At 67.6% G+C, this 55,494-nt stretch carries 51 protein-coding genes and 1 pseudogene; 42 read left to right on the top strand and 10 right to left on the bottom strand.

The genetic code is table 11. The features are described 5' to 3' along the window. Positions 1 to 194: 194 nt before the first annotated feature. Complete coding sequence (locus tag Aple_RS42970) at positions 195 to 1,418, bottom strand: IS701 family transposase (RefSeq protein ID WP_246265209.1); 1,224 nt, start codon at positions 1,416 to 1,418, stop codon at positions 195 to 197. 121 nt (positions 1,419 to 1,539) lie between these two features. Further along, the gene (locus Aple_RS56525) at positions 1,540 to 1,794 is read right to left on the bottom strand and encodes an integrase core domain-containing protein (RefSeq protein ID WP_373869703.1); all 255 of its coding nucleotides are present in this window, start codon (positions 1,792 to 1,794) and stop codon (positions 1,540 to 1,542) included. 186 nt (positions 1,795 to 1,980) lie between these two features. On the opposite strand from Aple_RS56525, the gene Aple_RS42960 reads away from it, so the two are divergent. Next, the gene (locus tag Aple_RS42960; RefSeq protein WP_170321952.1) at positions 1,981 to 2,967 is read left to right on the top strand and encodes an integrase core domain-containing protein; all 987 of its coding nucleotides are present in this window, start codon (positions 1,981 to 1,983) and stop codon (positions 2,965 to 2,967) included. A 3-nt stretch (positions 2,968 to 2,970) separates the two neighbouring features. Here Aple_RS42960 and tnpC read toward each other — a convergent pair whose 3' ends face one another. Both tnpC and Aple_RS42950 read right to left on the bottom strand, forming a co-directional pair. Beyond that, on the bottom strand, positions 2,971 to 4,428 hold the full coding sequence (tnpC, locus tag Aple_RS42955; protein ID WP_155350532.1) for an IS66 family transposase: 1,458 nt from the start codon (positions 4,426 to 4,428) through the stop codon (positions 2,971 to 2,973). A 452-nt stretch (positions 4,429 to 4,880) separates the two neighbouring features. Then, complete coding sequence (locus tag Aple_RS42950; protein WP_155350531.1) at positions 4,881 to 5,687, bottom strand: enoyl-CoA hydratase/isomerase family protein; 807 nt, start codon at positions 5,685 to 5,687, stop codon at positions 4,881 to 4,883. A gap of 221 nt (positions 5,688 to 5,908) precedes the next feature. On the opposite strand from Aple_RS42950, the gene Aple_RS42945 reads away from it, so the two are divergent. The 19 genes from Aple_RS42945 (at position 5,909) to Aple_RS42855 (ending at position 26,577) form a co-directional block, all read left to right on the top strand. After that, a complete protein-coding gene (locus Aple_RS42945; RefSeq protein WP_170321951.1) occupies positions 5,909 to 7,444 on the top strand; it encodes a class I adenylate-forming enzyme family protein in 1,536 nt (511 codons plus the stop codon). Next, positions 7,441 to 8,745: an acyl-CoA dehydrogenase family protein gene (locus Aple_RS42940; protein WP_155350529.1), complete on the top strand. Its 1,305-nt coding sequence runs from the start codon at positions 7,441 to 7,443 to the stop codon at positions 8,743 to 8,745. The genes Aple_RS42945 and Aple_RS42940 overlap by 4 nt, the downstream gene beginning before the upstream one ends. 47 nt (positions 8,746 to 8,792) lie before the next feature. Further along, positions 8,793 to 9,641, top strand: coding sequence for a 2-keto-4-pentenoate hydratase (locus tag Aple_RS42935; protein ID WP_246265207.1), 849 nt, complete (start codon positions 8,793 to 8,795; stop codon positions 9,639 to 9,641). Continuing rightward, positions 9,638 to 10,594: an acetaldehyde dehydrogenase (acetylating) gene (locus Aple_RS42930; RefSeq protein WP_281361697.1), complete on the top strand. Its 957-nt coding sequence runs from the start codon at positions 9,638 to 9,640 to the stop codon at positions 10,592 to 10,594. Before Aple_RS42935 ends, Aple_RS42930 begins: the two co-directional genes overlap by 4 nt. Further along, positions 10,591 to 11,610: a 4-hydroxy-2-oxovalerate aldolase gene (gene dmpG, locus Aple_RS42925; protein ID WP_155350527.1), complete on the top strand. Its 1,020-nt coding sequence runs from the start codon at positions 10,591 to 10,593 to the stop codon at positions 11,608 to 11,610. The genes Aple_RS42930 and dmpG overlap by 4 nt, the downstream gene beginning before the upstream one ends. Positions 11,611 to 11,748: 138 nt before the next feature. Next, entirely contained in the window at positions 11,749 to 12,885 is a 1,137-nt protein-coding gene (locus Aple_RS42920) for an acyl-CoA dehydrogenase family protein (protein ID WP_155350526.1), read from the top strand. Next, entirely contained in the window at positions 12,882 to 13,886 is a 1,005-nt protein-coding gene (locus Aple_RS42915; protein ID WP_155350525.1) for an acyl-CoA dehydrogenase family protein, read from the top strand. Before Aple_RS42920 ends, Aple_RS42915 begins: the two co-directional genes overlap by 4 nt. A 55-nt stretch (positions 13,887 to 13,941) precedes the next feature. Continuing rightward, positions 13,942 to 14,802: an enoyl-CoA hydratase/isomerase family protein gene (locus Aple_RS42910; RefSeq protein WP_155350524.1), complete on the top strand. Its 861-nt coding sequence runs from the start codon at positions 13,942 to 13,944 to the stop codon at positions 14,800 to 14,802. Then, positions 14,799 to 16,490: a class I adenylate-forming enzyme family protein gene (locus Aple_RS42905; protein WP_155350523.1), complete on the top strand. Its 1,692-nt coding sequence runs from the start codon at positions 14,799 to 14,801 to the stop codon at positions 16,488 to 16,490. Before Aple_RS42910 ends, Aple_RS42905 begins: the two co-directional genes overlap by 4 nt. Then, a complete protein-coding gene (locus tag Aple_RS42900) occupies positions 16,487 to 17,656 on the top strand; it encodes an acyl-CoA dehydrogenase family protein (protein ID WP_155350522.1) in 1,170 nt (389 codons plus the stop codon). Before Aple_RS42905 ends, Aple_RS42900 begins: the two co-directional genes overlap by 4 nt. After that, positions 17,653 to 18,555 carry an enoyl-CoA hydratase/isomerase family protein gene (locus Aple_RS42895; protein WP_155350521.1) on the top strand — a complete coding sequence of 301 codons (903 nt, stop codon included), beginning with the start codon at positions 17,653 to 17,655 and terminating at the stop codon, positions 18,553 to 18,555. Before Aple_RS42900 ends, Aple_RS42895 begins: the two co-directional genes overlap by 4 nt. 54 nt (positions 18,556 to 18,609) lie before the next feature. After that, positions 18,610 to 19,383, top strand: coding sequence for an enoyl-CoA hydratase/isomerase family protein (locus tag Aple_RS42890; protein ID WP_155350520.1), 774 nt, complete (start codon positions 18,610 to 18,612; stop codon positions 19,381 to 19,383). A 240-nt stretch (positions 19,384 to 19,623) separates the two neighbouring features. Next, positions 19,624 to 20,364 carry a FadR/GntR family transcriptional regulator gene (locus Aple_RS42885; protein ID WP_170321950.1) on the top strand — a complete coding sequence of 247 codons (741 nt, stop codon included), beginning with the start codon at positions 19,624 to 19,626 and terminating at the stop codon, positions 20,362 to 20,364. Between the two features lie 191 nt (positions 20,365 to 20,555). Next, complete coding sequence (locus Aple_RS42880; protein ID WP_155350518.1) at positions 20,556 to 21,500, top strand: ABC transporter permease; 945 nt, start codon at positions 20,556 to 20,558, stop codon at positions 21,498 to 21,500. Beyond that, entirely contained in the window at positions 21,497 to 22,432 is a 936-nt protein-coding gene (locus Aple_RS42875; RefSeq protein ID WP_155350517.1) for an ABC transporter permease, read from the top strand. The genes Aple_RS42880 and Aple_RS42875 overlap by 4 nt, the downstream gene beginning before the upstream one ends. Before the next feature lie 16 nt (positions 22,433 to 22,448). Next, positions 22,449 to 23,510: an ABC transporter ATP-binding protein gene (locus tag Aple_RS42870; RefSeq protein ID WP_246265201.1), complete on the top strand. Its 1,062-nt coding sequence runs from the start codon at positions 22,449 to 22,451 to the stop codon at positions 23,508 to 23,510. Next, complete coding sequence (locus Aple_RS42865; RefSeq protein ID WP_155350515.1) at positions 23,503 to 24,387, top strand: ATP-binding cassette domain-containing protein; 885 nt, start codon at positions 23,503 to 23,505, stop codon at positions 24,385 to 24,387. Before Aple_RS42870 ends, Aple_RS42865 begins: the two co-directional genes overlap by 8 nt. Next, positions 24,384 to 25,604 (top strand): NADH:flavin oxidoreductase, encoded by a 1,221-nt coding sequence (locus Aple_RS42860; protein WP_155350514.1) that lies wholly within the window; start codon positions 24,384 to 24,386, stop codon positions 25,602 to 25,604. Before Aple_RS42865 ends, Aple_RS42860 begins: the two co-directional genes overlap by 4 nt. Before the next feature lie 169 nt (positions 25,605 to 25,773). Continuing rightward, positions 25,774 to 26,577: an IclR family transcriptional regulator gene (locus tag Aple_RS42855; protein WP_155350513.1), complete on the top strand. Its 804-nt coding sequence runs from the start codon at positions 25,774 to 25,776 to the stop codon at positions 26,575 to 26,577. 100 nt (positions 26,578 to 26,677) lie between these two features. On the opposite strand, the gene Aple_RS42850 is transcribed toward Aple_RS42855, so the two are convergent. Then, entirely contained in the window at positions 26,678 to 27,187 is a 510-nt protein-coding gene (locus Aple_RS42850; protein WP_155350512.1) for a flavin reductase family protein, read from the bottom strand. A gap of 389 nt (positions 27,188 to 27,576) precedes the next feature. Between Aple_RS42850 and Aple_RS42845 the strand changes: the two genes are divergently transcribed. From Aple_RS42845 to Aple_RS42800, 10 genes are all read left to right on the top strand, one after another. After that, complete coding sequence (locus Aple_RS42845) at positions 27,577 to 28,350, top strand: alpha/beta fold hydrolase (protein ID WP_246265199.1); 774 nt, start codon at positions 27,577 to 27,579, stop codon at positions 28,348 to 28,350. Next, entirely contained in the window at positions 28,347 to 29,468 is a 1,122-nt protein-coding gene (locus Aple_RS42840; RefSeq protein WP_218038797.1) for a ferredoxin--NADP reductase, read from the top strand. Before Aple_RS42845 ends, Aple_RS42840 begins: the two co-directional genes overlap by 4 nt. A gap of 136 nt (positions 29,469 to 29,604) precedes the next feature. Further along, on the top strand, positions 29,605 to 30,786 hold the full coding sequence (locus Aple_RS42835) for an acyl-CoA dehydrogenase family protein (RefSeq protein WP_155350511.1): 1,182 nt from the start codon (positions 29,605 to 29,607) through the stop codon (positions 30,784 to 30,786). A gap of 88 nt (positions 30,787 to 30,874) precedes the next feature. After that, the gene (locus Aple_RS42830) at positions 30,875 to 31,798 is read left to right on the top strand and encodes a VOC family protein (protein WP_155350510.1); all 924 of its coding nucleotides are present in this window, start codon (positions 30,875 to 30,877) and stop codon (positions 31,796 to 31,798) included. A 111-nt stretch (positions 31,799 to 31,909) separates the two neighbouring features. Beyond that, positions 31,910 to 33,055, top strand: a complete 1,146-nt coding sequence (locus tag Aple_RS42825; protein ID WP_155350509.1) for a 3-ketosteroid-9-alpha-monooxygenase, oxygenase component — start codon at positions 31,910 to 31,912, stop codon at positions 33,053 to 33,055. A gap of 6 nt (positions 33,056 to 33,061) precedes the next feature. Beyond that, positions 33,062 to 33,307 (top strand): hypothetical protein, encoded by a 246-nt coding sequence (locus Aple_RS42820; RefSeq protein ID WP_155350508.1) that lies wholly within the window; start codon positions 33,062 to 33,064, stop codon positions 33,305 to 33,307. Between the two features lie 42 nt (positions 33,308 to 33,349). Continuing rightward, positions 33,350 to 35,020, top strand: coding sequence for an FAD-dependent oxidoreductase (locus Aple_RS42815; protein WP_155350507.1), 1,671 nt, complete (start codon positions 33,350 to 33,352; stop codon positions 35,018 to 35,020). 8 nt (positions 35,021 to 35,028) lie between these two features. After that, positions 35,029 to 36,492: an MFS transporter gene (locus Aple_RS42810; RefSeq protein WP_308805547.1), complete on the top strand. Its 1,464-nt coding sequence runs from the start codon at positions 35,029 to 35,031 to the stop codon at positions 36,490 to 36,492. 37 nt (positions 36,493 to 36,529) lie between these two features. Further along, positions 36,530 to 37,405 carry a TIGR03619 family F420-dependent LLM class oxidoreductase gene (locus Aple_RS42805; protein WP_170321948.1) on the top strand — a complete coding sequence of 292 codons (876 nt, stop codon included), beginning with the start codon at positions 36,530 to 36,532 and terminating at the stop codon, positions 37,403 to 37,405. Positions 37,406 to 37,581: 176 nt separating this feature from the next. Beyond that, positions 37,582 to 38,337 carry an SDR family NAD(P)-dependent oxidoreductase gene (locus tag Aple_RS42800; protein WP_155350504.1) on the top strand — a complete coding sequence of 252 codons (756 nt, stop codon included), beginning with the start codon at positions 37,582 to 37,584 and terminating at the stop codon, positions 38,335 to 38,337. A gap of 105 nt (positions 38,338 to 38,442) precedes the next feature. Here the strand turns inward: Aple_RS42800 and Aple_RS42795 are convergent, their stop codons facing one another. Further along, the gene (locus Aple_RS42795; protein ID WP_155350503.1) at positions 38,443 to 39,957 is read right to left on the bottom strand and encodes an aldehyde dehydrogenase family protein; all 1,515 of its coding nucleotides are present in this window, start codon (positions 39,955 to 39,957) and stop codon (positions 38,443 to 38,445) included. A 280-nt stretch (positions 39,958 to 40,237) separates the two neighbouring features. Between Aple_RS42795 and Aple_RS42790 the strand changes: the two genes are divergently transcribed. The 4 genes and pseudogenes from Aple_RS42790 (at position 40,238) to Aple_RS53885 (ending at position 43,739) form a co-directional block, all read left to right on the top strand. Continuing rightward, the gene (locus tag Aple_RS42790; protein ID WP_155350502.1) at positions 40,238 to 41,815 is read left to right on the top strand and encodes an ABC transporter substrate-binding protein; all 1,578 of its coding nucleotides are present in this window, start codon (positions 40,238 to 40,240) and stop codon (positions 41,813 to 41,815) included. A gap of 945 nt (positions 41,816 to 42,760) precedes the next feature. Further along, complete coding sequence (locus Aple_RS52930) at positions 42,761 to 42,982, top strand: hypothetical protein (RefSeq protein ID WP_174889954.1); 222 nt, start codon at positions 42,761 to 42,763, stop codon at positions 42,980 to 42,982. Between the two features lie 29 nt (positions 42,983 to 43,011). Further along, a pseudogene (locus Aple_RS42780) lies at positions 43,012 to 43,532 on the top strand (ISAzo13-like element transposase-related protein); the annotation flags it as partial. 51 nt (positions 43,533 to 43,583) lie between these two features. Then, a complete protein-coding gene (locus Aple_RS53885; protein WP_218038796.1) occupies positions 43,584 to 43,739 on the top strand; it encodes a hypothetical protein in 156 nt (51 codons plus the stop codon). Between the two features lie 30 nt (positions 43,740 to 43,769). Here Aple_RS53885 and Aple_RS53880 read toward each other — a convergent pair whose 3' ends face one another. Next, positions 43,770 to 44,165, bottom strand: coding sequence for a hypothetical protein (locus Aple_RS53880; protein ID WP_218038795.1), 396 nt, complete (start codon positions 44,163 to 44,165; stop codon positions 43,770 to 43,772). Positions 44,166 to 44,507: 342 nt separating this feature from the next. Here Aple_RS53880 and Aple_RS42770 point away from each other — a divergent pair, with 342 nt between their 5' ends. The 3 genes from Aple_RS42770 (at position 44,508) to Aple_RS56515 (ending at position 45,942) form a co-directional block, all read left to right on the top strand. Beyond that, on the top strand, positions 44,508 to 44,783 hold the full coding sequence (locus Aple_RS42770) for a helix-turn-helix domain-containing protein (RefSeq protein ID WP_155350501.1): 276 nt from the start codon (positions 44,508 to 44,510) through the stop codon (positions 44,781 to 44,783). Between the two features lie 239 nt (positions 44,784 to 45,022). Then, positions 45,023 to 45,382, top strand: coding sequence for a tyrosine-type recombinase/integrase (locus Aple_RS56520; protein ID WP_218038794.1), 360 nt, complete (start codon positions 45,023 to 45,025; stop codon positions 45,380 to 45,382). A gap of 71 nt (positions 45,383 to 45,453) precedes the next feature. Then, a complete protein-coding gene (locus tag Aple_RS56515; protein WP_218038793.1) occupies positions 45,454 to 45,942 on the top strand; it encodes a tetratricopeptide repeat protein in 489 nt (162 codons plus the stop codon). An 899-nt stretch (positions 45,943 to 46,841) separates the two neighbouring features. Here the strand turns inward: Aple_RS56515 and Aple_RS42760 are convergent. Then, entirely contained in the window at positions 46,842 to 48,197 is a 1,356-nt protein-coding gene (locus Aple_RS42760; RefSeq protein WP_155350500.1) for a DNRLRE domain-containing protein, read from the bottom strand. A 486-nt stretch (positions 48,198 to 48,683) separates the two neighbouring features. On the opposite strand from Aple_RS42760, the gene Aple_RS42755 reads away from it, so the two are divergent. Next, positions 48,684 to 49,079, top strand: coding sequence for a hypothetical protein (locus tag Aple_RS42755; protein ID WP_155350499.1), 396 nt, complete (start codon positions 48,684 to 48,686; stop codon positions 49,077 to 49,079). A 453-nt stretch (positions 49,080 to 49,532) separates the two neighbouring features. Here the strand turns inward: Aple_RS42755 and Aple_RS42750 are convergent, their stop codons facing one another. Beyond that, positions 49,533 to 49,901 (bottom strand): YchJ family protein, encoded by a 369-nt coding sequence (locus Aple_RS42750; RefSeq protein ID WP_281361695.1) that lies wholly within the window; start codon positions 49,899 to 49,901, stop codon positions 49,533 to 49,535. A gap of 320 nt (positions 49,902 to 50,221) precedes the next feature. Between Aple_RS42750 and Aple_RS42745 the strand changes: the two genes are divergently transcribed. Together Aple_RS42745 and Aple_RS53865 are read left to right on the top strand one after the other, a co-directional pair. Further along, on the top strand, positions 50,222 to 50,815 hold the full coding sequence (locus Aple_RS42745) for a DUF6461 domain-containing protein (RefSeq protein WP_155350497.1): 594 nt from the start codon (positions 50,222 to 50,224) through the stop codon (positions 50,813 to 50,815). A 578-nt stretch (positions 50,816 to 51,393) separates the two neighbouring features. Further along, on the top strand, positions 51,394 to 51,609 hold the full coding sequence (locus tag Aple_RS53865) for a hypothetical protein (protein WP_218038792.1): 216 nt from the start codon (positions 51,394 to 51,396) through the stop codon (positions 51,607 to 51,609). A 349-nt stretch (positions 51,610 to 51,958) separates the two neighbouring features. On the opposite strand, the gene Aple_RS42735 is transcribed toward Aple_RS53865, so the two are convergent. Continuing rightward, a complete protein-coding gene (locus tag Aple_RS42735) occupies positions 51,959 to 52,816 on the bottom strand; it encodes a helix-turn-helix transcriptional regulator (protein WP_155350496.1) in 858 nt (285 codons plus the stop codon). Between the two features lie 86 nt (positions 52,817 to 52,902). Between Aple_RS42735 and Aple_RS42730 the strand changes: the two genes are divergently transcribed. Continuing rightward, positions 52,903 to 53,685 carry an SDR family NAD(P)-dependent oxidoreductase gene (locus tag Aple_RS42730; protein ID WP_155350495.1) on the top strand — a complete coding sequence of 261 codons (783 nt, stop codon included), beginning with the start codon at positions 52,903 to 52,905 and terminating at the stop codon, positions 53,683 to 53,685. A 582-nt stretch (positions 53,686 to 54,267) separates the two neighbouring features. Then, a complete protein-coding gene (locus Aple_RS42725) occupies positions 54,268 to 54,528 on the top strand; it encodes a group II intron maturase-specific domain-containing protein (protein WP_218038791.1) in 261 nt (86 codons plus the stop codon). Positions 54,529 to 55,494: the final 966 nt, after the last annotated feature.

The raw sequence follows: 55,494 nt of genomic DNA, 5'->3' as shown, positions 1-55,494 counted from the left end.
GTACTACATTCGTAGATCGCAAGGCAGCGGGTCTCCTCGCCTTCGGTAATGGCTGATCAGCGCTCGTGTCTGGTGCCGCCTACGGAAGTTGGACCAGGTCAGGACGTGCTCGACCAGAGATGTCGCGGGGAGGAACAGCCGGGCCAGGACCCGGCGGATCTCGGCCAGAGACGGGCGGATAAGAGGGGGAGGGTTTACCCCGAAGGCACCTGGGGCACCAGCGCTTTTCCCTGCTCGTCCTCACGAACGGTGGGGGCATCCATGCCGGTCAGACGGGCGCGGGTGACAGTGAGGAAGGCCAGTGCGAGCATCACGGTGGTGACGTGGCGATGCCACGGCGTCCACTTGCGGACCTGGTACTGGGTCAGGCCGAGCAGGTCTTTGCCCTGCTCGTTGTTCTCCTCGATCTTCCAGCGCATCCCGGCGATGCGGATCAGTTCAGTGATCGCGGTGCCCACCCGGGCGTGGGCCAGGAAGAACTCGATCTCGGCGGGGTCGGCGACGCTGCGCCGCAGCAGCAGCATGTGTCCATGCCCAGGGGCGGGCTGCTGGTCTTTGACATGCACCGCGACGGCGGCCCAGTCGAACAGCCGCACGCCTTTGGCGCCCTGTCCGCACGAGCGGCGTTCCCACAACCCGGCATCGCCCAGCGCGAGCAGCCGATCCAGCACGTGCCCGGCCGGCTCGCTCTGCCCGTGCACGGTGACCAGGGGCAGGTCGACCGGGACAGCCATCACATAGGCGATCGGACGCTCGGTGCGGTGGCAGAACGCCCGCAGTTCGGGGTCACGCCCGTAGCCGGCATCGCCGGCCAGGTACGCGAACGGGGTCCCCGCCGACAGTTCGACCGCGAGCATCTCGATCACCAAGCCGGGCTTGGTGGCGAAGACGACGTCCTCGGGCACCCCGGCCATCGCCCGCCGCCGCGGATCATGCGCCCAGGACTCCGGCAGGTACAAGCGGCGGTTGATGAACGCGTGCCCCGCCGCCGAGGCGTAGGTGAGCATTGGCATGACCTGACAGTTCTCCACCTGCCCGGTAGAGCCGCAGTACTGAGGGGCGACTCCGACCGACCGATCACCTTTCTTGATCGCCTGGGTGTCATCCGCGATGATCACCGCATCCGGGCTGGCCAGATGCTCCACCACGTAGTCACGGACCTGCTCACGCAGCGCCTCGGCATCCCACTTCGCGCGGTCCAGCAAGTGCTCGAACCGGTTGGCGGTACCGTGCCCGACATGGTCGGACAACTGCCACGAATTCTTGCGTGGCACGTCGGCCAGCAGGCCGCGGACCAGATCGGCGAAGTTCGCCCGCGGCTCGGGCCGGACGAACAGCGAGCGTCCGATTCGTTCGGTCAGGGCCGTCAGCTCGGCGTCCCAGGACATGACCAGATCGTAGAAGAGGGGTAACGACACCCGCAGACCATGCCGGATCCGGCATGTTGGCGCCCCTCAAACACTGAAACGATCTACGAATGTAGTACCTGTGGGGCTCAATGATAGGATTCAATTTCTGACCTGCCGGTTCTTGGCGGTGTCAGCTGGCGATCTGGTACTCGCTGACAAGGCCGCCGTGGATCGCTCTGCGATGGACTCGATGTGTGGCCAGGTCGATTGGGGTTGGCGGTCCGCTTTCGGCTTGCGATGGGGACAACTGCCCGATGCCGCGGTGAGGCCGGGCCGTGTTGTAGTGCTGCAGGTAGCGGGTGAGCGCTCGGCGTAGATGTTGCTCGTTGAGGATGAGCATGCGGTCGAGCAACTCGCGGCGAAGGTGCCGATGATCCTTTCGCAGTGTGCGTTCGCTTTCGAGTGTGGGATGCTCCTATGTTCGTCAAGCGGCCTTAGCAAGATCTTTTGTCAGGGTTGTGTAGGTTTTGGGTGGTGTGGTGTGCCAATACTCGTGCACGGTGGTTGACCTGCGGGGTTATTGTCGCTGCTCGTGTGCTTCCGTTTGCTGTATCTGATCTTCATCCGAGTCGTGGGCTGGCTGATCCTGGTGGTCCGCAGCGACGCCTCCAAGGAACTGGAGATCCTCGTGTTGCGGCATGAGGTGGCGGTGCTGCGCCGCCAGGTCGCTCATCCGCGGCCGGACTGGGCCGACCGGGCGATCCTGGCCGCGCTCATCCGACATCTTCCGCGCTGGCTCCGGACGCATCGGATCGTGACGCCGGGCACCCTGCTGGCTTGGCATCGCAGACTGGTCAAGCGGCACTGGGCCTACCCGAGCGGCACCGGCCGCCCGCCGATCCCAGAGCAAGTGCGCGACCTGGTCATACGCCTGGCTACCGAGAATCCTCGGTGGGGATACAGGAGGATTGGGGGCGAGTTGATCGGCCTGGGGCATCGGGTGGGGGAGGGCACGATCCGCCGGATCCTGGCCGCGGCCGGGCTCGGCCCGGCTCCACGTCAGGCCTCACCGAACTGGCGACAGTTCCTGGCCTCCCAGGCCGCTGGTCTGCTGGCCTGCGACTTCGTCCACGTCGAGACGGTGTTCCTCAAGCGGCTGTACATCTTCTTCGTGATGGAGATCGAAACCCGGCGCGTTCACATCCTCGGCGTGACCGCCAAGCCGACCGGGGTGTGGACCGCTCAGCAGGCCCGGAATCTGCTGATGGAGGTGGGGGAGTGTGCTGGCCGGTTTAAGTTCCTTATCAGGGACCGCGATGGCAAGTTCGCCCGGGCCTTCGACCAGGTGTTCACCGAATCGGGCATCCGGATTGTTAAGATCCCGCCGCGGGCGCCGCGGGCGAATTGCTATGCGGAGCGGTTTGCCGGGACCCTGCGACGGGAGTGCCTGGATCATCTGCTGATCTATGGTGAGCGGCATCTGCGCCGGGTGCTCGCCGATTTCGAGCGGCACTATAACGATCATCGTCCGCATCAGTCCCGCGATCAGAAGCCGCCACTGCACGACTCCGGCCGGGTGATCGATATGAGGGCGCCGGGTATCCATTCACGCCTGTGATGATCAGGCGTTTTGTGGTGGCATCCAGGGGTTTCCGGCCAGGGCGTCGCGGAGGGCATCGAGCGGGTGGATGCCGTGGTTGCGGGCGGTGCCGAGGTAGGAGCGGATGAGGCAGTAGCGGGCGGCGGTGCGCACGCTGCGCCAGCAGCCGCCGATCTTCATCTGTAGTTTGACCATGCGCTGGGGCTGCTCGGCGGGGTTGTTGGTGAAGGGCACGGCGAAGTCGGCGGTGAAGCGCCAGACCTGCGCGGCCCGGGTCTGCAGTCGTCGTGCCAGGGTGTAGCCGGGATGTCGGCCGTTGGGCCAGTCGCGGTGGGCGTTGGTGGCGATGCCCCAGGCCACCGCCTGGTCGTAGCGGGTGCGAAGCCCGTCCAGAACCTCCGCATCCACGGCGATGGCGCCGTCGGCGCGGGCCTTGGCGACCGCGGCCTTGGCGTCGGTCAGCGTGCTCATGACCGGCTCGGTCCAGCAGCGCTGCACCCGGCTGCCGTCGGGGTCCAGTTCGCCGATGCCGCGCAATGATCTGAGCAGATGCGCGCAGCACAGCTGAACTGCGGCCAGGTCCTTGTCGTAGCCCGTGTAGTCGTCGCGGACCAGGGTGCCCCGATAGCCGGGCAGGATCTCGAACCCGTCCAGGGCGTCATGGCCGCGGTTGTCGGCGGCGCCGAACCAGACCAGCCGACCGGCGCGGGCGGTGTAGACATACAGCAGCCGATCGTCATCGTCGGCGGCGACCCTCGCCGGGGTCTCGTCGTGGTTCAGCACCGGCGCAGCCCGCAACGCGTTCTTGAGCGCGGTCTCGAAGCCGGCCAGCCGTGAGGCGACGCGCTTGACCAGGCCGCCGGTAAATCCGGTGGAGACCGGCGCGTCCAGCAGCACGCCCATCAGGTCGGCGGCCCGGCTGATGCTCATATGCCCGGCGCAAGCCAGCAGCGCGGTCGCGGCGCGGACGTTCGGGCCGTAACAGCAGGGCCCGGCCAGCCCCGCCGGGGTGGCCGCCCGGGTCGTCCGGCAGCAGGCCGGGCAGGTCACCTTGACCATCCGATATTCGGTGACCTGGAGTTTCACCGGCGGGGTGTCGAACACCTGCACCCGCGCGACGACCTTTCCCCGCAGATCGGCCAGCCTGTGGCCGCACCCGGCGCATGCTTGGGGAGCGATGATGGTGATCTGGTCCGGATCGTTCCGCCAGGCCAGTGCATGTCCCTCGTGCCCGGCCTGCCCACCGCGCGGCCGGGGCGAGCGCTTCTTCGGTTTCTTGGCGCGTCTGGCCCGCGCCGCCGGACCGTCCAAACCCGGCGGCATCGAGGAATTGGAGGAGTCCATCCCTGCACGCCGCTTCAGCTGCTCGACCTCAGCCAGCAACGTCCTGATCACGGTATCCCGCTCCGCGATCGCGGCCCGCAGCTCATCCAGAGCGGTCAACAGCTCCGCACGGCTGAGCTCCTGGGGGTCGGACACGAGCTCAAACTACGGCGACCCATCCCAAGATCCCCGCATTCAGCAGAAACCGGCGCGTCTACCCCAAACCAACCCACAGCTCAGCGGCAGGCCTGAATGGATACGGCGCCGGTCCGACGGACCAAGGCTGTTTCGGGATTGATCAATCAGTACCGGCGAGCGGCTTAGTGATCGCTTGCATCCCAGGTGAGAGCCAGTACACGAGTATTGGCACGGCACAGGGTCGGCCTGTGGGCGATCTCGTTCTTCCGCGCGCTGCCCCCGAATGCGCGGCCAGGTCGATGCGGCGGCCGGAGAACCTACTGCTCGCCAGCCTGTCCAGCGAAGCCGGACACTGACCTCACAAACCTGTCTTTCACCAGGCGGACCGATCCAGGTGCTGCGGCCGACCGAACTCGTCGGGGGCTCGTCGAACGATGCGAGACGGGCTGCTCGGATCGATCCGGTCCTCCTCAGCCTTGAGCACCCGATTCTCCTGCCTTCCACTTGTCGTGCTCGGCTCGAGCCGCGCGCTGTTCGTCGCGAACCGGTCGGAAGAGCTCGTATCCCGCGTTGAGGAGTGCATCGAGATCTGCCTCGACCGAATGTCGGACGAGGTCTCGACTGGCCCGCACGTTCGCCGGTCGGAACCTCGCGATCGCGCGAGCGAGTTCAAGAGCCTCGTCGTCAACCCGGTCGGGAGGAACCAGCCGGTTGATCATGCCGAGCTCGTAGGCGCGCTGCGCTGTGAGCGGCTCACCAGTGAGCAGCAACTCCATGGCCACCCGGGGCGGCAGCCAACGGGGCAGCGCGGAGGCCCACGCGCCGCTGAGACCGCAGCGGACCTCGGGGACCGCGAACCTCGCCCGCGGAGACGCGACCACGAGGTCACAGTTCTGGACAAGCATGAACCCGGCGCCGTACGCGGGACCGTTCACGGCGCCGATGAGCGGCTTCGACAGCGTGAACGTCCAGCCCAGGTAGGGAACGAGTCCGCGGCGACGCTTGTCCGAAGTCGCCGATCGAGCGGCGGGCTTCCTGACTTCTCGGAGGTCGGCCCCGGCGCAGAAGCTGTCGTCGACGCCCCGGATCACCACCGCCTTGACCCGGTCGTCGCCTTCCGCTGACTCGAACGCATCCCAGATGCCGGCCGAGACGACCGAGCTGATCGCGTTGCGATACCGCGGGTTCGCGATCGTGATGCGGCCGACGTCGTCGATCGCCTCGAACGTGACCAGCCTCGCTCCCTGCGAGGCCTCGTCGTTCTCCGGGGACGTCATCGTGCTCCATCCGTGTGGGTTGATCGGTCGGGCGCTGTGTCCGACGGCGCCAGAGACGGTCTATCTCGGTGGATGTGAGCCAGTACGCATCGTTCCCGGTCATCGGGATTGTGCTGACGGTGCGCATCGCTCGGCGATGGAATCGGGAACCGCTGACGAACAGTGACATGCGACCCGAGAGTTCAGGAGACCGAACGCCGATGAGTGGTGTGGAGCCGGTGATGTTGGCAGAGGCATTCGCGTGGCGTGCGGCTTCTGACCGTGAGGCGGACTTCATCGCTGACGCCGGAGCCGGCTTCGCGACCTATGGCCAGGTCGACGATCGAGCCGAGCAGGCCGCGCGTCAGCTGGCCTCCGTCGGGGTTGGGCCGGGGTCGATCGTCGCGCTGCACCTGGTTAACGACAGCCGCTGGCCCGCCGTGCTGCTGGGGGTGTGGCGACGGGGTGCGTCGGCGGTGATCCTGAGCGGTCTGTTGCGTCCCACGGAGGTCGGCGCCCTCACCCGAGCGGCTGAAGCCGAGCTCGTCGTGACCATTCGCGGCTACGGCGATCTGAGCGAACTCGAGGGCGGCCCGCCGATCCTCGAGGTGGACGACGACGGCCGGCTCCGCTCGCCGGACGGCGAGATCGTTCCCGTCGCGAACGACGAGATGCCAACCGTGTCGGCGGAGACAGTCGCCTGCATCTTCGCCACCTCTGGCACCACCGGGACTCCGAAGCTGGTCCGGCACACCCACCGCGACCTCGCCGACTCCGCCCGGCAGATGGTGGCGGTGTACTCCAGGAAGCGAGGCTTCCGGGAGACCGTCGCGCCCGATGCCGTGCCGCCAGGTGTCATCCTCTACCCGTTCGGTCACATCGCGGGCTTGCACGCGTTCGTGCTGCGCCTGTGGGTGGGCCGCCGGATCGTGCTCTTGCGGAAGTTCGACGTCGTCAGGCTGGCAGCGCTCGTCTCCGAGCACCGAGTGGACGTGCTGCAGCTGGTCCCGGCGATGTTGCACGCCCTGGCCACGACCTCCGAGCAGGTCGACCTGTCCTCGGTCAAGTACATCACCGCGGGCACCGCGCCTTTGCCGCTGACCACCCGGCGCACATTCGAGGAGCGGTACGGCGTGCCGATCCTGGCGACCTATGGCTCGACCGAGGTCGGACCAGTGGCACATGTGCGCTACACCGATGTCGTCTTAGGCCGTCAGCCGGCCAACTCGGTCGGGCGGCTGGGCGTCGGCGTCGAGGTACGGATCGACACGTCGAAGGCACCCGACACGACAGATGAGGCTGCGGACCAAGAGAGCGGCGCCACTGGTGGCGACTCACCGGAAACCGGAGAGATCGTGGTTCGCAAGGGAGGCGCCGAGCAGCCGTGGATCGGAACCGGCGATATCGGCTACCTCGAGGACGGCTTTCTGTTCGTCACCGGCCGCCTCAGCGACATGTTGATCGTCGGCGGCTTCAACGTCTTCCCGGCGGATGTCGAGCGCGCGATCGAGCGGACCGGCCTGGTTGAGGCGGTAGTCGTGGTCCCCGTCCCCGACGATCGACTCGGCCAGATCCCGGTGGCCGGCGTCGTGAACCTCGCCCGGGAAGACCGCGAGCGCCTGCCCGACCTGCTGCGAGCCGAGATCGCGCCGTACAAGATCCCCCGTCACTTCGTCGACCTGCCTCGGATCCCGCTGACCGCCCGCGAGAAGGTCGATCGCGCCGCCGCGACCGCGGAGATCCTCGAGCGGCTCGACCGATTGGTTCCCACACGATGACCTCCCACGTGACCGAACGCGACCCGGGCCCGATCGACGGGCTCTCACTCGAGGAGCTCCGAACGTGGCTGACCGAGTGGCTGCGTGAGCGACTGCCGCAAGGCTGGGAGGAGGCGATCGCGAGCAGCGACAGCGGTGAGCTCAAGGTGCTGCGCGAGCAGCTCGACGAGCCCGCCTGGTGGACGGCGATGGCGGAGGCGGGACTGGTGGCCCCGTCGTGGCCTCGAGAGTACGGAGGGCTGGGACTCGGGCCCGAGCACGTCGGTGTCATCGCGAACACGCTGCGCCGGTTCAAGACCCCGCGTGCGCGCAACCCGATCGGTCTCAACATGGTTGCCCCCGCTCTGCTGCGCTGGGGGTCGGAGCAGCAGCGCCGAGAGCTGCTGCCCCGGATCGCGGACCAGACCCAGATCTGGTGCCAGCTCTTCTCCGAACCCGGCGCCGGGTCCGACCTCGCGTCCCTCTCGACCAGGGCGGTGCGCGACGGCGACTCGTGGGTGGTCCACGGCCAGAAGGTGTGGACGAGCCTCGGCCACGTCGCAACCCGCGGGATCCTGCTGGCCCGCACCGATCCCGACGTTCCCAAGCACGACGGGATCTCCGTCTTTCTCGTCGACATGACCGCACCGGGGGTCGAGATCCGGCCGCTGCGTCAGATCACTGGTGATGCCGAGTTCAACGAGGTGTTCCTCGATGGCGTCGTGGTCTCCGACTTCGACCGGCTGGGGGCGCTCGGTGAGGGCTGGGGCATCACTCGGACGATCCTCACCCACGAGCGCAGCTCCGACTCGGGCGCGGGCGTGCAACCGGGCGTCATCGCCGGCCGCTCTGTCGAGGAGGTGCTGCGTCGGGCGGCGCGCGCGACCGACCGCGACCTGCGCGCGCGAGCGGTCCAGGCATGGATCGCCGGTGAGTCGCTACGCCTGACGATCGAGCGCTCGCGTGAGGCGCGTCGGGCCGGTCGAGGTGGCGGCGTCACCGGCGCCGTCGACGGGACGGTGACCAAGCTGATGAGCACGGCCCACAGCCAGGCTCTCCAGGCCCTCGCCGTCGACCTGGAGGATCTCGCGGGCATCGCCTGGGAGCCCGATGATGACTGGCACGCGAAGACGGCATGGTCCTACCTTCGGGTCCAGGCGAAGACGATCGCCGGCGGCACCCTCGACATCACGAAGTCCTTGTGCGGTGAGCGGGTCCTCGGACTTCCTCGTGAACCCAGCGCGGAGAGCTGTCGCCCGTGGCGCGATGTCCGACGATCCCGCCAGCCCGCCGCCGACGACCCCAGCGACCGCAGCCGGTGACCTCCCCCGTGACCGAGCATGGTGACAGCCCTGAGATGACGAGTGCGATGAGCCTTCAGCAGCGAAAGCGCGTCGCCGCAGCCGCTCTGCGGTTACGGCAGGCGATGAACTCGGCGGTCCCCTGCGAGCCGGTGCGCGACCTGATCGGCACCGAAGACCTCGCGGTCGCGTACGCCGTCCAGCAGATACTCGTTCAGCATGCGGTCGACGACGGCGCCCGCGTCGTTGGCCGCAAGATCGGGGCGACGTCGGCAGCAGTGCAGGAGCAGCTCGGCGTGGATCAGCCCGACTTCGGCGTGCTGCTCGACGACATGGACGTCACCGCCCACGAGCTCGTCCCGATCCAACGACTCATCCAACCGAAGGTCGAGGCTGAGGTCGCCTTCATGCTGGGCGCCGACCTCGCCGAAGGTCCGTTGGACGCGGCGCAGTGCCGATCGGCGGTCGAGTACGCCGTCGCGGCAATCGAGATCGTCGACTCCCGGATCGCCGGATGGGACATCCAGTTCTCGGACACCGTGGCCGACAACGCCTCGAGCGGCCTGTACGTGCTCGGCACGACCAAGCTGACCCTGGCGGAGTTCGAGCCCGTGGCCGTCGTGATGGAGATGACCGTCGACGGGACGACCGTCTCCACCGGCTCTGGCGACGCCTGCCTGGGCGACCCCCTGAACGCGCTCCGGTGGCTCGCCAGGCGGGCGCGGGAGTACGGGCAACCATTGCGCGCCGGGCAGGTCGTCCTCTCCGGCGCCCTCGGGCCGATGGCCCCGGCACGCGCCGGCAGCTGCGTCTCGGCCGAGCTCTCGAGCCTCGGACGGGTCGCCATCGAGTTCAGTTCGCCGCCGTCCGGCGGCCCGCCTCACGACCCCGCTTCACGACGAGGAGCAGACCTGTGAATGACGCCGACGGCACCGCTGTCGCGATCATCGGATCGGGCAACATCGGCACCGACCTCATGATCAAGGTGCTGCGACACTCCAAGCACCTGCGCATGGGCGCCATGGCCGGCATCGACCCGTCCTCAGACGGGCTCCGACGGGCCGCGCGGATGGGTGTCCCCACGACCCACGAGGGCGTCCGTGGGCTGACGGAGATGCCAGGCTTCGACGAGATCGGGATCGTCTTCGACGCGACCTCGGCCAAGGCCCACCTGGCGAACCAGCGGATCCTCGAGCCCTTCGGCAAGCGACTGATCGACCTCACCCCCGCTGCGATCGGCCCCTTCGTCGTCCCAGCGGTCAACCTGGACGACCACCTCGCGGCGCCGAACGTGAACATGGTGACGTGCGGGGGCCAGGCGACGATCCCGATCGTCGCGGCCGTCTCCCAGGTCGTCCCGGTCGCGTACGCCGAGATCGTCGCCTCGATCTCCTCCCGGTCGGCCGGACCCGGCACGCGCGCGAACATCGACGAGTTCACCGAGACCACCTCGCACGCGATCGAGCAGGTGGGTGGAGCCGCACGCGGCAAGGCAGTGATCATCCTCAACCCGGCTGAGCCGCCCCTCATCATGCGGGACACGGTGTTCTGCCTGGCTGATCTCGGAGGCGACGACCGGGCCGCGGAGATCGAGGAGTCGGTCGTCAAGATGGTCGCCGACGTGGCCGCATACGTCCCGGGCTACCGGCTCAAGCAGCAAGTCCTGGTCAGCCCGATCCCCGATGACATGCCAGTGGAGACCTTGCTCATCCCGGGCGCGAGCCGCCCGACCCACCAGGTCTCGGTCTTCCTCGAAGTGGAAGGCGCGGCCCACTACCTCCCGGCATATGCCGGGAACCTGGACATCATGACCGCAGCGGCGCTGCGGGTCGCCGAGCGCATCGCGGCCCACGGAGGGGAACGACTGTGACCAAGACGTTGTACGTGCAGGACGTCACACTTCGTGATGGGATGCACGCGATCCGCCACCGAATCGGCCCCGCCCAGGTGGGGCAGATCGTGGCCGCCCTCGACGCCGCCGGGGTCGACGCCATCGAGGTCGCCCACGGCGACGGCCTGGCCGGGGGGTCGGTGAACTATGGACCTGGCTCCCACACCGACTGGGAGTGGCTCGAGGCGGCGGCGTCGAACATCTCGCGTGCCGTGCTCACCACCCTGCTACTCCCCGGGGTCGGGACCGTCGAGAGCCTCCGGCGGGCGCACGAGCTCGGGGTGCGCTCCGTCCGGGTCGCCACCCACTGCACCGAGGCTGACGTCGCCGCGCAGCACATCGAAACCGCTCGCTCTCTGGGCATGGACGTCGCCGGGTTCTTGATGATGAGCCACATGGCGCCGCCGGAGGAGCTGGCCGCCCAGGCCGCGCTGATGGAGTCATACGGGGCACACTGCGTCTACGTCACCGACTCCGGCGGCCGGCTGACCATGCAAGACGTGCGCGCCCGGGTCCGGGCCTACCGGGACGTGCTCGATGCGACCACGCAGATCGGCATCCACGCCCACGAGAACCTCTCGCTATCGGTCGCCAACTCCGTGACCGCGGTCGAGGCGGGCGCCGTGCGTGTGGACGCGTCCCTGGCAGGCCAGGGCGCCGGAGCGGGCAACTGCCCGATCGAGGCGTTCATCGCGGTTGCCGACCTGTACGAGTGGACGCACTCGTGCGACGTCTTCGCACTTCAGGATGCCGCCGATGATCTCGTGCGCCCGCTCCAGGACCGGCCCGTGCGGGTCGACCGGGAGACGCTCACGTTGGGCTACGCGGGCGTCTACTCCAGCTTCCTCCGCCACGCGGAGGCCGCATCCGGCCGATTCGGCGTGGACGTGCGCACCCTCCTCCTCGAGGCCGGACGACGGCGCCTCGTGGGCGGTCAGGAGGACATGATCGTTGACATCGCGCTCGACCTCGCGCGCGAGACCGCCGAAGCGTAGGCGGCCCTCCCGCGGCCGCGGCCCAGCGGATCCCGATGATCGGGAGTCCTGTGGATGACGTGCCGCACAGCCAGTCAAATCGACCACATCGCCCGCGCAGGCGACGTCGCTGACCAGCGACGACCACGATGAAGGAGCGTGACCAAGGTGTGGAGCCCACCCGCGCCCGAGGACGTCGACTTCCGGGCTGAGATCCGGGCGTGGCTGCGCGAGAACATCCCGCAGAAGCCAGCCCCGGCGTTCTACACGCCTGACCGGCGGGCGTACGACGCCGCCTGGCAGCGGTCCCTGCTCGAGGGCGGCTTCGGGGCACTGGGCTGGCCGACCGAGCTGGGCGGCCGAGAGGTCACGGTGTCGCAGCAGATGATCTTCCACGAGGAGCTGGCGAACGCGGGCGCACCCGACGTGGGCTGCCTCTTCATCGCGCTCAACCACGCCGGCCCGACGGTTGCCACCCGAGGCACACAGGCGCAGCGAGAACGACACATCCCGCGGATCCTGCGCGGGGAGGAACTGTGGTGCCAGGGGTTCAGTGAGCCCGAGGCCGGCTCGGACCTCGCCTCCATCCGCACCCGCGGTGACGTGCACGGCGACGTCGTCGTCGTCAACGGCAGCAAGATCTGGACCAGCTACGCCCACCTCGCCGACTTCTGCGAGCTGCTGATCAACACCGACCGGTCCGCCGGCCGCCACAAAGGGCTGACCTGGATGATCCTCGACATGCGGACGCCAGGCGTCACCGTCCGGCCCATCAAGACCCTCACGGGCAACCCCAGGTTCTCCGAAGTCACGTTCGACGACGTCGAGGTGCCACTCGACAACGTCGTCGGCGGACTCAACAACGGGTGGAGCGTGGCGATGTCGACCCTCGGCTTCGAACGCGGCTCAGCCATGATGGGCCGACAGGTCCGGACGCTGCGCCGGATCGAGGAGCTGCGCGACTACGCGGAGAAGAACGGCGCGCTGGCCGACCCACTCGTCCGCGCCGAGCTGGACGCTCTGCGCCGCGACGCGTTCGCGGTGCGGGCACTGGTCCACCGCAGCCTGAAGCCGCACACCCACGCCCAGGGGGCCAGTTCGGTCCTACGGGTCTTCCACTCCGAGCTTGTGGGGCGCCTCACCCGGCTCGCGATGCGGATCCAGGGCGAAGAGGTCGTGACGCTGGGGTCGTGGAACCTCGAGTACCTGAACGAACTGAGGAGCAAGGTGACGGCCGGAACCCTGGACATCCATCGCGACATCATCGGCAATCGACTTCTGGGACTTCCCCGATGAGCACGATCGCACCGGACCCGGCCGACCTCCTCGCGCTCGCCTCAGCCGTCGACGGGGTGCTCGCCGAGAAGGCCGACGGTCCGATCGCCTTCGAGAGCCCCGCCGAGGCCACGCGCCTCGCTGTGTGGGAGACGGCCATCGAGCTCGCCTGGCCGCTGATCGGGCTGCCAGAGGAGCTCGGTGGTGCGGACGGCGGTGTCGACGAACTCGTCGTCGTGATCGAGCAGGTCGGCCGATGGCTGGCTCCCGGTCCCTTCCTCGGCACCGCCCTGTATGCCGCAGTGCTGGCCGCCCAGCCCGACGTCGCGATCCCGACGATCGACGAGGCGGTCGCGGCGGGGGTCGGTTTCGGTCTCCTCGGCTGGGGCGATGGCTGGCCGCGCCCGGCACACGACGGCGGCCAGTCGCTGTTCTTCGCCCCCGAGGGCGTGCGGCTCGGCCTCCTCCTCGCGCGCGACCGGGTCGAGCTGGTGACGCTCGAGGGCGGCGACCGGGCCGGCAGTGCGCTGCTGGATCCGGCCGCCGACATGGTCATCGTCGACGCCTCATCACCCCGGCAGACGGTCCTCGAGGGTGCGGCCGCGGAGCAGCTGTGGCTGACCAGCAGGCTCCTTCTCGCGGCCTATGCGGTCGGGATCGCCGACCGGACCCTGCGCACCACCGTCGACTACGCCAAGACCCGCCACCAGTTCGGCCAGCCGATCGGCAGCTTCCAGGCCGTCAAACACCGGTGCGCCGACATGGCGATCCGCGAGCTCGTCGCACGTGCGGCCCTCGAGTTCGCCCTGGATCAGGTCGGCGCGGAAGCCGCGGTCGTGGCGTCCTCAATCGACGACGCCTTGGCGATCGCGCTCGACGCCGCCCTCGGCAACGCCGAAGCCTGCCTGGAGACCCACGGCGCCATGGGGTTCACCTGGGAGTTCGCCGGCCACCGCTTCCTCAAGCGTGCCCACCTCCTGCGCGCACTCGCCTCCTCCGGCCACGAGAGCGCGAAGCGATGAGGCGCTCCGACCCGGAAGGGCGCCCCGCCCGCCGCCACCCCCACAAGGAGACGCCATGGACCTGACCACCGGAACCGACGAGCTGCTGCTCACTCGAGAGGGGCCTGTCGCCGTACTGACCATCAACCGGCCCGAGCGGCTTAACGCACTCGGCGAGAATGTCCACTTCGCATTGCGTCGCGTGTGGCATGAGCTCGAGGCGGACCCGACGTGCCGCGTCGCGGTCGTCACCGGAGCCGGCGAGCGCGCCTTCTGCACCGGAATGGACCTGCGGGAGAACAAGGAGCGGGGCGGCATTCGCCCACAGAGCGCCAAGGCCACCGACGTCCGGGACGCAGGCAAGGTCTCCGCGCTGCGCAACGACAGCCTCCTACCTGTCGTCGTGGCGGTGAACGGCGTGTGCGCCGGCGCCGGGCTCCACTTCGTCGCCGACGGCGACGTCGTGGTGGCCTCTGAGCACGCCACATTCACCGACACCCACGTCTCGGTCGGCCAGGTCGCCGCCCTGGAGCCGATCATGCTCGCCCACCGCATCGGAGGCGGACAGGCGCTGCGGCTTGCCGTGATGGGCAGGTCGCTCAGGCTGGACGCCGACGAAGCGCTCCGGATCGGCTTGGTCCATGAGGTCGTCGCGGCCGAGCGGTTGCTCACGCGTGCGCGCGAGATCGCGCGAGGGATCGCCGCGAACTCCCCGGCCGCCATCCGTGCGAGCAAGCTCGCGATCTGGGGTTCTGTCGGGCAGCCGCTGCTCGCCGGGATGCAGCACGGCTTCGATCAGGTCCGCGGCCACTGGGACCACCCGGACTCCAAGGAAGGCCCTAAGGCCTTCGTCGACAAGCGGCAGCCGGAGTGGGCCGATCGCACCGCGGAGCCACTGGACGTGCTGTCCCTGTACGTGGAGGCGCGCGGCGCATGACCACGGAGGCCACCGGCCGCCAGCAGCTCCTCGCACGGTGGGCTGGCCAGCCGGCCCAGACACTTCTCGCCGCGCTCGGGGTCGACCCGGCCACGCAGCTCACGCTTCCCGGACTGCTCGAACGTTCGGTCGCGCGCTTCGCAGACGCGCCCGCGATCGTCACTCCGACCACGTCGACCTCCTATGCCGAGCTCGCGCACCGCTCCGCGGCATTCGCGCACCTGCTGGCTGAGCTGCATCCGCAAGACGGGGCCAGGGTGGCGTTGCTGCTGCCGAACGGCCCGCAGTTCGTCGTCGCACTGCATGGGGCGGCCCGGGCCGGCGCGGCGAGCGTACTGCTGAACTCGTTCGGAACCGCTGCAGAGATCAGCGGCTGCCTCGAGCGTAGTGGCGCGCGTCTGCTGGTCACCACGAGCAGGCTCGCGCCCGAGCTCCTGGAGTTCGTCCGTGCCCTGGCCGGAATCGACTCACTCGTGTCCGTTGGCCTTCAGGTGTACCCGGTCGGGAAGAGGATCGGCTTCATCGACTGGGTTGTCGTCCTCGACGACGACGCGGTCCTCGACCGCGAGCCGGCGCCAGAGCGGGCCGCGGTGGGTCCCGAGCAGGACGCGGCGCTGCTGTTCACCTCAGGGTCGACGGGGATGCCAAAGGCCGTCCTGCACAGTCATCGCGCGATCTGCCTGCAGAGCTACCGGTATTCCGACCTGCTGCGGCTCACTCCCGACGACCGTCTGATGAGCCTGTCGCCATACTTCTGGTCCTCCGGGTTGTGCAAGTCCCTCGGGGCCGCACTCAGCTCAGGCGCGACGCTGCTGGCCATGCCCCGATTCAACGCCGAGTCCGCGCTGGCGTTCCTCGAGCGCGAGCGGGCGACAAAGCTGATCTCCCCGGTGCATCTTGATCACCAAATGGTGTCGCACCCGAAGTTCGGCGACCTCGACCTCTCGGCACTGCGCGGTGTGCACCGCCGCAGCCCGCTCCGTGATGCCCTCGGGATCACCGAGCGGTGGAGCCCCGGCGGATACGGCCTGTCGGAGATGTGCACCCTGGTCTCGTCGTTCCCGGCCGACATCGATCCCGAGCAGGTCGCCGGCTCGGAAGGCTGGGTGGTGCCCGGTGCCGAGGTCAAGGTCACCGATCCCGACACCGAACAGACCGTCCCGTTCGGAGAAGTGGGCCGGATTTGCGTCCGAGGTGACTCGCTGATGATCCGCTACGACGACCAGCCCTTGCCTTTCGATGAGGAGGGGTTCTTCCCGACCTCCGACCTCGGCTTGCTGGACGAGGAGGGTCGACTCTATTTCCGCGGACGAGCCGACTCGGTGATCAGGTCCGGCGGGACGAACGTGTCACCGGTGGAGGTCGAGAACGCCCTGACTGGATGGCACCGTCTCCGGCGCGTCGCCGCGGTGGCCGTCCCGCACCCTGATCGGGGAGAGGTCCTGATCCTGTGCGCCGTTCCCGCAGACGACACGGTGGACGAAGCCGAGGTCACCGCCTACCTGCGGACCCTCCTGTCCGGCTACAAGGTTCCGCGGCGGGTCGTCCTCGTGGACGAGTCCAGGCTGAAGTTCACCCCCACCCACAAGGTCGACCTCGGCCACGCCCGCCGCATCGTGATTCACGAGCTACTCGACCGCGAAGGCGACCCGGCCTGGCTCGAGCTACTGACAGGAGCCCTCGAGTGAGCACGACGCCGTCCGGCCTGATGGTGACCGAGGACGAGGCCACCGTCGCGCAGGTCGTCGAGGAGTTCATACGCGTCCACGACGATCTCCCGACCAGTCGGACCAGGATCGAGGACGGCGCCCCGTACCCCCGCTCCACCTGGACCCGGGCTGCGCGCGAGCTCGGCCTGGCGGGCGTCGCAAGCCCCGAGCACCTCGGCGGCGCCGGCCTCGGGTTCCGTGGCCTGTGCGTCGTCATGGAGTCTGTCGGCCGGCATCTGGCGCTGGCGCCGCTGCTGCCGACGGTCGCGATGGCCGTACCCGCGCTGCTGGCGTGCGGTCCGACGTCCGCCGCCACTGACCTCCTCGGCCGCATCCACGACGGTACGACCCTCACCACGCTCGTACTCGGTACCGCGTGCGCACCGTTCGTTTCCCAGACGAAGCTCCGCGCCGTCGAGGACGGCACGGCCCCCGGCGCGTTCCGCGTGTCCGGGACCGTGTCCTACGTCGTGGGTGCCGCCGACGCCGACGTGCTCCTCGTGATCGCGCAGCATCGCGGCATCGACCGGCTCTTCGCGGTCGACCCGTCGGCAGCCGCCGTCCAGGTTCGGCCACTCGACACCCTCGACCTCACCCGCGCCGCGGCGGCGGTCGCTCTCAGCGACGTGCCAGCGAAGCTGATCTCCGCAGCGGCGGACGCGTTCCCGACTCGCCAAGTGCTCGCCATCGCCAGCATCGCCCACTCCTGCGAACAGGTGGGAGCCGCGAGCCGATCCCTCGACCGAGCCGTCGGCTATGCAGGATTGCGCGTCCAGTTCGGCCGAGCGATCGGTTCCTTCCAGGCGGTCAAGCACCGATGCGTCGACATGCTCGTCGAGCTGGAAGGAGCGCGCAGTGCGGTCTACCACGCCCGCCGCTGCACCGGCCAGGACGCCGACCAGCTGACGACAGCAGCCAGCCTGGCCAAGGTACGCGCGTCGACGGCACTCACCAGCATCGCCACCTCCGCCCTGCACGTGCACGGCGGGCTCGGCTTCACCTGGGAGGACGACTCGCATCTCTACCTACGGCGCGCGAAGTCCTCGGCGGCGTACCTCGGCCAGCCACACCGGCACCTCGAGTGGCTCGCCAGTGAGCTTCTCGGCGATGAACCCGGACGAGACGACATCGGAGAGGCTTCATGACATCGACCAATGGGCGGGCAGATGAGCACGCGGCGGACGAGCTGGTGGTGCTGGACCACCCGGCGAGGCACATCGCGCGGATCACGCTGAACCGGCCGGACAAGGCCAACATCGTCGCGACCCCGGAGATGAATGAGCTGCTCGCCCGCCACCTGCGCGCGTGCCAGTCCGACGATGACATCAAGGTCATCATCCTCGCCGGCGCCGGGAAGAACTTCTGCGGAGGCGAGGACATCAACAAGACGCCGATGGACAGCCAGTCGATCGCCCGCGGCGACCGACGTCCGCCGCAGTCGTCGCGCATCCGGCACATCAACGAGATCGAGGACATCTGGGCCGACGAGCTGCTGCTGTGCGACAAGACGGTCGTGGCCTCCGTTCAAGGGGCGGCGATCGGGCTCGGCTTCCGGCTCGCCCTGTTCTGCGACATCGTGGTCGCCTCCGACGACGCGTTCTTCGGCAGGCCCCAGAGTCGTATCGGTCTGGCCGGCCTCGACATGGGGCTGCCGGTCCTCCTGAGCCGCCTCGGCATCAACCGAGGCTACGAGCTGCTGCTCACCGGCAGAACCGTGACCAGCCAAGAGCTCCACGAATGGGGCTTCATCGCCTCGGTCGTGCCCCGAGACGACCTGGCAGACGAGACGATGCGCTATGCGCAGGCGATCGCCGCGCACTCAACCGACGGCCTGATGATCGGCCGGCAGGCGATGAAGATGTTCTGGAACCTCCAGGGCCTGGCGCAGTGGCGCAACTTCGCCAGCGTCGCGCATCCGCTCTTCTCCAATCTCAAGTGGAGAGACGACGAGATCAACCTCTTCAAGGAGCGCGAGCGCGCCGCCTCGCCCAAGGAAGCGCTCCAGGCGGTGTACCGCCCCTGGACCGACCTCGGCTTCAAGTAGCTGGCCAGATAGCAGATCGAGAATCAGTTCGAGCGAGAGAAGGAGTAGGACGACGTGGGTGCTGAAGTCGCGGTCCAAGACGATGTCGCGGTGGTGACCCTCCGCTGGCCCGAGAAGCGGAACGCGGTCGGACCGGCTGAGGCCGAGGAGCTGGCCCTGGCTCTGACCGAGGCCGGGACGCGCTCCCGGGCGGTCGTTCTGACCGGCGAGGGCGCATTCTGCTCGGGGGGTGATCTGCGGACCTTCGCCCGGCTGACCCGCGAGGCCAGCGCCGAGGAGGTCATGCCGATCGTGTACGGCAAGATCCACGCCGTGGTCCGCGCCCTGCGCGACTGCCCCGTGCCGACCATCGCGGCGGTGGACGGTGCCGCCGTCGGCCTGGGCATGGACTACGCGCTCGCCTGCGACCTCCGCTTCGTCGGGCCAGACGGATGGATGCGGCAAGGGTGGGCTCGCGCGGGACTCATCGCCGCCGGCGCCGGGAGCTACTTCCTGTCGGGGATCAACGACATGCTCGCGTGGCAGCTCATGCTCGACCAGCGCAGGCTCGATGGCCCCGAGTGCGAGACCTTGGGCGTTGCGGCGTTCGCACCTGACGGCGCGTACGCCGCCGCCCACTCGGTCGCCCGGCAGCTTGCCGCTCTCCCCGAGCGGACCGTGGCCGGCTACGCCGCGTTGAACCGCGCGCGGCGCTGGCCCAGCGACGAGTACCTGACGCGCTGCGCGCAGACCCAGGCGCAGCTTCTGTCGTCGCCGGAGTTCCGGGCGCGCGTCGAGGAGATCCTCGGCGTCGTTCCCTCCGGCTCAGCCAAGCCCGCGACCGGATGACCGTCGCCCGCCGGCCGACCCAGGCCCGGCAGCAGTACCGGGCCTGGGAGGGTCGGTCCGACCGCCGAGACTGGCAGTTCCGCTGGACGGTTCATCGGCGATGAGGAAAGATGAGTGCACTCAATGTGAGGTAAGTGCACACAAGTGGGTACCCGCTGCCGCGGTGACGCCCAGGACTCGACGGGAGCATCGGGGGATCCGACGTGCCCGCACAATGCGCGGGACAGGGGTGACCTCAGCGTGACGGCAGAGACTTTTCCGGAGCAGGGTCGGGGGTATCTCGACCACGTCAGGCCCGACGCCGGTGGCAAGATCGCGGAGGCTCTCGCGTTCCGGATCTCCCGGGACATCATCAAGGAGGCTGCTCCGCGCCACTCCTTCCTGGGCAGCGAGGCAGCGCTCATCGAGAAGTACGGCGTAAGCCGTGCGGTCTTCCGCGAGGCGATCCGCATCCTCGAATACCTCTCCATGGTGACGGCCAGGCGGGGGCCACGCGGGGGGATCTACGTCGGCGATCCGGATGGAAGCGCCGTGATCGCATCCACTGCGATGTTCCTCGAGTACGAGCGCGTGGAACCGTCCCAGCTCTACAGCACTCGCGCCGTGCTCGAACTGCATGCGGTCAGCCTGGCCACCGAACGCCTCGACGCGGAAGGGGAGCGCCGCCTGTGGGAGACGCTCGAGAGTGAGCGGACCAAGAAGCCGGAGGAGTACATCGCGCACAACGACTTCCATCTCACCATCGGTGAGCTGTCCGGCAACCGACCCTTGAGCATGTTCATCAATGTCTGCCAGACCCTCACCGCGATGCACAGCATTCCGGTGCAGGAGGGAGTCGACGGCGGGACCGCGAACGAGATGGCAGCCGAGATCGGTGCGGCTCACCGGGCGATCGTGGAGGCAATGGTCGCCCGCGACGCGCTCTCGGCACAGCGGGCCATGGACGATCATCTTCGGGTCATGCTGCCGTGGCTGAGGTGAGCGCGAACGGCGGCGCGGAGGTCTCGGGCGACGCCGACTCTCGGTGAGTGGGATGCCTCGGGAGACGGGGCCGGACGCATTGTTAGCCTCGCCCGACCATCGCCTCAGCGAACGCGACGCCGTGAGCCTCCCAGGTACGTCACCAGACCCGGACGACCGGCATTTCGATCAGACTAGAAAGTGGAAACGCAATGGGTGTCTACATTCTGCGCCGCATCCTGATCGCGGTTCCCACGGTCCTGATCCTCATGTTCATGGTCTTCCTGCTGGCAGACCTCTCGCCGGCTGATCCTGCGCTGACGATGGCCGGCGGCAACGCCACCCCTGAGCAGGTGGCCGAGGTCCGGACGTCCCTGGGACTCGACCAGCCGTTGCCGGAGCGGTACGTCGACTACGTGAGGAGCGCCCTGCACGGCGACTTCGGGACCTCTCCGATCTCCGGTCTCCCCGTGCTCGACAACCTCCGCGAGCGCGTGCCGGTCACGCTGTCGCTGGTGAGCCTGGCACTGTTGTTCGCGATCGGCATCTCGGTGCTGCTGGGAACGGTTGCCGCGATCCGCAAGGGAACCATCCTCGACACGTTGATCTCAAGCTTCGCGTCCCTGCTCATGTCGCTGCCGTCGTTCGTCTCCGGGCTCCTACTCATCCTGCTGCTCGCAATCTATTATCCCGCCTTCCCGGCGACCGGGTCGGCCACGCCCGCCGAGGGCCTGGGTCCGTGGCTGACCTACACAACCCTGCCCGCGATCGCCCTCGCGCTCGTGCCGGCGGCTCTGATGACGCGCCAGATCCGCGGCGCCCTCCTCGACGCACTCGAGGAGGACTATGTCCGGACCGCGCGGGCGAAGGGGCTGACGTACGTGTCGGTGGCTGGAAAGCACGCGGCGAAGAACGCCGCGGTCCCGATTGTGACGATCCTGAGCCTTGAAGTCGTCTACATGATCGGGAACACGGTCGTTGTCGAGAGATTGTTCGCACTGCCCGGCGTGGGGGCGCTGGGGGTGGACTCGGTGATCAACGGAGACTTGGTTACGTTGCAAGGAATGGTCTTGTTCGTCGCGCTCATCGTCCTGGTCGTCAACCTGCTCGCGGACCTGTCGTATGGGTACCTCAACCCCCGATTGGCAAAGCGATGACGTCGGTGAGCCAGGCCCAAGAGGTCACACAGGCCGTGCCCCCGCTCGGCGGCGATGAATCCGCCGAACTGATGGATCGACCGCCTTTGGGTGGCGTTGTGCTGCGGCGGCTGGTGAGGAAGCCGTCGGCGATCGTCAGCCTCGTGGTCCTTACCGTGATCGGTCTCCTCGTCGTATTCGGGCTGTGGATCGCACCGGAGGACCCCAACGCCATCGACCTGAAGCACAAGCTTCAACGCCCGTCTGCGGACGCCTGGCTCGGAACCGACGACCTGGGGCGAGACATCCTCAGTCGTGTCATCGTCGCCACCCGGGTCGACGTCCTCGCCGCGACCCAAGCGGTCCTGATCGCGCTCCTCGTGGGGGTGGCCCTCGGGCTGGTGGCCGGCTATCGCCAAGGTGTGGTCGACGGACTCGTGAGCCGCGTGATCGACGCCCTGATGGCCCTGCCGCCGCTGATCCTCGCGGTGGTCGTGGTGGGCACCCTCGGAACCGGTCTGACCAACGCCATGATCGCGATCGGCATCGTGCTGGTCCCGGGTATCTTCCGGCTGGCGCGCGCATCGACGATGGTGGCGAAGTCGGAACTCTACATCGAGGCCGCCCGCGCCAGCGGAGTGCCCACATCACGGATCCTGCGCCGGCACATCCTCCCCGCCATCGTCGGACCGCTCGTCATCCAGGTCACCTTCGCGGCGGCCGCGGCCATCATCGCCGAGGCGAGCCTGACGTTCCTCGGCCTGGGAGCCGCGCCGCCGCAGGCGACCTGGGGAACGATGCTCAAGGACGGTGCGCAGTATATGGGGTCAGCCAACTACCTGCTGATCCCGCCGGCGCTGATGATCATGATCACGATCTTGAGCCTCTCGAAGCTGGGTGACGCCCTGCGCGATGCGATGGGACGCCAGTCCGCCGACGAGCGCGGACGTTGACAGGAGGCCGAAGACAGTGAGAACGCTGAGCCTGAAGAACGAGCGACGACGGTCGCGCATCCCGGTCGAGTCGGCCTCGGAACATGGGGGGAGCCTCCTCGATGTGACCAGCCTGACCGTCGAGGTGTCGACTGAGCGCGGTTGGCTACCGATCGTCAGCGATGTGTCGCTCCATGTCGGCCGGGGCGAGACGGTGGGACTCGTGGGGGAGTCGGGGTCGGGTAAGACCGTGACGTCTCTGGCCATCATGGGACTCCTGCCCCGCAACGCGCGGATCTCCGGCGGCAGCGTCGCCTTGGCCGGCCGAGAGCTCGTCGGACTCTCGGAGCGGGAGTACAGCGACGTGCGCGGCGAGGTGATGGCGATGATCTTCCAGGAGCCCCGGCGCTCGCTGAACCCCGCGTTCACCGTAGGTGACCAGGTCGCGGAGTCGCTTCGCCGGCACCGCGGTCTCTCCCGGCGGGAGTCGTCAGCTGTCGCCAAGGAGCTCTTCGAGCTCGTTGAGATCCCAAAGGCGGGCGAGAGACTGCGGCAGTACCCGCACCAGTTCAGCGGCGGAATGTGCCAACGGGTCATGCTCGCGATGGCGCTGGCGTGCCAGCCCGAGATCCTGATCGCCGACGAGCCCACCACGGCACTCGACGTGACCGTGCAGCGCCAGATGCTGGAACTGCTCGCACGCCTGCAGGGCGAACTCGAATTCGGAACCCTGCTGATCACCCACGACCTGGGCGTCGTCGCGGAGACGTGCTCGCGAGTGATGGTGATGTACGCCGGTCAGGTGGTCGAACACGCAGGCGTCGATGACATCTTTCACGACCCGCAGCACCCGTACACCTCCGCGCTCCTCGGCACCGTCGTCGATCCCATGGCCGGGGTCGAGACGCTGTCGCACATCAAGGGCGTCGTTCCGCCTCCGCACCGATTCCCGACCGGCTGTCGCTTCCAGCCCCGATGTGCTCATGCCCTCGACGACCTTTGCGGAGACCCGGTGGAGCTGCGCGCCCTCGACCACGGACGCGCCAGCCGCTGCGCTCGCGTCGGCGACCTGCGTCTCGAGGGAGTCCGCTATGAGTGACCCGGTCCTGCGGGTGACCGACCTGACGAAGGTCTACACCGCCCGCAACCTCATCGGCAGGCAGTACGTGGTGCACCGTGCCGTTGACGGCTTGAGCGTGAGCGTCGACGCCGGCGAGACGGTCGCAGTCGTGGGCGAGAGCGGTGCCGGCAAGTCGACGGTCGGCCGGCTCGCGCTCAGGCTGATCGAGCCCACCTCGGGAACGGTGGAGCTACTCGGTCGCGACCTCGCGTCGATGAGGTCGTCCGAGCTGCGAAAGATGCGTGCGCACGCGACGATGATCTTCCAAGATCCTTACACCTCGCTCAACCCGCGGCTCACCATTCAGTCCGCGATCGCGGAGCCGCTCGAGGTGGTCGGCGCGGCCGACAGGCGTGAGCGCGCCCGGTTGGTCGGAGACCTGATCGAGCGGGTCGGGCTGACCCAGGCACATCTTTCGCGTTACCCCTACGAGCTCTCCGGGGGGCAGCTCCAGCGGGTGGCGATCGCTCGTGCCCTCATCACGCAACCGTCGTTCATCGTGTGCGACGAGCCCGTGGCCGCGCTCGACGTGTCCACCCAGGCCCAGGTGATCAACTTGCTGCGCGACCTCCAGCGAGAACGCGGCATCGCCTACCTCTTCATCTCACATGATCTCCGGCTGGTACGGCTTCTCGCCGATCGAGTCGCCGTGATGCGCGGGGGCGCCCTGGTGGAGGAAGGGACGACCGATGCCGTCTACCGGCAGCCGACGTCGTCGTACACCAAGAGCCTGCTGAACTCGATCCCGGCGGGGAGCCCACGCGCCCGAAAGTTCGGACTTCCTCCAACGACCCCGCGGACGACGCCGCACGGGCCGGACGTGTCAATGGCCGTCGGCGGCCGCTCGGGATCATGACCGACCCGAAGACGCACCCGATCCTCGAGCCCGCTCGCCTCGGCCCGATCTCGCTGCGCAACGCGACGATCAAGGCTGCGACCTTCGAGGGCATGACCCCTGGCGGCCAAGTCAGTGACCGGCTGGTCGAGTTCCATTCCGAGCTCGCGCGCGGGGGCATCGGGATGACTACCGTCGCCTACTGCGCGGTCACCCCGGACGGGCGGCTCCACCAGAACCAGATCTTGATGGGTGAGGAGGCGCTCCCGGGGCTGCGCCGGCTCGCTGACGCCGTGCACGGCGAAGGCGCCGCGATCTCGGCGCAGATCGGTCATGCGGGCCCGGTGTCGAACGCGAAGTCGACGGGTTCGCCGGCACTGGCGCCCTCACCCCACTTGAGTGCGCAGCATCTGGTCTTGTCGCGGTCTGCGACATCGGCCGACCTGCGCCGGGTCGCGGCGGCCCATGGCAGCGCCGCGCTGACCGCCCGAGAGGCCGGCTTCGACGCCGTCGAGGTCCACCTCGGACACAACTACCTCGCCAGCTCGTTCCTGAGCCCGCGCCTGAACCGTCGCGATGACGAGTACGGCGGGACCCTCGCCAATCGGGCACGCGTCGCGCTGGAGGCCCTTCGAAGTGTGCGCGACGCTGTGGGCGGCACGATCGCGGTCACGGCCAAGCTCAACATGGACGATGGCGTCGCTCGTGGCTTCTGGCTCGACGAGGCCGTGCAGCTGGCGCAGTGGATTGAGCGCGACGGACTGGTGGACGCCCTTGAGCTCACCGCGGGGAGTTCGTTGCTCAATCCGATGTACCTGTTCCGCGGCGATGCTCCGATCCAGGAGATGGCCGCCATCATGCCTCAGCCGCAGAGAACGGGCATGCGGCTTTTCGGACGGCTTCGGCTGCGTTCCTATCCGTTCGAACCGCTCTACCTCCTGCCGTCTGCGCGTCAAGTGCGGGCCGAGGTGTCGCTGCCGCTCATCCTGCTTGGTGGGGTGAACACGATCGACGACATGGACACGGCGGCGGCCCAGGGCTTCCAGTTCGTCGCCATGGCTCGAGCGCTGCTGCGTGACCCCGGCCTGGTCGCCGCCCTCTCGAACGCCGACTATGCGCGCGGCGGCCTGTGCATTCACTGCAATAAGTGCATGGCGTCGATCGCGAGCGGCGCGCGCTGTGTCCTCATTGGCCCGCCGCCGGAGGGCCGGGCGGTCCTCGGGGCGCACGCGCGCTGATCGCCGCGCGCCAGGTCTTCGCGCCGTCGGCTGCTCATCTTCACGTAGATGTCGTCCACGAGATCCTGCTGGGAAACTTGTCCGAAATATCCGCGTAAAGAGTATCCTCAAATGGCGTGACCGGTGTTACATTGAGTGCACTCAAAAGGCGCCAGTGAAGGGGCGTGTGATGACGGTCAACGTTGAAGAGAAGGTGGCGCCGTCGATGGTGCAGCGGATGACGCTCATCATGGAGACGTTCGAGGGCCGCGGATCCCGGCGGAGTCTCGAATATATCGCCACACTCACCGGCCTCCCGCGTTCGACCGCGCACCGAATCCTCGACCAGCTTGTCCGAAATGGCTGGCTCCAGCACGACGAGTCGGGCTACCACCTCGGTTGGCGCGCCAGTCACCTGGCCGGGCCCAGCGACGACGTGTCGGCACTGCGCGAGGTAGCCGCCCCTTTCCTTCACGAGCTCGTCATGCGCACCGGACTGGTCGTCCACCTCGCCATTCTCGACGGGCCGTCGGTGCTGTACCTGGACAAGCTGGGTGGCCCGGTCCTGCCCTCCGTGCCCTCGCGTGTCGGTGGGCGACTTCCCGCGCACCTGACCGCTGTCGGGAAGGCGATGCTTGCCCGCATCGAGCCCGAGACTGTCGAGCGGCTTCTTGATCAGCTGGCGGTGAGCGGCGTGGTCCCGATGCCGGACATCGCGGGCTTGCATCGAGAGCTCAGTGAGGTGCGGAGCCGTGGTGGCCTCGCGTTTGCCCAGACGGGCCTGGCGAACCCGATCAGCTGCGTCGGGGCACCCGCTTCGATGGGCGCTCTTCAGGCCGGGATCTCGCTGTGTGACGGTGGCCAGCCGGTCAACTTGGAACGGTTCGCGCCACTTCTGCTCGACCGTGCCCGGCGGATCGCGGGCACGCTCGAGTTCGCGCCGGGCCGGCGTGTCGAGCAGCAGATCGCCGAGACGCTCCCGCGCATGGCCTAGCCGCAACAGGGATCGCATGCACACGCGCCGGCCGGTCATGCTGACCGGCCGGCGCGTGTGCGCGTTCGGGCGAGTGGATCAGGACGCTGGCAAGTCGCCGTCACCACCAGTGGTCGTCCCAGCCCCAGGTGATCGGGGTGACGAAGGACGGGTCGCCGTCATCGAGGCCGAACCTACCCCGGTAGAACAGCAACGGTCGCGCGTCGGCGTCAGCCTCCGACAGGCTGAGAACCCTGCCAATGATCACGTCGTGATCGCCGGCGGTGTACACCGTCTCGACCTTGGCGTGGATCTGCACGATCGTCTCCGGGAAGCTCGGCGATCCCCAGGGCGACGCCGTCCAGTCGAGATCGCGGAACTTCGCGCCGTCACGCGAGCCGAACCGCATGCACAGGTCGATCTGGTCGGCGGCGAGGACATTGACCGTGAACACCCCGGCCGCACGGATGATCGGCCAGGCACGGCCGCGGTGGTCCGCGCAGAAGAGCACGAGCGGCGGATCGAGCGACACGGATGCGAACGACTGGCACGCGAAGCCCACGGGACCGTCAGCACCGGCACCGGTCACAATTGTGACACCGCTCGCGAAGTGGCCCAGCGCGCGACGCATCTCCGCCCCCGACGGACCGTCATGCGGCGCCGGGCGAGAGTCCAGACCAGTCGACTGATCAGTTGCCATCATGTGAAACCTTCCTGCTCGTGGTGCGCCTTCACCGTAGGAACCGGCGACTCGACAGCACGCCCGACTCCCATTCATCGGTACCTCGATCGACGATCGACGCCGAGTCTCGGCTCACCGATCCCGGTGACCGAGAGCAACCGGGCTGGTCGCCGGGACAGGTTCCTAGTCTCACTGGGGTCGCTGGCATCTGGACTATGCAACAGGAGGCAACGGTGGTGACGAGTCCGACCGTCTCGCGGGGACAGACCCAACGCGAGCTGCAGACGGAACGGGGCGTCCTTCGCTACCACGATTTCGGGGACGGCCCGCCTCTTGTCATGCTTCACGGATCCGGCCCGGGCGTGAGCGGTTGGGGCAACTTCCGCGACAACCTGCCGGCACTCGGGGCGCACTTCCGGTGCCTGGTTCTGGAGTTCCCCGGCTACGGCATCAGTGACCCGACCGGCGAGCCGCCAGCCATCGCGTCCGCGGGCTCGGTGCCACGATTCCTCGACGGTCTCGGGCTCGATCGTGTCCTGCTCCTGGGTAACTCCATGGGCGGTGGCGTTGCGACCCGATTCGCGATGGCGAACCCCGAGCGCGTCGCGAAGCTGGTGACCATCGGCGGGATCGGCGTCAACATCCTGAACCCGTTCCCCTCCGAGGGCATCGTTCTGCTCTCCGAGTTCGCCGACGACCCGACGCGGGAGAAGCTGCGTCGCTGGCTCGACTCCATGGTCTTCGACCCAGCCCTCATCACCGATGAGCTCTTCGAGGAGAGGTGGCAGCTGGCCACGTCCCACGACGCCCTGCGCAGCATGCGCGAGTCATACGGCCGCGAGGCCATGCGTCGTCGCATGGCTCCCAGCGCCGATGAGGTTCCCTACTGGGCCCGGTTCGGCGCCGTCGCCGCGCCGACGCTCATCGCGTGGGGCCGCGACGACAGGGTGAGCCCGCTGGATATGGCCATGGTCGCGATGAGGCACATCCCGCGGGCAGAGCTCCATGTGTTCCCGCGCTGCGGGCACTGGGTCATGCAGGAGCAGCGCGTGGCGTTCGAGGAGCAGGTCGTGGCATTCCTGCGTCGTCCCGACCAGCCGGGGGACCGGTGACGCCCTCGGTCGAGGACCACGGCACGGTTCTCGACACAGCGCCCGACACAGCCCCTGACACGGTGCCCGACATGGTGCCCGGTGTTGACCTCCGCGTCAGCCGGGTCATCGAGGAGACCGTCGACGCTCGCTCGTTCATCCTCGAGCCGCCGGCGGAACGCGCCGAGCAGTTCCGGTACAAGGCCGGGCAGTTTCTGACGATCAAGGTGCCGCTCCCGGGTGGCGACGTGGCTCGGTGCTACTCGCTGGCGAGTGCGCCGAGCGTCGACACTCACCTGAAGGTGACCGTCAAACGCACGGCCGGAGGAGCCGCCTCGGGTTGGCTGGTAGACAACGTCCGGCCAGGTTGGCGGATCCGTGCGCTTCGGCCCGCCGGCACATTCACGCTCCGGGAACGGCCTGGCGACGTCGTGCTGGTCGCGGCCGGCAGCGGGATCACCCCCGTCATCGCGATCGCGAAGGAGGCTCTGGTCGCTGGTGATCGCTCGGTCCGCCTCTTCTACGCCAACCGCGACGACGCATCAACGATCTTCCGCGAGGAACTGCTCAAGCTCTCGGCCCGGTATGGCGACCGCTTCGCCGTGGAGATGTGGCAGGAGATCCACCACGGCCGGGTCCCTCACGTCGATGACCTGGTCGCGTTCCTCGACCGGCGGTCCGGCGGTCAGTACCTCGTGTGCGGTCCGGCGCCGTTCATGGACCTGGCGTTCCAGGCCCTAGGCAGGGCTGGCGTGCCGTCGGAAGCCATCCACTCCGAGCGGTACGAGACCACCTCCGCCTACCCGTTCACCCCCCGACGTCCCGGGGGCACGGAGCAGTCCGCGCCCCAGGGGAGCGGCGCCGACACCCAGCTCGAGGTCACGCTCGACGGTGCGACGAGCACGCATGCGTGGCCCGCTGACAAGGTGCTCCTGGACGTTCTCCTGGATGCCGGACTCGACGCCCCGTACTCGTGCCGGGAGGGAAACTGCAGCGCCTGCGCGTGCGTCGTGCTCGATGGCTCGGTGCGGATGCGGAACAACCAGGTCCTCGATGAGGCAGACCTCGCCGACGGCCTGGTGCTCGGCTGCCAGGCATTGCCTGACGCTCCCGCGGTGACCATCAGCTTCGACGCATGAGCGCGGTCCTGCTGGCCGGGATTGACCGCGCGATGCCGGCTCATCGGGAGCAGGCTGCACACGTCGTACGGCGCACGTTCGACGATCAGGACGGCGAGCCCGGTGCTCGCCTTTTGGGGTTGAGAAAGGCAATGCGATGACGCGAGTGTTGGACCGCCTCATGGAGCACGCAGAGACGTTGCGCGAAATGGGCCCCGAGAACGAGCGTCTGGGACAGCTCAGCGACCCCACCGTCGAGGTGATGCGAAACGCAGGCGTCATCCGGCTGCTGCAGCCGAAGATCTACGAAGGCCAGGAAGCCCACCCGGCCGAGTTCGCCTCGACGGTCATGCGGCTGGCGAGCCTGGATGGAGCCAGCGGCTGGGTCGCCGGCGTGGTCGGAGTGCACCCGTGGGGACTCGCGCTCGCGGACGCGCAGGCCCAGGAGGACGTCTGGGGCCCCGACCCCGAGGTCTGGATCGCATCTCCTTACGCCCCGATGGGCGTGGCTCGTCCGGTCGAGGGCGGGTTCATCTTCAACGGCCGATGGCAGTTCTCCTCGGGTACCGACCACTGCAGGTGGATCTTCCTCGGAGCGCTCCTGGGAGACACCGACGGCAAGCCGGTCGAGCCCCGCTACTCGCTTCACATGCTGCTTCCCCGCTCCGACTACGAGATTGTTCCCGGCAGCTGGGACGTCGTCGGCCTGCGTGGCACCGGCAGCAAGGACATTATCGTCAAGGACGCCTTCGTGCCCTCGCACCGCGTGCTCGAGCAGCCGAAGCTCCTCGACGGCACTCGCGGTCGAGAGCTCGGCCTGCCGAACCCCATCTACCGCATGCCCTACTCGTGCGTGTTCCCTCTGGGTATCACCGCGGCCACCATCGGAATCTGCGAAGGCGGTCTCGCGCACCATCTGAACTACCAGCGCGACCGGGTCTCGGTGGTCGGCACGAAGGTGAAGGACGACCCGCACGTCCTCTACGCGATCAGCCACGCCGCCGCCGAGATCGACGCCGCACGGACGTCCCTGATCGAGAACGCGTCACGGATGTTCGACATCGTCGAGTCCGGCCGCGACGTGACCTTCGCCGAGCGGGCCGCCGGTCGCCGGCGCCAGGTGAGCGCCGCGTGGCGAGCGGTTCGCGCGCTCGACGAGATCTTCGACCGGTCTGGCGGCAACGCGATGCGCATGTCAAACCCCCTGCAGCGGTTCTGGCGCGACGCGCACACGGGTCTCGCGCACGCAATCCATGTGCCCGGGATGGTCAACCATGCGGCGGCGTTGACGCAGCTCGACCTTGAGCCGCCGCCAGGGCCGATGCGTTCGATGATCTGAGTCGGTCTGGCGAGACCCACAAGCCCACGTCGGTGGGCCCCGAGCACAACGAGCGGAGGGCGCGGACCCTCGATGAGAAGGAGGCGCAATGACCGAGATCCGAGGCCTGGGGTATCTCCGGGTCCAGACGCGACACCTCGATCGGTGGCGGAGCTTCGCCGAGGACGGGCTCGGGTTCGCCCGGGGGACGGGTCGCTCAGGCGACGGCCTGTACCTTCGCATGGACGAACGGGAGGCCCGGCTGATCGTGCTGCCCGGGCCGACCGACGAAGCGCTTGCGGTCGGCTGGGAGGTGCGTGACCAGTTCGCGCTCCAGCGCGTGAGCGAAGCGGTCGTGAAGGCGGGAATCGACGTCACCGACCTGCCGGTCGAGGACAGCTTTCAGCGAGCGGCCGAGGAGGTCATCAGCTTCCGGGATCCGGGCGGCACTCAGGTCGAGGTCTTCTACGGCCCGATCCTCGACCACTCGCCCGTCGCCGCACCCTTCGGCGCCCGGTTCGTCACCGGGGAACAGGGGATGGGTCACGTCGTCCTGCCCACCACCGACATGGCCGGTTCGCTCGCCTTCTACACCGAGGTCCTCGGCTTCCTTCCCCGTGGCGCGGTCCGCCTCGGCCACCGCAACGGACTCGACGTACACGCGCAACGGGTCCGTTTCCTCGGCGTCAACCAGCGTCACCACAGTCTCGCGCTGGTACCGGCGCCGCACGGGGAGGAGCCCGGGCTCGTTCACCTCATGGTCGAGGTCGACGACCTGGACGACGTCGGCCGTGCCCTCGAGCGGGTGACCGGACTCGGATTCACCCTGTCCTCCACCCTCGGCCGGCACACGAACGACAAGATGATCTCGTTCTACGTGCGTGCGCCCGGCGGCTGGGACATCGAGTTCGGGACCGCCGGGATGCTCGTGGACGAGTCGCACTACACCGCCGAGGAGATCACCGCGGACAGCTACTGGGGGCACGATTGGAGTGGATCGGAGCCGCTGGAGGCATTCCGGCCCCGGGACTGATCCCGCTGAGTAGGACCAGGGCCTCCACATGTCGCGGGCATCCATAGCGTGTGTAGGTCGTGGGTGACCCAACTTCCTGATGCCGACACCTTCGAGATCGAGCGAGACGAGATGACTGACACCGCTACCGAAGACGCAGTCCGTACCATCGAGGCCGCCGACGTGCCGACGCGTTACGCGCGCGGCTGGCACTGCATCGGCCTGGCCTCCAACTTCAGCGACGGCAAGCCGCACACCATTCACGCCTTCGGTGGCAAGCTCGTCGTGTTCCAGGGCTCGGACGGTCAGATCAATGTTCTGGACGCCTACTGCCGTCACATGGGCGGCGACCTTTCGCAAGGTGAGGTCAAGGGCAACACGGTGGCCTGTCCGTTCCACGACTGGCGCTGGGGCGGGGACGGTCGCTGCAAGGAGATCCCCTACGCCCGCCGCGTGCCCCTTCGCGCCCGGACTCAGGCATGGCCGACCATGATCCATGGTGGCCTGCTGTTCGTGTGGAATGACCCTGAGGGCAACCCGCCCATCCCCGAGCAAATGATCCCGGAGATCAAGGGCGCGAACGACGACGGCTGGACCGACTGGGCCTGGAACGAGATCGAGATCGACACGAACTGCCGCGAGGTCATCGACAACGTCGTCGACATGGCGCACTTCTTCTACATCCACTTCTCGTTCCCGAACTACTTCCGGAACGTCTTCGAGAAGCACGTCGCCACCCAGTACATGAAGGGCCAGGCCCGCGAGGACATCTTCGTGCCCGGCAAACCCAAGTCGTCGTCGAGTGTGGCCGCCTACTTCGGGCCGTCGTTCATGATCGACGACCTCGACTACAACTACGGCGACTACTCCTCGCAGATCACGCTCATCAACTGCCACTATCCGGTGAACGAGAACAAGTTCGTGCTCATGTACGGCATCCTGGTGAAGATCGGCGACCACCTTCCCCGCGAGCAGGCCATCGAGGTCGCGAAGAAGAACGAGATCGGCGTCGGTGTCGGATTCAACCAGGACATCGCCATCTGGAAGAACAAGACCAGGATCGACAACCCGCTCCTGTGTGAGCAGGACGGACCGGTCTACCAGCTGCGCCGGTGGTACGAGCAGTTCTACGTCGACGTGGCCGACATTCAGTCCGAGATGGTCAACCGGTTCGAGTTCGAGATCGACACCGAGCGTCCGGTCGAGGCATGGAAGGCTCAGGTGGCCGAGAACGTGGCGAAGGGGCGGCTCGTGGGCGCGCCGACCGGCGGCTCCTGATCCGCGATGGCCAAGGTCAGCATCACCTGCGCGCAGTGCCTCAACACCGTTGAGGTCGAGAAGTTCTCGCCCGAGCACACCAGCATCCAATGGCAGCGGCCGTCTGCGGAGATTTGTCACGAACTCGCGGGGGGACCGTTCGGCTTCCTCACCGACGCTTTGGTCCGCGGCTGTAGCGCGCTCCGAGGTTCCATCCTGGCCGCCGAGCGGGAGGGGCAGTTCGGCGACCTGACGGCGGACACCGGGGCCTGACCTTCGCGCGCTCGACGCACTATCTCGAAAGGCTGGAGTCGCATGAGCTCTCCTCACCCCTCCGCCCACGAATTCGACGTCATCGTCGTCGGCTCAGGAGCCGCCGGGCTGGCGGCTGCGATCACGGCCCGTCGGCTTGGCGCACGGGTGCTCGTGGTGGAGAAGGCGGCGACCTTCGGAGGATCGACCGCACTGTCCGGTGGCGGGATCTGGGTTCCCAACAACCCCGCCCTGCAGCGTGCCGGGATACGAGACGACCCGGCTGAGATCATCCGGTACTTGACGACGCTCACCCGCGGACTGGTGCCCCAAGACCGCATCGCGGCGTTAGTCGAACACGGACCCGCCGCGATCGAGATGCTCGAGCGGAGCCGGTTCGTCCGCTTCCGCTGGGTTCCGGGATACAGCGACTACCACCCCCAGTTGCCGGGAGGGAGCCCGGGCGGCCGGTCCATCGAGCCGCTCCCGATCGATACCCGGGCACTTGGCGAGGACGAGGCCTTCCAGCGGGCTCACACGCTGAAGGGACCGCTCGGCCTGTGGGTGACCCAGCGCGACTACCGGCGGCTGACTCAGGTGAAGCGGAGCTGGGCCGGCCGGTGGACGTCAGTGGTCGCGGCTTGGAGGGTGTCTTCGAACCTCGTGCGCCGACGGCACATGGCTGCCACCGGTCGGGCCCTCGCTGCCCGGCTGTGGCTGGCGGCGCGCGAAGCGGGGGTGGAGGTCTGGTTGAACAGCCCACTCGAAAGCCTGCTGCGTCACGACGGCGATGTAGTCGGCGTGGTGGTCGCTCGCGACGGCCGGCAGGTAGAGGTCCACGCACAGCAAGGTGTCGTGATGGCCTCAGGTGGTTTCGAGCGCAGCCTGGTGCTCCGGGAGAAGTTCCTTCCGCCTGCCGCCCAGACAGACCACAGCTCCGGCGCCGAGTCCAACACCGGCGACGGCATCATGGCCGGCGCCGACGTGGGGGCGGCACTTGCCCTGATGGAGGACGCCTGGTGGATGCCGGCGGTGCGCACACCAACGGGCATGGTTCCGCTGGTCTCCGAGCGCTGCATCCCGAACCAGATCATCGTGAACTCGCACGGGGAGCGGTTCATCAATGAGGCCACGCCGTACGTGACCTTCGTGCATCGGCAGCTCGAGGGTGGTCATCATCCGGCGTGGTTCGTCATGGACGGGCGGGCTCGCAAGCGGTACCCGTTCGCGAGGGTGCTGCCGGGGCAGAAACTGCCGCAGGCCTGGTTCGACGCCGGGATCGCCCACCGGGCCGATTCACTCGAGGCCCTTGAGAGCGCGATCGGGCTGCCGAAGGGCTCCTTGGTGGGCTCTGTGGCCGCGTTCAACCGCGGCGCCGTCGACGGCATCGACACCGAGTTTCACCGCGGCGAGTCCGCCTACGACCGGTACTACGGTGACCCCACGCTGCGCAACCCGTGCATCGGGGAGATCACCCGGCCGCCGTTCTACGCGGTTCGGGTTGAGATCGGAGACCTCGGCACCAAGGGCGGCTTAGTCTGCGACGCACGGAGTCGCGTGCTCGACAAGCGCGGCGAGGTCGTCCGCGGGCTGTACGCGAGCGGCAACTGCTCGGCATCCGTGATGGGCGACGAATACGCCGGACCCGGCGCGACCATCGGGCCGGCCATCGTGTTCGGGTACATCGCAGCGCGCGACGCCGTCGAGGGCAGCGCACCCTCAGCCGGAATCTGAGGGTCCGAGTGAGCGAACGGGGAGCGCGTCGGTGGCTCGTGTTCGGGGTCCTCGCGATCTCCGCAGCATCTTTCTCCATGCTGCAATCCCTCGTGGTCCCGGTGCTGACCTTGATCCAGGGCGCCTATGGCACGGACCAGTCGACGGCGACCTGGGCACTGACCGGCTACCTGCTGTCAGCGTCGATCTGCACACCGATCCTGGGACGCGTCGGCGACGTCCTCGGGAAGCGGCGAATGCTGCTGATCGTGCTCTCCGCCCTCTGCCTCGGGTCCCTCATCGCCGCTCTGGCCCCCACCATCGGATGGCTGATCGCCGCACGTGTCCTTCAAGGCGCGGGGGGCGCCGTGCTGCCGCTGTCGTTCGGGGTGATCCGTGACGAGTGGCGCGAGCAGATGTCGCGGGGCATCGGTGGGATCGCCGCCATCGCCGCGGCCGGCTTCGCGGCCGGGATGGTGGTCGCCGGCCCCATCGTCGGTGGCCTCGGGTACCGCTGGCTGTTCTGGATCCCCATGATCATCACAGGGCTGGCCGCGCTCGGCGCGGCAGTCGTCATCCCCGACTCACCTGCGAGGGACCGAGTGCGGGTCCCGATCGTCCCCGGTGTGCTGCTGGCGGGGTGGCTGGTCGCCCTCCTGCTCGCACTGAGCAGAGGCCATGCCTGGGGCTGGAACTCCTCTCTGACGATCGGCCTGCTCGCCTCGTCCGCAGCGCTGTTCGTGACCTGGATCTGGATGGAGTGCCACGTGCCGGTCCCGATGGTCGACATGCGCATGATGCGCTTCCGAGGCGTGTGGGCCAGCAATGTGATCTCCCTCTTCGCCGGCTTCGGTGCCTTCGCCTTCTTCGGATTCCTTCCACAACTGCTCCAAGCCCCGACGAGCACCGGTTACGGCTTCGGGGCGAGCGTGACCCAGTCCGGCTGGGTCCTCCTGCCCTCGGCCTGCGCAAGTTTCGCGGTCGGTCTGACGTCATCGCGGTTGGTCACCCGATTCGGGGCAAGGACGGTCACCGCCGTCGGGACGGTAGTCGCCGGAGTCGCTCTGCTCGTCGTGGCACTCTTCCACGACAGCCTCTGGCAGCTCTACGCGGCCACCACCATGTACGGACTCGGCTCGGGGATGGTCTTCTCGAGTCTGCCCAGCGTCGTGATCGGATCCGTGCCCGCCCAGCAGACCGGGGTGGCCAGCGGCATGAACGCGAACCTGCGCACCATCGGGGGCGCGATAGGAGCGGCCACCATGGGCGGCATCGTCACTGCCGGCGTAGGGGCCGACGGGCTGCCAACGGGCACCGTCTACACGATCGGCTTCCTCGTGCTCAGCGGCGGCACGTTGCTCTCCGCCATGGGCGCGGCCTACCTGCCGGGTCAGCCCCGGCGGCAAGACGGAACGAAAGACAGAACGAGAGAAGGGAGTAGTCCCATGGGTCGACTCGAAGGTCGCGTCGCACGGGACGCCGCCGATGCCTGACCAGCAACCGCTCTGCACACCGGCATCGGAGTCCGCGATGCGATTCACGGCTGCAGTCGACGGCTTGGCCGGCCGGGACCTCGCCACTTTCGTCCAAGAGCTGGAGAGAAGCGGGTTCGACGCGGCCAAGGTGCCCGACAGCATCTGCTACCCGGAGCACTCCGAGTCCCGGTACCCCTACACCCGCGACGGCCGGCGGGAGTTCCTCGCCGACCGGGAGTTCCTCGACCCGTTCGTCCTCACCGCCGCCATCGCTGCCGTGACACGGCGCCTGCGAACGGTGGTCTCCGTGCTCAAGCTTCCCGTCCGGCACCCGCTCCTCGTCGCGAAGCAGGCAGCCAGCGCTGCCGTCGTGTCGGACAACCGCCTGGTACTTGGCGTCGGCATGAGCCCCTGGCCCGACGACTACGCGATTCTAGGGATTCCGTGGGATGGCCGCGGTGCCCGGTTCGACGAATGCATCAGCATCCTCCAGACCTATCTCGGGGGAGGGTTCGCCGCCTATCACGGGGAGCACTTCGACCTCCCCAGCCTGAGGATCAAGCCGGTTCCCGATCAGCCCGTGCCGCTGCTCATCGGTGGGCACAGCCGGGCCAGCCTGCGTCGCGCAGCCCGAGTCGGCGCCGGGTGGAGCGCTGCGGGATGCTCGATGGAGGAGTTGTCCGAGATGCTTGACTTCCTGACCGCGGAGCGTCGTCGGTGCGGGCGTCAGGACCTTCCGTTCGACGTTCACGTGAGCATCCAGCACGACGCGACAGATCCGCACATCGAGCGGCTCGCGGCACTGGGCGTGACGCACGCGGCGGTGAACTGGTCGGACCGGTACGCCCCTGACCAGGGAGTACCGGATCTCCACGAACGCCTCGAGCGGGTCGCCGAGTTCGGTGAGCGCGTCGTGGCCAGATGGACCTAGGCCTAGAACTTCCGACGGTCCGTTGGTCCCCTTGGACAGCGAGTCCTCCGGTCGGTGCCGGACCTTCTATCCCGCTCAGTGATAGCGCCCGGGTGCGCGTCGACGAGGTCGCGATAGACCGGAGGATGCGGGCGGGCGCCCGCCCAGCTCGGACCGAAGGAGAAGCTGTGCGAGAAATGCCTGGTGTCGGACTCGTCGTGGGTGCCGCGTCCGGAATGGGACAGGCCGTGGCGCGTCGGCTCGCTAGTGAGGGAGTCCACGTCGTCGTCTCCGACCTCGCTGAGGACGGCTGCGAGGCGACGGTGGAGGGGATCCGTGCTGCCGGAGGCGCGGCGTCCGCTGATCCGGTGGACGCGACCGACGTCGAAGCGCTGCGTGAGCTGATGGGCCGGATCGAGGCCGCGCACGGGGGACTGGACTTCCTGCATGCGCATGTCGGCATGCCTGGCCCGGCCGGGCTGGAGATCTCGGAGGCGGACTGGCAGAAGAACGTCGACGTCAACATGAAATCCGCGTTCTTCGCCTGTGCGTACGCGATGCCGCTGCTCCGGCGGAGCAAGGCCGGCTCCATCGTGCTGACGGCCTCGACCTCGGCGATCGTCGGGTCGGCGTCCAGCCCGCTCTACTCGATGACGAAGGGGTCCCTGACGTCGTTCGCGCGTGCGCTGGCCGTGCACGGCGCGAACGACGGGGTGCGGGCGAACGTGATCTGTCCCGGGCCGGTCGAGACACCGATGCTGCCGACCTTCTTCAGCCGGGAGGACGGCGCTGACATCGGTGCGTTGATGGCTCGCACGCTTGCCAAGGTGCCGCTGGGCCGGGTCGCCGCGCCCGAGGAGGTCGCCGGCGTGGTCGCCTTCCTCGCCAGCAGCGACGCCAGCTACGTCACCGGCGTCACCATCCCGATCGACGGAGGGCGCACGGCCGCCTGACCGACGATGTTCGGAGCCGCACGGAGCCGGCAGCCTTAGATGCGACCGGCCCCGTCAGGGTCGCTGGCGGGGCCGGTGCCGTGCGCGGCTCTGGGCAGGAACGCCTCAGGTGGCACCCTGCAGGTGAACGGTGTCGAAGAATTCCGAGAAGCCGTCCTCGCCGAGCTCGGTCCCCAGACCACTCCTGAGCCGCCCGCCCCACGGGGCGTCCGGCCGCTTCGCGCCCCCGCCATTGATCGTCACTGTTCCGACCCGGATTCGCAGCGCGATCCGCCTCGCCGTCGCCTCGTCGCCGTAGATGTTGGCGCATAGGCCATAGGAGCTGTTGTTGGCGATCGCGATCGCCTCGTCGAGGCTGGAGTAGCGGTGCAGGGTCGCGATCGGAGCGAACAGCTCCTGCTGGCACAGCGGGGCGTCAGGGTCGAGGTCGGTCACCACCGTCGGTGCGATGAAGAAGCCGTCACCGGGCACGTCGGGGGTGCGGGCGACGACCCGTGCCCCGTCGGCCACGGCGGCGTCGACCATCTTCTGGACGCGGACCTGGTGGGCGCGGTTGAGCACTGGGCCGGCGACGGTCTCCGGGTCGCGCGGGTCACCGACCCGGAGCCCTTCGATCAGTGGGATCAATCGGCGCTCGACCTCGTCCGCCTGGCTCTCGTGCACCAGCATCCGGGTCCAGGCGCCGCACTGCTGTCCCGCGTTCCGGGTGAACTTGTCCACCGACAGGAGGAGAGCGGCCTCAAGATCTGTCCCGGGCAGGAAGATGTTGGGCGACTTCCCGCCGAGTTCCAGGACCGCCTTGGTCAGGTGGGGTGCCGCCTGCTCGAGGATCTGGGCGCCGACGGAGTCGGAGCCGGTGAAGGAGACCAGATCCACACCAGGGTCGGAGGTCAGCCACTGACCGACCTCGCGTTCCCCGCACACCAGGTTCACGACCCCGGGGGGCAGGCCCAGCTGCTCGAACAGCTCGACGAGCCGAACGATGATCCGCGCAGACGGCGGTGAGGGCATCAGCACCGTGGTGCAGCCGCTCGCGATCGCGCCACCGATCTTCCAGACCGCGAGCGCGATCGGGAAGTTCACGGCCGGCATGGCGGCCACGACGCCGACCGGGATCCGGTGCAGCTCACTGGGAGCGGCGCCGGTCGCCGGGTGCGGCGGGAGCTTCTCGATGTACCCGCCGCGAGGGCCACTCAGCGCCTTCTCCGCGTAGTACGCCAGCACGTCTGTGGCGCCGGTGGTGTTCGCCGCCGACATCGAGATCGGGGTACCGAGGTCGGTCAGCACCAGTTCGCCGAGCTCGGCCTGGTTCGCGCGCAGCAGCTCGGCTGCGGCGCGAAGCACGTCGGCCCGGTCCTGGGGACTGTAGTCGCGCCAGGGTCCGTCGAGGGCGCGCCGAGCTGCGGCGACCGCGCGCTCCACCTGGGATCGGCTGGAGTGAGCGACCGTTCCGAGTAGCTCTCCCGACACGGGGGAGACCAGCTGGATACCCGAGTCGCCGGGGCCGTCCTCCCAGGTGCCGTCGATGAAGCTCGTCGTGAGTAGCGCGAACGGTCTCGATGCGGTCGTCGTGGCGGTCGTCGTGGAATCGACAGCCGCCTCCTCGTGGTCAACGGACACAAGACCTCCTGGGGAAGTCGACGTCTAGATCATGAGGCGGCTAGTCTGGTCGGCCCTGCGGCGCTCGCCTCCCGGCTTTGCAGGTTCCCAACCCGAGGGCTTCGGAGATCGCCGATTTCCAGTCAGTGGGACCTCGGGCCTTGCGTCGCGCACCGATCGGCCGGTCCAGCTTGCCGAAACCGGCTCTCGTTCAGTGGGACACGACCCGGCGCGGCAGAAGCGCTTCCCTACTTTGACCCTCACGGTGACGCCCAGCACACCGTGAACCGAGAGGTCCCAGATGAAGCACGTGTTCAGGCGCAAGCAGTTGGTGGCATTGGTGGCCGCCGGCCTTCTTGCCTTCACCATGGCCGCGTGTGGCGGCGGCAGCAGCGACTCCTCGCCCGGCAGCAAGTCGGATGCAGTCGACACCGATACCACCCTGCGCGTCAGTCTACCCGTTTCGGCGTCCCTGGATCCGACCCAGATCCGGATTGCGTCGTACGGTATGATCGCGCTCTGGCCGGTCTATGACCGGCTGATCCAGGTCATGCCGGACAACAGCTACGGCGCGATGCTCGCCACCGACTGGTCGTTCTCGGGCGACGGCCTCACCCTGACGATGAAGCTCCGCGAAGGGGTCACCTTCTCCGACGGTGAGCCCTTCAACGCCGAGGCTGCGAAGACCAGCCTGGAGTACTTCAAGAACTCGGACTCGGTGAGTTCGAGTGGACCGCTGGCCAACATCAAGGCGATCAAGGCGGTGTCGGCCACCGAGTTGGAGATCGATCTCGCCGAGCCGTCGACCTCCGTGCTCGGTGGCCTCGCGACGCCGACCAGCGGCGCGATGATCAGCCCCAAGGCGATCCATGGCGGTGACCTCGCGACCAATCCGGTCGGCACGGGTGCCTATGTGGTGAAGAACTTCCGGCCGAGCGTCTCGGTCACCTACGAGCGCCGCTCCGGCCAGAACTGGGACGAGAAGGCCGGCCAGGTCGCGAAGGTCGTCATCACGACCTTCACCAGCGACGAGGCGCGAACCAACGCGATCCGAAGCGGTCAGAGCGACATCACGACGTACTCGGCCAGCGACAAGCCGGCGCTGAACGCGGATATCACTTCGGGGAAGCTCAACCTCGACCAGAGCACGGGCTTCCTGATGTACACCCTGTTCCTCAACACCGCGAAGGCTCCGTTCAACGACGTGAAGGTACGGCAGGCCGTGAACTACGCGCTGGACCGGCCCAACCTCACCGGCGTGATCGACGAGACGGCCAGCACGCGGGTTCAGGCGTACCCCAAGGGCCTGCCTGGCTTCGACGACAGTCTGGAGTCGACCTTCACCTTCGACCCCGGCAAGGCCAAGGAGTTGCTGGCCGAGGCCGGCTACCCCGACGGCATCGACCTGGGTCAGGTTCTGGTCGGTAACTCCGGCGGCTTCCCCGGTCTGGCCGAGGCCATGCAGGGGTCGCTGAAGGAGCAGGGCATCGACGTGGAGATCAAGACGGTGGACACCGCCCAGATCAACTCCGAGTGGTCGAAGGGGACCTACAGCGGGATGCTGATGTACCAGAGCCCGCCCGACCTCGAGCCCGTGAACTACTTCGTGCGCAACTACACCAACCCCTACTGGTGGCAGGGTCCGCTCCCTGACGGCTTCGAGCCGCTCCTCAAGGGGATCGGCGACCCCCGCGAAGCTGACCAGCAGGACGCGTTGATCGGGGCGGCGAACAAGTTCGCCACCGAGAACGCGATGTTCGCGCCCATCCTCCAGAAGAAGACCGGGTACGTGGCCGCACCGAACGTGCAGAACTTCCAGTCGGCTTCGTTCGCCCAGTTCGGCGGCGCGGATTTCCGCTACGTCTCGCTGACGAAGTAGAACGAGCAGCCCGCGTCGACTGCGTCGGTCTTGCCTCCCACAGACCGACGCAGTCGGCCCCGGCGCGTTCTCGTCCACGGCTTACGACATCGGGAAGAGGCAGACACCGTGAACCGACCTCGATCGGCTCGACCGGAACGGCACACCCTCGAGCACGAGGTAGACGTGGTCGTAGCCGGTAGCGGCGCAGCAGACTTACTGGTGCGGTGACCTGCGCCATGCTCGGCATGTCGACGACGGTTCGCGCCGGGAGTTATGCGATCTGTCAAGCTGTCTCAAGCGAGAGTGTCTCAGGCGTAGACGGATCACCTCAGGCCGGAATGTCTCTGCCCGGACGGGGGCAGGCGGACAACGCCGTTTGGTCCGATCGTGCATTCCTGTGATCTGACAGCCGATCCGGGGCGTCCCGTCGGAATGGCCCTCAGGGCACTAGATGATCTTCTTGATCGTGGCTGCCGCGGGTTCGTCGAACCCTGTGGTGTGCCAATACTCGTGCCAGGTGGTTGACCTGCGGTTTATCGTCGCTGTTCGTGTGCTTTCGGCTACTGTATCTGATCTTCATCCGACTTGTGGGCTGGCTCGTTTTGGTGGCTCGCAGCGACGCCTCCAAGGATCTGGAGATCCTCATGCTTCGGCATGAGGTGGCGCCCTGCTGGCCTGGCATCGCAGGCTGGTCAAGCGGCATTGGACCTATCCGAGCAGGACCGGTCGCCCGCGCATTCCCGAGCAGGTGCGTGACCTGGTCATACGCCTGGCTGGTGAGAATCCGCAGTGGGGATACCGGAGAATTCAGGGTGAATTGATCGGCCTGGGGCATCGGGTGGGGAGGGCACGATCCGGCGGATCCTGGCTGCAGTTGGGCTCGGTCCGGCACCCTGCCGGGCGTCACCGAACTGGCGGCAGTTCTTGGCCTGTCAGGCCGCTGGTCTGCTGGCCTGCGACTTCGTGCACGTCGACACGGTGTTCCTGAAGCGGTTGTACATCTTCTTTGCAATGGAGATCGAAACCCGTCGCGTTCATATCCTCGGCGTGACCGCCAATCCGACCGGGGCGTGGACTGCCCAGCAGGCGAGGAATCTGCTGATGGACGTGGGAGAGCGTGCCGACCGGTTCAAATTTCTCATCCGGGACCGTGATGGCAAGAGCCCGCAGATTAATAAGTCGTAGCTTTCCAGGGTGGCGGTCGTTGATGGGGTATGCGCCTGGTGGAAGGGCTTGAGGAAGTGCTGGCCGCGAAGTTCGCGGCGATTCTCCCGCATCTGGATGAGCGGCAGCGGCGGTTGCTGCTGGGCGCCGAGGCCAGGGTGCTGGGCCATGGTGGGATCAGGTTGGTGGCGCGGGCTGCTGAGGTTGGTTAAGCGAGGTGTCGCGGGGCTGCCTGGAGTTGGAGGCGGGTGAGGAACCGCTGGGACGTGCGCGCCGCGTGGGTGGCGGTCGCAGGCGGCTGGTCGACCTCGACCCGGGCTTGCGTCCGGCGTTGCAGGCCTTGGTCGAGCCGGACCAGCGTGGGGATCCGATGTCGCCGTTACGCTGGACGACCAAGTCGACGCGGAAACTGGCTGAGGAGTTGACGCGGCAGGGGCATCGGGTCTATCCGGACACGGTCGCCGACATTCTGCGGGCCGAGGGCTTCAGCCTGCAGGCCAATGCCAAGACGCTGGAGGGCCGTCAGCATCCCGATCGTGACGCTCAATTCGCCTACATTAATCAGCACTCGACCCTGTAGGGCTCGAATACTCGGTTTGGCTATGCGACCTGGGGATATTCGTTGATCAGCCCGCCGAGGACCTTGCGCCGGGTAACCCGCCTGCTCGAAGCTGATCACTTCGGAACGGGGGTCGGGTGGATGCTGAAGCAAGGATCGGTGCGGGCGGTGTCGATGGTCGTGGTGGACATGCTCGATCAGGACCATCCGCAGGTGTAGTTCACTGACGACCAGCATGCGGTTGGTGCACTAACGGCGTACGGTGACCACCGAGCATTCGGCATGGCAATTAGCCACCCGCGCCTGAGGAGGCTGTACGACTCTCATCCCGATCGAGGCGAACACCGCGTCGAAGCCGGCGACGAATGTGCTGTCCCGGTCGCGGATGAGAAACGTGACCGGCCTGATCCAGCCGTCGGCGTCAAGCAGCAGGTTGCGGGTTGCTGGGTCACCCGTGCCCCGGTCGGGTTTGCCGTGACACCGGGTGGCCATCTTGACCACGGACAGCACGTAGATCTGTTTGAGAAACACGGTGTCGGCGGTGAAGAAGTCGCAGGCCAGCATCGCGAAGGCTGGCCATCGGATCCTGGGCAGCAGCCGAGACGGCACCGCCAGCATTGCCTGGTCAGCAAGTGCTGGGCGCATCGGACAGGCCTGGCGGCGCAGCACGGCAAGCTGATGGCGCAGGACGATGATCTCGGCGTCCTCACTGGCCTCGTGCGCAGCTACAGCAGCAGGAACTGGCCGATCCGGATGAGTGACAGGTAGGGCAACGAGACGAACACGAGCCGTGATGTTGCCAGGAGAACCAGACTGATCGTGCTAGAACGCCCCAGGTCCCAGCCCGAACCCGGGGTTTTCGGGCCTGACAAGGGTCCACGCGGGTTCACTTGCCGCGCTTCGATTCGTCGGTGCGATGTCCCCTCGGCGGGTTGTTTCTGGTCTTTGTAGGTGTCAGTGGTTTCGGAAGGTCGGAGCCGAGCCGACATGGATGAGCGCGAGGACGCCGCCGCGGACCGGGGGTGGCTTGACCAGCAGCGCGAAGGGGAGCGTCCATTCCCCGATGCCGAACGCCGGAAGGGATCCCTGGGTGGTTCCAACCGTCTGTTATCGGTCGGTGAGGTGGCCGATTACTTGGGTGTGCCGAAGAAGACCCTCTACCAGTGCTGGCGATCGTGGGGGCTTCACGCCTACAAGGTCGGGCGGCACCTGAAATTCCGGCAGCGGCAGGTCGAGGATTGGCTGAAGGACCAGGAGGTGTGAACCAAGGTGGCTGCTTTTCTCAAGCGTTGCGATTGTCCCGAGGAGGAGTGGTCGGTGTGCCCCCACAGCTGGGTGGTCCGCTACCGTTCCGATGGAGGACGCTCCGGCAGGCAACGCGAGCGACGCTTCGCCCAATTGCGCGATGCGGAGGATTTCGCGCTCAAGATCGATCATGACAAGCGTGCGCGTATCTTCGTGACCCGGCCGACGGGCGGATCTACTTCCAGGATTACGCCGCGATGTGGCTGGAGCAACGCATCATTGCCGAGCGGACCATCGAAGGATACGACTCGGTGCTCCGTATCCACATCAACCCCGCCTTCGGCGCGAAACATCTGAACGTGATCCGCTGCCAGGACATCAAGAGCCTGGTGGCGGTGATGCGCCGCAAGGTGCCCAGGTCGAGGATGTCGAAGCGGGTCCGGGTGAAGCCCGAACGACGAGGCATGCGCATGCCGTCAAGGGAGGCGATGTGCTCGTGGCAGTCGGCGGGCAGGAACCCGAGGTCGAACGAGAGCCCGGGGATGGCGTCCTCGGCGGGGCGCTTACCCTCGTACTCGTCGACGAGATCGCTGACCCGCCGGCTTCGCCCCTTGTAGAACACCCGGTTGTTGGCGACCACCGGACGTTTCCAGCACCACTGGGCCAGGTACCGGCCGATCACCAGAAGGTGGGCGAGGTTGCCCTGGTCCATCGGCCGCATCGGCCCTCCTACGACGAATCACCGGATGCGGCGAAGGTAAAATCGTCGGCGAAAGGGCGCCTCGGGAAACGCCTCGGGGATATCCCCGGTTCACCGGGATCACCCTCTGACCTCGGCGGGCATCGGGTCACCGCCGGGCGGTACATCTCCGGGGCCAGTAGGTCCGTCTCGGGATGGAGGAGCGATCGGCCGACGGGCGTCGCCCGGTCCCGCCCGTCCCAGGCATATCCCGGACCCGTTCCCCGAGGCCGAAAGGCCGGGATTCTGGTAGCAGGGCCACGGACCAACACCCTGACCTTCCGCAGCAACCTCGCCTACGCCTACCGGGAGGCGGGGGATCTGGACCGGGCCATCCCCCTGTACGAGCAGACCCTGGCCGATTGCGAGCGCGTGCTCGGCTCCGACCACCCGATCACCATAAGGGTGCAGGGCAACTTGGCTACGGTCAGAGGGTAGAGATCTAGGAGGCAGGGATGTCCGGAAAGGTGTACCTTTCCGGACGGGACGGCGACCGCGGTAAACACCGTCCCAGAAACCCTGCCCAGAAACCCCTGGCTTTTAGCCGAGCATGGCCTCGCCGAAACGGTGCGGTGAACGCCGCCCGCGGCTCGCTCGAAATGGCCGCCCGGCACAGCAGGTGGCGCCTGGCGCACCTCGAACCTGCTTGGGTGGCCGCGGGCGGGGGGCGTCTCCGGGCGGTAGCGGTCGTGTGGCTTGCCGAACCGGGTGCGGATGGCACTATCACGTTGAATGTCGTTCGGCCGCGCTGGTTCGATGTCGGTCTAATTGATAGTGCGCAGGTCAGGTAGGGTGCCGCTATCAAATAGCGTGACGCCAGACAGTCTGTGTCTGGCGTCACCGAAGATGTCAGTGGCCGACGCTGTGACCTGCACACTGTCAGATAGCGCTCCGTGACACTCGCCGGAGGCGTCATCAAAGCTGGTAGTAGCGGTTGATCTTGCTGGACAGGCAGATCGAACAGTCTGAGACCGTTCGCTACGCGCCTTACGGAGATGCGGTAGCTATACATCACGCCCTGAAGTAGCCGGAACAACCAGGTCGCGAGATATTCCGGTATTTCGACGGCTACGCTCGGCTCCGATCGGCGGGTTTTTCGGGAACGGAGGCTGATGGTTTCACCGTTTCGTCCGCTGGGTCGGCTGGCCGGCCATCGCCGCTTCCCCTGGCCGTCTGGTGGTCCAGGCCATGAACTCCTCAACGGCGACCAGGCGGACGCCGGGCCCTCAGCACGACCGGGCCGCCGGAGATTCCCGGCGACATCGGCGATCACGCCGTAACCGTGCTGAGGGCCCATCGCGAGCTTCGTGTCATCTATACGCCACTCGTCGGTGCATCTACATGTCGAGGGTGAGCTTCTGCCAGTCCGACCAGCCCGACTGGAACGGCCCGCCATACGCGCCCACCCGCCAGCGGACCTGCAAGCCGCCGTCGACGAGGCCATCGGGGACGGTCACCACCGCTTGGCCGCCCGAGGGAACGTCCAGGACGGTCTTTTCCCAGATCAGGCCGGTTCCCTGCAATGGCGCGTCCGGGTCGTACGCCATCTGGAACACCACCCGCGTCGAGTCGAGGAGCGGATGCGTCACCGTGGCCCGCAGTTCGGGAGTCAGGCTCATGCTCACCGTCGAGCCCTCGCTTTCCCACGACGGGACGACCTGGCGGGCGCTGATTTGGGGGACGTCGGCGGCCACGGTGCCGGAGTTCCACGCCGACCAGCCGGAGACCGTGCCCGCCGTCACGTTGTGGGCGCGGACCCGCCAGCGGATACGCCAGCCGTCCTCCAGAAGCCCCGCGGGCACGAGCACCGACGGCCTGCCGAAGCTGGACGCCGGGGCGGAGGTGGCGGTCCAGATCTGCCCGCTGCCCTGACCGGGGGCGGCGGGATCGTGCTCGACCTCGAACTCGGCGGTCAGGCTGCCACCGGCGGCGTCGACCACCTGCGATTGGATGCGGGGCGTCAGCCCGGCCACCCAGGTGTCGGCGCCGTCCTCATGACTCGCGATGGACGACGCTCTCGTGTACGGAGCGGAGGGCACGTCCATGGTGACCGTGAGAACGGGTATGGCGCCGGCCGGGTTCCCCCACGAGGAGAAGGCCCAGAGACCGTCGTCGGTGCTCTCGTCCGGGGACTGGAGCACCAGACCGTGGTTGTCCGCGCCGCCGGCCCAGGCGTTGACGATGTCCGTGATCGGCCACTCCACCTGGTCGGGGTAGACCGCGCACTGCGTGGTGACCCCCTTGGTGGCGATCTGGGCGTCCTCGTCGGTCGAATCGGGCTTGTTGCCCCAGTGCAGGAAGTCGCCGGACCAGGGTTCGGTGACGCGGCGCACCTGGACCCCCTCCCCGACCGCGGGCCCGCAGGCCGGCGCGCCGAGCCCGGTGAGCCGCAGCGTGGCCGCCCGGATGACGCCTTCGGGCAGATAGGACATGTCGAACTTCAGATAGCTCCGGGCCGTCAGGCCGCCCTTGGTGCCGGACAGGAGAATCTCGTTGAGCCACGACGCGGGGGAATCCTCGTCGTGCGAGGAGGTGACGTGGATGTTGTCCCTCAGCAGGAGATCCCGCACGACGACGAGCGTCGGCACGTCGGCCGAGGCGGTGGACGGGACGGTTGCCAGCCCAGCCGCCGTCACGACGGCGGTCAGCAGGGACAGGGCCCTCCTCCGCAGGAGGGATGGCACAGACATCATCGGGTTCCTTGAGGCGCGGGGATGATCATTGACATCACGCAGGGACGTTAACAAATAATCCGACAAATCGAAATATTGACATTTTCGAATGCAATTTGAAATGGCCGACAAAATACCCCTATTGCCGACAAAGGCCGTCTATTAATCATGCGACCGGTCACCGGCAACCGGTCGGTCGACTTGAGGCCTGCCCTCCCGTTATCGGGGCGATCACGCTGCTTGGCGAAACCGGGTCGCCCAGGTCCTGACCAGCAGCGTCGGGGCCTGGGATGTGGACCGTGTCCCTCTGCGTCGCGGAGGGGCGGTTGTGCCAGTGGAGGTCGCCGACGCACCAGGCGCTCGTGACCCGGCGGACCTGGATGGCGTCCAAGGCGCCGAACACCCACGCACGCCGGCTACCCGGGCTCGCACGCGGGCTTACGGGCGGGCTCGGGCCCGGGGAGGAGTTTTGCGGACACGCTTGTGGACGGACTCGCTACTGGGCTCGTGCTCGTGCTCTCGAGCGGAACCGTTCTCAGGCTCGCGGTCAGGCTCACCGGTTTCGAAACGGAAGGCAGCAGAGATCCGCAGGACGTGGTGCGCGCCGATCTAGCCGCTGGGCTCATGTGCGGGCTCATGTTCGGCCCCGTGTTCGGGCTCGTGTTCGGGCTCGTGTTCGGGCTCGCAGGTTGGCGTTACGTGGTGGCCGTGGTGGTGTGCCGACGGTGGACATCGCGTTGGTTGCCGCTGCGGCTGGGCCGGTTCCTGCACTGGGCCAACGGAGCGGGACTGATCCGCATCGCTGGCATCGCCTACCAGTTCCGCCACCAGGAACTCCAGGATTACCTGGCCCGCAACCCACACCCTTCACCCGCCACCCCGACCCCGCCCGGACGTCGATGAGCCGATGAGCCAGGCCACACCGACCAGGTCAGGCAACCAGCGCTTTCACCCATATCCCGCATGCAACCACCCTCCCCCCACGCCCTGGCCGACCTGCTGCGCGCCTTCCTCGCTGTCATCACCGCCCTGGCCGAGCTACGCGCCGCGCTCGCTCGCGGCCGCCGGCGAAGGCCTTCGTGACCCGCCCTCCTACGCTGGTCAGGACAGGTCAGGCTCGCGTGGGCGTCACTGTCCAGCTCCGCAGGAGCGGGCTACGCTATCAACTTGAGGCTGTGGTCGATAGTTGGCGTCGGCCATTTACGCCGAAGGCTCCCTTCGGTCGTCGCGATCAATCGAGAAGCGAGACGGCCCGGAACGGGCGCGGGCCGAACGCTTCCGCGTCAAGGATCATGCACGCTTGCCGGAGCGGTCGTCGGGTATCCGCCGGTTGAACGCGCAACGTGTGGCGAAATGTCAGCTGGAGGAGATGGGGCCGACGTAGAGCCAAACGTCGCGGTCCCGGACGAAGCGGCTATGTTCCTGCAAGACGTCGGAGCGGCCAGCGTCTATATAGTGCGCGGCGAAGTGAACCGTGCGTCCGGTGGCCTCCAGGATGTCCAAGCGCACCCAGCGCAGCGAGGGTTCCAACTCCAGAGACTGCGGCCGCGTCGCCGGATGCCAGGTGCGGAGTAGGTAGCCGACGTCACCGACGGCGAAGGCGCTGTACCGGGATCGCATCAACGACTCCGCCGTCGGAGCCGCCTCTCCCTGGTGAAGTCTCCCGCAGCAGTCCTCGTACCCGGCGGGCAGCCCACATGGGCAACCGGATCGTCGTTTGACCATGCCGCCCATTCTGAACCGTCAGGTGAAGCAGCGTGTCCACCGCGGCTGTGGTCGGCGCCAGATACCAATCACATCCGCCAACTATCGATCACAGCCTCAACGACTGAGGTTGTGAACGACAGATAGCGGATGTGAGCGATAGTTGGCGCCGCTGCATCGGGGTGCCGATGTCATGGCCGCGGGAGAAATGAGAGGCTTGGGCTGGATGGGCCGTCAGCCGCGTGCCCTCGCCGACCCGGCACCTGTTCCTGGCCGACGATCTGTCAGGAGGGGCCGCTTTCTCGGCTGGTTGTGTCGGTGGGCCCTGTCATGATCGCTGCATGATCACGCCCCCTGGCGACTACGCCTGGTTCACCGACTCCGGCCTCGCGGAGGCTTACAGCTTCATCTTCGTCCGCGGGCTCACACCCGAGCAGCTCGTGGCCCGGATGGGGGGCCGAGCAGAGGACTTCTCCTGGATGACGCTCAATGAGTCGATCGATGCCGGCCTGTGCTACGACGACCAGACCAAGTTCGCCGCGGTCACGACCATCGGCGACTGGTCGTTCGTCGTGCAGTACAACAGTTGGCTCGGCGCCAACGACCAATTCATCAGGCCGCTGTCGGCGGGCACTCGCCTGGTCTCCCTCTACCGCCTCGACATCAAGGCTCTGGAGGACTTCCGCTGGGTGGAGGACGGGGAGATCCGGTTCGGTTTCTGGGCCCAGGAGGGCTACTCCGAGGAGGTCCCCGACGAGCTCGTGGAGACCATGAAGCAGATCGACCACGACTATGGGGAGGACAAGTATGAGCTCTACCAGGGGCCAGGGCTTGTCCTGATCGAGCGCCTCACCGGAATCAAGCTCACCCCCCAAATCTTGGAGGGGTCCGCTTACCTATCGGGCGTCATCTCCGAGCCGCGGACCGCCAGGTAAGCGTTTCCGTTCGGGTATGTATGGTTTTCTGTGCTTTGCCGTCCAGGGCGCATCCGTCCGGATGCTTCCCGCTCGCGGGGGTGCTGTCGGCGCCAGTTATCAGTCACATCCGCCATCTATCGTTCACAGCCTCAGTTGATAGTAGGCCTGTACCTGGGCCCCGGGAAGTCGCGTTCGAGTGAGTCCTGCGCTGTCTCGGACAGCTGGGCGTCGAGTGGTCAGGAATGCCTTCGCCGTCGGCTGCGGGCCAGCGCGGCGCGTAGCTCAGTCAGGGCGGTGATGACGGGCAGAAAGGCGCGCAGCAGCTCGGCCAGGGCGTGAGGGAGTCGGGCGGTGGTGTGGAGAATGAGGGCGAGGGCGCCGATGGCGGCCGACCTTGGACATCAGCCGTTCCGCCTACGCTCTCCACCACGCCGTCCAAACCCTGACGGCCAGATACGTCAGACGAAGGAGCATGAACGAACATCCTGCCGCCCTGGGCCTGCTTGGACAGGCGGATCGGGGTGCACGCCCGGAAGAATCGGCAAGCAGGATGACCTGCTCGGATGACATTATCGGCAGGCGCAAAGTTCCCCAGCGTGATAGACGAGATTCTCGCCGACGCCGGCATCCAGACCGTACTGACCGGCGTCCGCATGCCCCGCATGAATGCGATCATGGAGCGATGGGTGCAATCCTGCCGCCACGAACTCCTGGACCGCTGCCTGCTCTGGAACGAACGGCATCTCCGTCATGCCCTGCGCCAGTACGAGCAGTTGTCACCTACAACCGGCACCGAGCCCACCAGGGTCTAGCGCAGGCAGCTCCCTTACGCGCTGTCCCGGCACCGATCACCGATCCAGCACGAATCGACGACCTCAGCATACGCCGACGGGACCGTCTCGGCGGAGTCCTCCACGAATACCTGCATGCCGCCTGAGCTGCATGGATGAGGTTATCGGCAGGCGCACAGCGGGCACCGCACGCGTCGGGCGTAGTGAGTGGCGTCCATCTGCTCGTGCACGGTCCTGCCTGTGTCCCGGCTGGGGAAGTTATCTTGAGTGACTTTAAGTAGTCAGTCACGTGCGGAAAGTAAGGTTGGCGCGCGCTCGCCTTAACAGTATTCGAGGGTCTTCAGGCATGTCGGTCACGTGTCCCGCTCCGTCAGAGCGTCCTGCTCGCATTCGCGTACTCGGCTCCAAGTACATTCAGCAGAGCCAGAGCCTCGGCGCTATGGGATCCCGGCGGCGCGCTGTAGAGCACGAGGTGCTGGTCGCGGTCTGTGAGCGTGAGCGAGTCGCAGTCGACGGTGATCTCCCCGACGACCGGGTGACGGAAAGTCTTCGTGAGCACTGGCGCAGTCTGCACGTCGTGCCGCTCCCAGAGCCGGGCGAACTCGGGGCTGGCGTCGCGGAGCTCGTCGACGAGTCCGGTCACCGCGGGGTCGGACGGGTACCGGGCGAGGGTGGATCGGAGCTCCCTGACGGCGTGGTGCCGGAATTCCGCGGCGTCGGAGATCCCGTACAAGGGCGCATCGATGGGCGCCGATCCGAGGAAGGCCCGGCGCGCGAGGTTGCGGTCCTTCGGGGCGAGCTCGGCGAAGTCCTCCATGAGCGCGGCCGCGAGGTCGTTCCACGCGAGCACCTCGAACGCGGCGGACGTCACGAAAGCGGCCGTCTGCGGCAGCCGCTGCAGCAGCGCGAGGATGCTCGGGCGGACGTCGCGCCGATGCAGTCCGGTACGGCTCGGCGCAGTGCCGGCCAGGACGTGCAGGTGATCGGACTCGGCGTCCGTGAGCCGCAGCGCGCCGGCGATCCCGGCGAGGACCTCGCCCGACGGTCGCGGTGCCCTGCCCTGCTCGAGCCGGACGTAGTACTCCGTGGAGATGTACGCGAGGACCGCGACCTCCTCGCGGCGAAGACCCGGTGTCCGGCGTCGCGAGCCCGAGGGGAGGCCGACGTCCTCCGGCCGGAGCCGCTCGCGACGGCTACGGAGGAACGCCCCAAGCTCCTGCTTGTCCATACCCCCAGTCTGCACGCTGCGCGGCGACGGATCCTGGTACTGCCTGTGCCTGCATCCGGATCCCGGGCCGGCACGACGCTGTTGGCATGACAAACAACATCGACACCACCTCCATCGGCCTGCTCACCGGCAAGGTCGTATTCATCACCGGCGCCAGCCGCGGCATCGGCGCAGCTGCGGCCCGGCTCTTCGCACGGGAGGGCGCCGCTGTCGTGCTCGCCGCCCGCAGCACCGATGCCCTCGACCGCATCGTCAGTGAGATCCGCGCCGATGGAGGCGTCGCCGACGCCGTCGCCCTGGACCTCGCCGACCGCGCGAGCATCCGCGCCGCCGTCGGCCGCGTCGAAGAGCTGCACGGACGGCTCGACGGTGCCTTCAACAACGGCGCGGCGATCCAGCAGCCCGGCCCGCTCGACACCACGACCGACGAGGACATCGACGAGCAGTTCACGGTGAACTTCAGGGCGCACTGGACCGCGATGACGGCCGAGGCCGCACTCATGCGACGCAGCGGCGGTGGGGCGATCGTCAACACATCGAGCATCGGCAGCCGCCGCGCGAACCCGCCGCTCCCCGCGTACTCCGCGATGAAGCGCGCGCTCAACAGCATCACCGAGACCGCCGCGGTGAGCTGGGCCCGTGATGGCATCCGGGTGAACGGCCTCACTCCCGGCGGCACCGCCACGGAGATGATCGACGCGTGGGAGGCGGCGACCCCCGGCATCGTCGAGCGATTGAAGGCATCGATCCCACTCGGACGCATGGCCGAGCCCCACGAAGTCGCCGAGGCGGCCGCATGGCTGCTCAGTGACCGGTCCTCGATGGTGACCGGCGCGATCGTGCCGGTGGACGGCGGCGCCGGCGCCTGAAGGGGAGTATTCGGGGGTCTTAATGAGATGCCCTGTGGTCGATGATGGGCGGTATGCGCAGGCGTGTGGTGATAGAGGCCGGGACCGTGATCGCAGTGGCGGCTCTGGCCGGGCTGGGCGCACGAGGCGGCCGGACTGCTGACCCGGATCGCCACCGTCGGCAGGCCGGACCTCAGCCTGTATGGCATGGCCGAGCTGGTGCGCGGGCCGGGATGCTTGCCGCTGGCGGCCGGGGATCTGTTGCGCATCTCAGCGCCTTACGGGTGGTGCACAACCGATGAATTCCATTTCTAGTGCTGTCATCGCGGCGGGCACAGCGGTGGCTGTATCGCTGATATCACTGTTTCTCGGTGATCGCCTGTAGCGGGGCAAGGACGAACGGGCGGCGCGTCAGGACGTCAATGCCCGATATCTCAATCCGTTACGACTTCATCTTGTTGAGAATCACTTCCGGTTCTCGGCTGTGCTGAGGCGTATCGATGAGCAGGGCGGGCGGCTGGACGAACAACTGGTGATAGACGGCCCGGCTCAGTTATCGGAGAAGGGTGTTGAATGGTTCAACGGTGAGGGCTGCTCCGCATCGTGTACTGCAGGGACGGCAGGAGGCGTAGCTCCTACGAGCACACCTCCTTCACCTTCCTGAGGTACGGGTTTCGCGTGCGGATGGTCCGGACGAAGCACGGAGTGTATTTCCTCAGCTTCAACCCGGCCATCAGCGACGAGGCCGCCAAACGCATCCGCGCGCACATCCGTTCCTGGCGGTTGCACCGGCGCAGTGGAGCAAGCCTGAAGGATCTGGCACACGAGATCAACGCCGTCGCACGAGGGTGGATCAACTACTAGGGCCGGTGGATGCGGGCGCGAGACGCGCTGGCCCGGGCTGCGGCGCTCTACCCCAGGGGGTTCGCCCACTGGCAGGTTTTGCCGACCGGGACGCAAACGACTGGATGATGGGAGCCGGGTAAGTCGAGAGGCTTAAGCCCGGTTCTGCGAGAGCCGGGGGCTGAGATGCCCCCGGCTACTTACCAAGCCCGTTGGTGCCGGAAACTCGGCCCCCTTGTGCGACCTGGTCATATTCGCGGAGAAGCCCGTCGAGCCGGTCTCGTCGGCTGACCTTGATGTCGGCGTCGGGTGGGTGAGGGTGGGGGAGTGCCCGCAGCGGGCGGGCTTGGTTCAGTCTGGTGTGGACGATGTCGGTTGAAGTGCGTTTCGTATGTGGTGAGGATCTTGCGCAGGTCCACGGCGAGTCTGAACATCCGCCGTCGTGATCGGCTGGGCGGCATCCTCCGGGAGTACCACCACGCGGCTCGACCTGGACGGAGGAATAGTCGGCACACGCAATGTCGACGGGCCGGCCGCGGCCCGCCTAACCGACCGGACCACGTGGTAGGCGGTTTGACTCCTCAGGAGCTGAAGGGGTTTGCGCAGATGGCTGCCGGGCTCTCCGACACGGAGATCGGGCCGAGCTCTCCATTACCGGAGACGTGAAGACCTATACGTCCCGGATCCTGATCAAGTTTGATCTGAGTGATCGCGTCCAGGCGGTCCTTCTGGCGTACCGGTTGGGTCTGGTTTCTGGCTGACGTGTTGCGACAGACGTAGATTGATCACATGATCAGCACCTGATCGCCGTTGGGCGGTCGGGACCGGCATCGACGGCTTGGGCCAGGCATTCAAGCTCGTCCGCCCACCGCTGAGCCGGTCCCGGTGTGCGGGACAGCTGAGTCTGATCAGCCGACGTCGCGGTCGAGGTGGCTGACGGATCCGGGATCGCCTTCGAGGGTTTCGAAGTGCCAGCCCGCTGTGTCG

The sequence above is a fragment of the Acrocarpospora pleiomorpha genome, from assembly GCF_009687885.1.
Classification (GTDB): Bacteria; Actinomycetota; Actinomycetes; order Streptosporangiales; family Streptosporangiaceae; genus Acrocarpospora; species Acrocarpospora pleiomorpha.
This window is presented reverse-complemented; position numbering and strand designations above follow the sequence as displayed.

Coding starts and splice junctions, on each gene's coding strand:
- Aple_RS42855 (WP_155350513.1), top strand. CDS start 25,774: ATGACGGTCAACGTTGAAGAGAAGGTGGCGCCGTCGATGGTGCAGCGG.
- Aple_RS42805 (WP_170321948.1), top strand. CDS start 36,530: ATGCGATTCACGGCTGCAGTCGACGGCTTGGCCGGCCGGGACCTCGCC.
- Aple_RS42760 (WP_155350500.1), bottom strand. CDS start 48,197: ATGATGTCTGTGCCATCCCTCCTGCGGAGGAGGGCCCTGTCCCTGCTG.
- Aple_RS42865 (WP_155350515.1), top strand. CDS start 23,503: ATGAGTGACCCGGTCCTGCGGGTGACCGACCTGACGAAGGTCTACACC.
- Aple_RS42845 (WP_246265199.1), top strand. CDS start 27,577: ATGCTTCACGGATCCGGCCCGGGCGTGAGCGGTTGGGGCAACTTCCGC.
- Aple_RS42750 (WP_281361695.1), bottom strand. CDS start 49,901: ATGGTCAAACGACGATCCGGTTGCCCATGTGGGCTGCCCGCCGGGTAC.
- Aple_RS42800 (WP_155350504.1), top strand. CDS start 37,582: ATGCCTGGTGTCGGACTCGTCGTGGGTGCCGCGTCCGGAATGGGACAG.
- Aple_RS53880 (WP_218038795.1), bottom strand. CDS start 44,165: ATGCGCCCAGCACTTGCTGACCAGGCAATGCTGGCGGTGCCGTCTCGG.
- Aple_RS42830 (WP_155350510.1), top strand. CDS start 30,875: ATGACCGAGATCCGAGGCCTGGGGTATCTCCGGGTCCAGACGCGACAC.
- Aple_RS42835 (WP_155350511.1), top strand. CDS start 29,605: ATGACGCGAGTGTTGGACCGCCTCATGGAGCACGCAGAGACGTTGCGC.
- Aple_RS42860 (WP_155350514.1), top strand. CDS start 24,384: ATGACCGACCCGAAGACGCACCCGATCCTCGAGCCCGCTCGCCTCGGC.
- Aple_RS42940 (WP_155350529.1), top strand. CDS start 7,441: ATGACCTCCCACGTGACCGAACGCGACCCGGGCCCGATCGACGGGCTC.
- Aple_RS42745 (WP_155350497.1), top strand. CDS start 50,222: ATGATCACGCCCCCTGGCGACTACGCCTGGTTCACCGACTCCGGCCTC.
- Aple_RS42790 (WP_155350502.1), top strand. CDS start 40,238: ATGAAGCACGTGTTCAGGCGCAAGCAGTTGGTGGCATTGGTGGCCGCC.
- Aple_RS42730 (WP_155350495.1), top strand. CDS start 52,903: ATGACAAACAACATCGACACCACCTCCATCGGCCTGCTCACCGGCAAG.
- Aple_RS42815 (WP_155350507.1), top strand. CDS start 33,350: ATGAGCTCTCCTCACCCCTCCGCCCACGAATTCGACGTCATCGTCGTC.
- Aple_RS42850 (WP_155350512.1), bottom strand. CDS start 27,187: ATGCGTCGCGCGCTGGGCCACTTCGCGAGCGGTGTCACAATTGTGACC.
- Aple_RS42905 (WP_155350523.1), top strand. CDS start 14,799: ATGACCACGGAGGCCACCGGCCGCCAGCAGCTCCTCGCACGGTGGGCT.
- Aple_RS42950 (WP_155350531.1), bottom strand. CDS start 5,687: ATGACGTCCCCGGAGAACGACGAGGCCTCGCAGGGAGCGAGGCTGGTC.
- Aple_RS42895 (WP_155350521.1), top strand. CDS start 17,653: ATGACATCGACCAATGGGCGGGCAGATGAGCACGCGGCGGACGAGCTG.
- Aple_RS42820 (WP_155350508.1), top strand. CDS start 33,062: ATGGCCAAGGTCAGCATCACCTGCGCGCAGTGCCTCAACACCGTTGAG.
- Aple_RS42875 (WP_155350517.1), top strand. CDS start 21,497: ATGACGTCGGTGAGCCAGGCCCAAGAGGTCACACAGGCCGTGCCCCCG.
- Aple_RS42825 (WP_155350509.1), top strand. CDS start 31,910: ATGACTGACACCGCTACCGAAGACGCAGTCCGTACCATCGAGGCCGCC.
- Aple_RS42915 (WP_155350525.1), top strand. CDS start 12,882: ATGAGCACGATCGCACCGGACCCGGCCGACCTCCTCGCGCTCGCCTCA.
- Aple_RS42935 (WP_246265207.1), top strand. CDS start 8,793: ATGAGCCTTCAGCAGCGAAAGCGCGTCGCCGCAGCCGCTCTGCGGTTA.
- Aple_RS42945 (WP_170321951.1), top strand. CDS start 5,909: ATGTTGGCAGAGGCATTCGCGTGGCGTGCGGCTTCTGACCGTGAGGCG.
- Aple_RS42910 (WP_155350524.1), top strand. CDS start 13,942: ATGGACCTGACCACCGGAACCGACGAGCTGCTGCTCACTCGAGAGGGG.
- Aple_RS42880 (WP_155350518.1), top strand. CDS start 20,556: ATGGGTGTCTACATTCTGCGCCGCATCCTGATCGCGGTTCCCACGGTC.
- Aple_RS56520 (WP_218038794.1), top strand. CDS start 45,023: ATGTGGCTGGAGCAACGCATCATTGCCGAGCGGACCATCGAAGGATAC.
- Aple_RS42770 (WP_155350501.1), top strand. CDS start 44,508: ATGGATGAGCGCGAGGACGCCGCCGCGGACCGGGGGTGGCTTGACCAG.
- Aple_RS42735 (WP_155350496.1), bottom strand. CDS start 52,816: ATGGACAAGCAGGAGCTTGGGGCGTTCCTCCGTAGCCGTCGCGAGCGG.